Source organism: Novosphingobium sp., assembly GCF_965229225.1.
Taxonomy (GTDB): domain Bacteria; phylum Pseudomonadota; class Alphaproteobacteria; order Sphingomonadales; family Sphingomonadaceae; genus Novosphingobium.
The window spans coordinates 3,960,257-4,016,806 of sequence record NZ_OZ245867.1; the positions used below are offsets into that span (position 1 = coordinate 3,960,257).

Consider the following 56,550-nt stretch of genomic DNA (forward strand, 5'->3'; position numbering starts at 1 on the left):
CTTATTCGGCTCTGCTGGGCGGCGAAGAGTTTGCGCGCTGGCTGGCCGCAAGGCCTGCGCCCGATGCGGGTGTTCAGGCCGCTCATCCCGTGCGCTATGCGCGCGAGGAGGAGCATGTCACCCTCACGCTGGCGTCTCCCGGCAACCGCAACGCCATGACCGCGGCGATGCGCGATGCGCTCTATGAGGCGCTGGTCAATGTGCTGGAAGACCCAAGCTCGCCGGACCTGACACTGCAGGCCGAGGGAAAGTGCTTCTCGACCGGCGGTTCGCTGGCCGAATTCGGCACGGCGCGCGATCTGGCGCGGGCGCATGTCATCCGCACCCAGCACAGCGCTGCGCGGGTGCTGCACCGGCTCGGCTCGCGCGCCACCGCGCGGCTGCATGGGGCCTGCATCGGTTCGGGGATCGAGGTTCCCGCCGCGGCGGCGCACCGGATCGCGGCGGCGGATCTTGTTGTGCAATTGCCCGAACTTGGCATGGGCCTGATTCCGGGGGCGGGGGGCACGGTGACGCTGGTCCGCGCAATCGGGCGGCAGCGGCTGCTCTGGCTGGCGCTGGGTGCCTTCCGGATCGGCGCTGCACAGGCGCTGGACTGGGGCCTGATCCATGCGATCGAACCGTGAGCGCGGCACTGGAGGCGATCGTGGAGGAGCGCCTTGCGGGCCTCGACTGGCGTGCAGAAGATCTCCTTGTCCGCGACGCGCCGGGCGGCCTGGATCAGCCCTGCCTCTCCTCGGCCAACCGCCATTGCCGTCTGCTGCAAGCGCAGGATGGCTGGGCCGCGCTCAATCTCGCACGCGAGGAGGATCGGGACACGGTTCCAGCGCTCTGCGGCCATGAAGGGGAGCCATGGGCTGCACTGGCCGAACTGGCGAAGGAGATTGGCGCGGCAAGCTTTCGCGACCGCGCGGCCGAACTTCAGTTGCCGGTGGCAGTGCTTGGCGAAGCGGCGCCACAAGCCCTGCCGACACCCGATCTGCTTCGCGTTCCGCGCCGGGTGGTCGATCTGTCGGCGCTGTGGGCCGGGCCGCTCTGCGCCGGGCTGCTCGCGCGCGCCGGGGCCGAAGTGGTGCGGATCGAGAGCATCGGTCGGCCCGATCCAACCCCGCAGACTTCGCCGCTGCTCGATGCGCGGATCAATGCGAGCAAGTCCCGCGTCGCGCTGGATTTGCGAGAAGCAGAGGGCAGGGCTGCGCTCCGCAAACTGATCGAAGAGGCCGATGTTCTGGTCACCAGTGCCCGCCCGGCAGCGCTTGCCCGGTTGGGGCTGGTTCCGGCGGATTGGCCGGACCTGACCTGGGTCGCGATCACCGCGCACGGCTTTGCCGGTCCCGGCGCACAGCGGGTTGGCTTCGGCGATGATTGCGCTGTGGCGGGCGGACTGGTCCGCTGGGAGCGAGGCGAACCGCGCTTTCTGGGTGACGCGATCGCCGATCCGCTGACTGGGCTGGAAGCAGCGCGCGCGGTCTTTTCGGGGCAATGCGGGCTGATCGATATGGCGATGGCCCGCGTGGCCGCCGCCTATGCGGGGCGGCTGGCGTGAGCCTGATCCTGAGGCAAGTGCGGCCATGGGGCGGGGCGCTTACCGATATCCGGATTTCTGACGGCCGAATTGCTGATATCGGCCTCGATCAACCACGTGCCGCGATGGAGATCGACTGCGCGGGTGACACGCTGCTCCCGGGGCTGCACGATCATCATCTGCACATTCTGGCGCTCGCGGCCCGGCGGCAGTCGGTTGATCTCGCCGGGCTCACGACCGAGGCTGCGGTGCGTGCCGCTCTCGTCGCTGCCCGTCCCGGCCCGTGGCTGCGCGCAGTCGGCTATGACGAGCGCGCTGCCGGTCTGCCTGATACAGCGCTTCTCGACCGCTGGGTCCCGGATCGCCCGGTCCGTTTGCAGGACCGGACGGGCGCCTTGTGGGTGCTCAATTCCGCTGCGCTCGCCGCGCTTGGCACCAGCGATTGGCCACCGGGCGCCGAGCGCGACGCCGGCGGGCACCTGACCGGACAGTTTTGGCGCGAGGATCGCTGGCTCGCCCGCGCCCTGCCGCGCAGCTTGCCCGACCTCGGAGCGATGGGCGGCGAGCTTGCTGCATTCGGGCTGACCGGACTGACCGATGCCGGCGCGCACAATGGTCCCGATGAAGCGCGGCTCTTGGCTGGTGCCGTGCCGCAGCGCCTGATCCTGATGGGTAGCGAAGCGCTGGGGCCGGGCGAGGGCTATGCGCTCGGCGCGCTCAAGCTGCTGATCGACGAGCGTGATCCGCCCGAGATCACCGCGTTGGCGGCACGGATCGGGGAAGGCCGCCGGCAGCAGCGGGCCGTCGCCGCGCATTGCGTGACCGAAGCCGAACTCGCGCTGTTCCTCGCCGCGCTGGAGGCTGCCGGTGGCGCGCGGCCGGGTGACCGGATCGAGCATGGCGGGCTCATTCCGGAAACGTTCGTGCCGGTCATTGCCGCCGCCGGGCTGACCGTTGTGACCAATCCGGCATTCATCCATGATCGCGGGGATCGCTATCTCGAAGCGGTCGCAGCCGCGCAGCACGGCGATCTCTACCCCGCCGCGCGGCTGGCGCGCGCCGGCATTGCGCTGCTCGGCGGTTCGGATGCGCCTTACGCCGCTGCCGATCCCTGGCTGGCGATGCGCAGCGCGCGGGATCGCCGGACAGCGCGCGGTGTGCCGCTGGGGCCGGACGAGCGGCTCGAGCCGCTCGCTGCGCTGCGCCTCTATTGTGGCGGCGCGATTGCCCCCGGCGCGCCTGCCGACCTGATCCTTTGCGAGGGCGCGATGGCCGATGTGCTGGCTGATCTCACGGCCGACCGGCTCCGCATGTCAATCGTCGGCGGCAAGATCGCCTTCAATCGCGATGAAGCAGCATCGCCCCGGCGATGAACCCGCCGCCCATGGCGCAGACTCCGGTTTTCGCACCTGCCACTTGCCGCGCACCAGCATCGCCCCACAATTGCAGGCAGGTTTCATGCAGCAGGCCGAAGCCGTGGAGCCGCCCGCCCGACATCTGCCCGCCGCCGGTGTTGACCGGAAAACGGCCACCGGGCCCGATCTGGCCCTCGGCAATGAAGTCCTTGGCCTCGCCGTGGCCGCAAAACCCCAGCGCTTCGAGCCACAGCGGCACGAAGATCGAGAAGCCGTCGTAAAGCCCCAGCACATCGACATCGCCGGGCTTGAAGGCGGTGCGCGACCACAAGTCGATCGCCGCATCGTGCGCGCCCATCGTGGTGAGATCTGCGCGCTGGTCCCAGGTCTCCTGCGAGCGCAGGGCCGAACCCAGCGCCTCGATCCGCAGCGGCGGCATGCGGCAGTCCTGCGCGGCATCGGCGGCGGAGACGATCACCACCGCCGCGCCGTCGATCGGAATGTCGCAATCGAACAGGCCCAGCGGGGTCGAGATCATCCGCGCGGCGAGGTAGTCGTCCATGGTCAGAGGCTTCTGCATCACCGCGGCCGGGTTCATCTGCGCGAACTGCCGTTCCCCCAGCGCGACCATGCCGAGGTGCTCGCGCGTCATCCCGAATTCGTGGAAGTAGCGCGTGGCCATCCATCCGGCCCAGTTGGCGGCCGACATCGCGCCGACGGGTACCAGCCAGCTGAGCCAGCCGCCGATCTCGGCCCGGCCTGCGCCGGGAATGCTGGCGCGGCGTCCGGCGCTTTGCGACGAGCTTTCGGTCAGCGCGCGAAAGCACAGCACATGGCGGGCCTGCCCGGTCATCACCGCCATCGCGGCGACCATGATCGGGGCCATCTGTGCCGGTCCATCGGGCACCGCCGCGTGCCAGCATGTCTGCAAGCCTAATGCATTGCGCACTTCGCCTGTGCCGAGCGGCGACATGCCGGGGGAATTGTCTGCCTTGCCCGGATAGGTACAGATCCCGTCGATATCCGCGAGCGTCAGCCCGGCACGGGCCAGCGCGCGGTCGGCTGCATCGGCCAGATGAAGCATGGCCGGCCGACCGGTGTTACGGCCGATGTCGGACATGCCGGTGCCGGTGATCGCGGCCTTCATGCTGCCGCTCCTTCGAGCGGTGTCCACAGCGGCAGCCAGACTTCGCCGCTGGGCTCGAACGCGATGTGCATGCGCTGTCCGATCATGACCGCCTCGGGCGCGCAGCCGGTGACCGGTGCTGTCACGCGGACGCCCGGCGCATCGTCTACATCGACAACCGCGATTGCGAAGGGCACCGCCATGTCCGGGAGCCAGGGCTGGTGATTGACCGTGTAGCTATAGACAGTGCCCGACCCCGCCACCTCACGCGGGCTCACATCGCGCGACTGGCAGGCCGGGCAGATCACTTGCGGCGGGTGGATTGCCTTGTCGCATGCGCCGCAAAACGCGATCATCAGTTTGCTCTGCGCGCCGCCGGTCCAGAAGGCTGTGTTCTCTGGGGTCAATTCGGGCAAGGGGCGCACATGGCTCTCCATTTGGGGTTGTAACCTGTATAACTAGGTTTACCATTATAGGGAAACTGAAAGAGCACACCAATGACCAACCAAGTCGCCGATCCTTATGCCTTCAAGCCCGAAGATGATGGCTATCACGCGCTGTCGGACGACCCATACGAGACCGAGACCAACTGGTGGTCGTGGAACGTGCCCGAACGCAAGATCGGCGGCTGGATCCACACGCCCTACTATCCCAATCGCAAGACGGTGACCTGGCGGATTTTCGTGTGGGATGCGCGCGGCTATGATCCGGCGCGGATGGCCTATTACCGCAAGGTTGAGGAAGCGCCGATGCCGGACAATCCGGACTTGCGCCACATCACCTTCCCGGCCGGCGGCTACAGCCTCAAGATGCTCGAACCGGGTATGAAGTATCACCTGCACTATGCTGATCCAGATCGTGATTTCGGGCTAGACTTCGTGTTTGCCGGTGCGCATCCGCCACGCCGGTTCGAGCCGGGCGAGCCGCCGTTCATCCATACCCCGCACTACGATCAACTCGGCAAGGTCGAAGGGACGCTGCGGCTCGATGGCGAGGATATCCGGCTCGATTGCTGGTCGGTGCGCGACCGCACCTGGGGTCCGCGCGGTGGCCCCTATGCGCAGAGCAAGAAGCAGAGCTATGCGAACGACCTTGAGCGCGTCCGCGAGCCCGGCGGGCCGCGCTGGCGCGAAATCGAGCGCGAGCGGGGGCGCGGGCGCATCCAGTACATCTTTGGCCATGCCGATGGGGACAGCGGGTTCCTTGGTTTCGTGCGCCCGCAGGATGGCACGGCCGAAGGCTGGAGCCCGATGAACGGCGGTTACCTGCTGCGGGACGGGGTCTACGGTAATCTCGACGGAACGAAGTGCCGCATGCGTTCGTTCCGCAATCCGGAGACGGGCTGGTGCAGCCACATGCAGGTCGAACTGACCGATGATCTGGGCCGAACCATGGCGGCTGAAGGCACGGCGGTCAGCCGGATGAGCGAGGCGGGCTATGGCACCAACCAGCTGATGCGCTGGGATTTCGACGGCAAGATTGGCTGGGGTGAGGATCAGGATGTGTGGAATCCCAAACACTTCCAGCGCATGCTTCATGCGCTGCGAGCAGTGCGCTAGTCCTGCTGCCGCGCGCCTTCTGGCACGCCCTCTTCCGCCGCGCGCAGTTCGACCAGATCGACGCTGACATCGCGCGGCAAGGAGAGTATCGAGACCAGCCCGCGCGCCATCGATTGCGGGCTGGCCGGGGCGCCGGACATCGCCGCATGGCCGGTCTGGACGATCTTGGCGAAGAACTTCTTGCGGGTTTCCTCGGACCAGCTTTCCCCGCCGCTCCCGCCTGATACCGAGCCCGAACGCAAGACGCTGATGCGGATGCCCTCGCTGCGCAGTTCCTCGCGCAGCCCCTCCGACAGCACCTCGACCGCGGCCTTGGTGGCGGCGTAGAGCGCCAGCATGGGGAAGGGATGGCGCACGCTTTCGCTGGATATGTTGACGATCTGCCCGCGCGTGCGCCGCAAGTGCGGGATCGCGGCGCGGCTCGCCCAGGCGAGGCCCAGTACGTTGACATCGAGGTGGCTGCGGATCAGCGCGTCGCTGCCCTCCTCGAACGCGAAGGGGTGATAGATCGCGGCATTGTTGACCAGCACGTCGATCTGTCCGAACCGGCAGGCCGCCGCATCGATTGCGCATCGCACCGCGTCCGGATCGGTCACATCGCAGGCGAAAGTGGCCACGTCTTCGCCGAACGCTTCCGCAAGGCTTTCGAGCTCGGGCGAGGGCCGCGCCAGTGCGGCGACTTTCATGCCAGAGCCGACCAGTGCTGCGACAAAGTGCCGGCCCATGCCTTTCGAAGCGCCGGTGATTACGGCGACCTTGTCCTTGAGCGGCTCCAACCTGCTTCTCCCTGCAAACCTTCAAGATTGACGATACGTCAATTCCTTGCGCGAGGGCAAGTTTTCGTCGATGAGGCTTGCGATGACCCAAGCGGCTGAAATCACCCCTGCCAAGCCGGTCCGTGCCCGTGCGGCGCGCTACAACCACTATGGCCAGAAGATCGGCTCAAAAGGCGAGAGGACGCGCCAGACGCTGATCGACGTGACGGTCGACCTCCTTGAAACGCACGGTCTTCGCGATGTTTCTGTGGCTGATGTGGCGCGCGTGGCCAAAACGTCACCGGCGACGTTCTATGTCTATTTTCGCGGGGTGCCAGAAGTGGTGCTCGCCGCTCTGGCCAATGCGCCGCTGACCTCGCCTGAAATCGATGACTTGCTGGCGCGCGATTGGCAGCAGCCGGGCAGCCGCCCCTTTGCCCGCGCGCTGGTCGATGCCTACTGCGAACTGTGGAACCGCAACCGCACGATTTTCCGGGTGCGCAACATGGCGGCAGAGGAAGGCGATGAGCGGTTCTATCGTGCCCGAATGGAGGCAGCGCTGCCGATCATGACCGGGCTCACTCCCCTGATCGTAAAGGCGCAGGCTGCCGGGCTCGTGCCTGCCGAGCTCAAGCCGCGATCGTGCGGCGGTACCATCCTGATGATGCTTGAACGCCTTGCCGCCGTCGGGCCGATGGCCCGCGAGGACGATGACATTTCCTACGATGCGCTGCGGGCTGCGGCGGCCCACACTGTCGCCATGATGCTTGGCGCGCGCGATTAGCCTGCCGCAGCGTCGGCGAGCATCTGCTCCATATTGAGCACGCCGGTATAGAGCCCGCCGGAAAGGCCGGCATCGACCGGCAGGCATGCCCCGCTGATGAAGCTGGCGGCATCGCTGCACAGCAGGATCAGCGGGAGGGCCTGCTCGAGCGGGGAGGAAGGGCGCCCCTTGGCCTTGGAAAACGCGCCGAGGACGGCATCACCCGCAATCTTGCGAAACTCGCCCAGCATCGGCGTGTCGATCGGGCTCGGCATCGTGCAATTGATGCGGATATTGCGCGCCATCAGGCCCGGGCCGAGCTGCTGGGTCCAGGTGTTGATTGCTTCCTTGGACAGGCCATAGGAATCGCCGGCGCGCTCCGCATTGGCGGTGTACCACGCGCGCGCTTCGGCGAAATCGGTCAGGTCCATGAATTCCTTCAGCAGCTCCTGCCGCATGAGATAGCGCATGCCCGCGAGCGAGGAGACCGTGACAATCGCGCCGCCCTGGCGGATGTGCGGCAGCCATGTCTCGGTCCAGAGCCGGATACCAAGGAAATTGACCGTGATGACGTCTTCGCCGGGGAAAGTCTGAGGCAGGCCGGAAACGTTGAAAAGGCAATCAACCTCGCCGCCGATGCTGGTCACGCCGGCCGCGATCGAAGCCGGATCCTTGAGATCGACCGTGGTGAAGGAGGCGAGCCCTTCGACCGGCGAGGGCCGGATATCCGCGCCGTGCACTTGCGCACCCAGCGCGACGAGCTGGCGGGCGCAAGCCTCGCCCGTGCCGGAATAGCACCCCATCACCACAACGCGCTTGCCGGCGTAGCCCAGGATATCGGTGGCCATCTGTCTCTCCCGCAGAATGTTCTCGCCCGAGTGAATACTCCGGTGCACGGCAGCGCTCAATGCTAAAACTGACGTTTCTTCAATTTTAGCTAGGGGCAGTTGATGCTCAGCCGCGCATCACCCAGCCGCCGTCGATATTGAGGACCTGCCCGGTTATCCACCGACCGGCTTCGGATACCAGAAGAAGCAAGGTGCCGCAGAGCGCATCGGGCGTATCGCGCCCCTGGATCGGGGTGCGCGCCTCGACATACTGGACCAGTGGGCTGTCGTCTGGCGTAAGCGCAAGGCCCGCGTCGGTCTTGGTCATGCCCGGTCCGATCGCGTTGACGCGAATGCCCTGGCGGCCAAGTTCGGTCGCGAGCGTGGTGGTCACGCCGTGAAGCGCGATCTTCGTCACGCCGTAGAACGACTGCGCCGGATAGGCCCCGGCGGAGACCTGATTGACGATCGCGCCGCCCCCGCGCTCGGCCATGAAGTGGGCCACCACTTGCGCGCAGTTGATCGCGCCCCAGACATTCACCGCCATGCCCTTGTCGAAGCGCGCGCGGTCGGTTTGAATCAGCGGCTTGTCGACAATCTCGACCATCAGCGCGGCATTGTTCACCAGAATGTCGATCCCGCCGAACACGGCCTTGGCCTTGTCGGCCATTGCGGTGACGGATGCGGTATCGGTGATGTCAACCTGCACAGCCAGCGACTTGCCGCCTGCTGCCGTGATCTCGTCGGCCACGGTCTGCGCGCCCTCGCCGTTGAGGTCTGCGACTACGACCGCCGCTCCGGCATTCGCGAGCGCAACCGCGTAGGCCCGGCCAATCGAGTTACCGCGCCCTCCTGCGCCCGTGACAATGGCCACCTTGCCCTCGAGCCTGAAATTGTCGTTGCTGAAATCCGCCATGTCGCGTTCCTCTTAACCGCCGAAGATCGGCGCGCCGACACCGATGGTGACGGTCTTGTAGTGCAGAAATTCGTCGATCCCGGCCTTGCCGCCTTCCTTGCCGAAGCCGGAAATGCCCACGCCGCCGAACGGCGTGTGCGAATTGATCTGGAACCCGCCGTTCACATAGACGCCGCCGGCATGGAGCCGCTCGGCAATGCGGTGGACCCGCTGCAGGTCGTTCGACTGGATATAGGCGGCAAGGCCGTATTCGCTGTTGTTGGCGATGGCGATGGCCTCTTCCTCGGTATGGAACTTGAGGATCGCGACGGCGGGGCCGAAGATCTCGACTTGCGCGATTTCGTGATCGGGATCGACATCGACCATGATCGTCGGCTCGATGAAGTTGCCGCTGGCAAGCTCGCCCCCGGCGCGCTTGCCGCCCATCAGGAACTTGCAGGCGTTGTCGGCGGTAGCCCGGTCGAACATGCCGGTGATCCGCTCGACGGCTGCCTTGTTGATCACCGGGCCGACCATGACGCCGGGGTCCATCGGATTGCCGACTTTGAACTGCTTCGCGATGGCGACCATCCGCTCCACGAATTCGTCGTAGACATCGGCGTGGACCACCTGGCGCGTGGGCAGCGCGCAGCCCTGCCCGGCGAGGCAGCCGATCGTCCAGAACACCGCGCGCTCGGCAGCGGCCTGCAGATCGCAATCGGGGAAGACGAGGCTGGCCGACTTGCCGCCAAGCTCCATGACCGTCGGCTTGATCTGCTCTGCCGCGGCCGCGAGGATCTTGCGCGCGGTGATCGGCCCGCCGGTGAAGCTGATCTTGCGCACCTTGGGGTGGCGCACGATGGTATCGCCCGCTTCGCCCGTGCCCGGCAGGATCGAGAGCACTCCGTCCGGAATGCCCGCTTCCACGCAGCACTGCGCAAAGAGTTCGGGTGCGAACGGCGTGATCTCCGCCGGCTTGACGATCACGCAGTTGCCCGCCGCCAGCGCCGGGGCCACTTTCATGCCGAGGCCGATCAGCGGTCCGTTCCAGGTGTTGATGATCCCCACGATCCCGATGGGTTCGGGCACCGAATAGGAAAACTCGCCGCGCGTATCGAACGTGCTGAGGAGATCGCCAGTCAGCTTGTCGCACCAGCCGGCGTAGTAGCGCACCCAGGCGGCCGCGGTTTCGACCCCGCGCTCGCCCTGCATCAGCGGCGTGCCGCCATCGAGCGCGGCCATTTCGGCAAACTCGGTCTTCTTTGCGATCATCAGATCGGAAAGTCGGGTCAGCATGGCCCCGCGCGCTTCGGGGGAGGTGCGGCGCCAGCCCTCGCGGGCGGCTTCCGCTCTTGCGACGGCGGCGTCGATCTCGGCGGGCCCGGCAAGCGGGATTTCGGCAAGCGCGTCGCCGCTCACCGGGTGGATATGGGTGCGGCTGCCGCCCGAGCCGCTGGTGCGCTGCTCGTGGCCAAGGTGGAGGTGGACGGTGGGAATGGCTGTGCTCACGGCGGGGTCTCCGGCTGGGATCGGGTTATTGGGGAAGCGCGAGGGTCAGGCCGCCGTCTGCACCGGGACGCATCACCGGGCTCCACACGATTTCCCAGCCATTGCCTTCGGGATCGGTGAAATAGCCCGAATAGAGCCCGCCATCGCGGTCGCGTACCGGGCTGGTCAGGGCGGCGCCTGCGGCAAGGGCACGAGCTATCTGGCTGTCGACATCGGCCTTGGACTCGACAAAGACCGCGTTGATCGCGCGGGCAGTGGCCGACACATCGATCCCGCTTTCCTTGGCGAGATAGTCACGGGGAAGGAACACGATCACCGCCGTCCCGGCGCGCAGCATCACGCTGCCCGGCATGTCTGGCCCCCAGGTCTTCCAGCCAAGCGCGTCGATGTAGAACGCGCGCAGCGCCGCCACATCGGCGGCGGGCACCATGTGCATGTGCAAGGCCTGATCCATCATGCTGTCTCCCATTCCAGCTCGAGCGCCTCGAGCGCCTGAACCGATCCACCGCGAAAACGCAGCGTCTGATCATCTGCCGTTTGGAAGTGGCCGATCTTGCGCGCCCAGGTCTCGTAGAAGATCGTCATCTCGAGGCGGGCGAGGTGGATGCCGAGGCAGGTATGGATACCCGACCCGAACCCGGCATGGCGGCAAGTCGGCCGGTCGAGCCGCACCTCTGCCGGGCATTCGGTGAGCTTTTCATCCCAGCCGACCATGTGCAGCGGCACCAGCACGGAATCGCCGGCGTAGACTTTCACGCCGGCGATTTCGGTGTCCTGCACGATGTAGCGAGGGGTCGAGACGAAGGTGTAGCGGCGCATCAATTCATCGATGATCGCCGGGATCGCCGCGGGATCCTCGATCATCCGGGTGCGCAGTGCGTCGTCCTGCGCGAGGTGGCGCATGCCGAAGGTCAGCGCGTTGACCACAGTATCAAGCCCGGCAAGAAACATCAGGAAACCGATCGAGATCAGTTCGTCCTGCGCCAGCTTGCGGCCTTCGAAATCGGTTTGGATCAGAGTCGAGACGAGGTCGTCCTTCGGCTCGGCGCGGCGCGCCTCGATCAGCTGGCTCAAGGTGCCGAGGATCTGCATCGACAGCGCCATGCGGCGCTCGTCGGAGATTGCGGTGCTGAAATATTCGACCACGATCGCACGGAACGTGTCGAACTGATCGAGCGGAAAACCGAACAGCTCCATGAACACCGAGACGGGAAACCGCGACCCCAGTGCGTCGACGAATTCGCACGATCCCTTGGCAGCAACCTCGTCGATCAAGCGTTCGGCCCAGTCGCGGATGCGCGGTTCGAGCGGTTCGATCGCCTTGCTCTCGAAGAACGGGCGCAGCAGCTGGCGATAGGGGCGGTGTTCGGGAGGATCGAGCGATTCCGGGATCATCCGGGGCTGGTGCGGATTAGGCGGGATCGAGAGGAACTTGCTCGAGAACCGGTCCGGATGGCGCAAAACGTCGATCGCGGCATCGGCGCTGGTCACGACCCAGTGCCCGCCATGCGCAGGGGTCCAGAACACCGGCGGAGCGTTCTGCTTGAGGTCCCAGTAGGCGGCGTGGACATCGGCTGCAATTGCCGGGTCACTGACATAGTCGAACGCAAAAACGGGTTCGCGCAGCCGCTCAGTCGCGGTAGTCGCCATCGAGTCGCACTCCCACTTCGTTATATCCTTGCCTCTAAGTAAACGGCGGTTTACATAGCATGTCAATGCCTGAATCTGCGTTAGAACCAGCTCTGCGTCCCCAGCGCGATGCCCAGCGTACCCGCGCCGCGATCCTTGCCGCCGCGCAGGATGCCTTTTCGATCCGGGGCTATTCGGATACCGGCGTCCGCGAAATCACCGCTGCCGCCGGGGTCAATCCCGCGCTGGTCAGCCGCTACTTCGGCTCCAAGGAAAAGCTCTACGAAGCAGCGCTCTCCGATCTGCTGCGCGCGGGGATCATCACCGAACTTCGGAAGGAAAACTTCGGCGTGGCGGTGGTCGATCTGCTCACCACCAGCCAGGGCCCGCAGCGCAACCCCTTGCCGATGATGATGCTGGCAAGCGCCGATCCCACGGCCCGCGCCATTTCAGACCGGCTGCTGAAGGAGCTGTTCGTCGAACCTCTGGCCCGCTGGTACGGCCCCGAACGCGGCGCCGGGAAGGCGGCCTGCTTTTCGGCACTGGCTTCGGGGCTGACGCTGTACCGCGAGCTCTATCCGCTCGGCGCTTTCGGCGCGGAGATGTCCGCCGAAACCCGCAAATGGCTTGCCGCAGCCTTCCAGGCGCTGATCGATTGAGGTATCGATAAAGAGTTATTGCACTAGGTGAGATATCTCGGCACAATCAGGCCATGGGATGTCTGGATGGAAAGACCGCGCTCGTCACGGGTGGCGCAAGGGGAATCGGGGCGGCGATCGTGTGCCGGCTGGTGGCGGAAGGCGCACAAGTGGCGTTTGTCTGGCACGGCGCGGAGGACGCGGCGGAAGCGCTGGTCGAAGAGGTCGCGGCGGCCGGGGGCAGGGCATTTGCTATCCGGGCGGACGTTTCCGACAGTGCTTCGATCGCAGCGATGTTCGCTGCCTGCGACGCGGCATTCGGGCCGGCACCCAATCTCGATATTCTGGTCAACAACGCTGGCGTGGGCAGCGACGGGGAGGACGCGAGCCTCAAGAGCGGTTCGGAGGAACTGTTTGACCGGATGATGGCGGTCAATGCCAAAGGGCCCTATCTCGTCACGCAGGCCGCGTTACCACGGCTGCGCGATCATGGCCGGGTGATCAACATCGGCTCGATTTCGGGCAAGGTTGCCCAGCATTTCGCAGCGGGTTACGCGATGGGCAAGCGTGCCTTGCAGAGCCTGACCTTCTCCACGGCGGTCGCAGTCGCCAAGCGCGGTATCACCTGCAATCTCGTTGCGCCGGGCGCGGTGGCGACCGACTTCATCGCCAAGCTGCGCGAGCGTCCCGGGTTCGACGAAGCAAACGCCAAGACCACGCCGATGGGCCGCATGGGCCAGCCCGACGATATCGCCGGTGCGGTCCTGATGCTGTGCCGCGAGGAAGCACGCTGGGTGACCGGCAACGTGATCGAGGCAGCGGGAGGGCTCGCGATCTGATGGCACTGATGACCGAAAAGCTGCGCGCGATCATGGCCCTCGATCCGCAGCGCGCCGAGATCGATTTCGAGGGAATCGATTATACCTGGGGCGATCTTTCCCGCGTGGTGGAAGCCATCGAGGCCGCACTCGGCGGGATGGGCCTTCCGGCGGAAGCGCGCGTCGGCATTATGCTGCGCAATCGGCCCGGCCATATCGCCGCGATCCTCGCGGTGCTGGCGACGGATCGTTGCCTCGTCTCGCTCAATCCGATCCTGCCCGATGCGCGGCTCCATGCTGATATCGAGGGGCTGGGCCTGCCTGCGATCATTGCTGATGAAAGCGATCTCGCACGGCCCGGGATGACCGATGCCTTGCACCGTGCAGGCAGCGCGGTCATCGCCATCGGTGCGCGGATGGAAGGCGTGCGTCTGCTGCCCGGGCATGAAACGCCGCGCTGCACAGTCCTGACTTCACCTGGCGTGGCGATCGAAATGCTGACCAGCGGCACCACAGGCGCGCCCAAGCGCGTGCCGCTCACCCGCGCATCGTTTGACGCGAGTTTCGCCGGCTTCACCCGCTACGAGCGCGGCCGTGATTTTGCCGATAGGCCGCAGCTGCGTTCGGGCGTGACGATGGTCAACAATCCGCTCACCCACATCGGCGGGATATACGGCTGCATCGGTGCGCTTGCAGCGGGCCGCAAGATCGGCTTGCTCGAGAAGTTCACCGTCGAGGGCTGGGTCGAGGCGATCCGCCGCAACCGCCCCAAAGTGGCGGGCGCGGTCCCTTCGGCGATCCGGATGCTGCTTGAAGCCGATGTCGATCCTGCTGCGCTTTCCAGCCTTTCTGCGATGATCAGCGGCACGGCCCCGCTCGCGCCTGAACTGGTCGACGCGTTTTATGAAAAATACGGCATTCCGATCCTCGCGAACTATGGCGCGACCGAATTTGCCGGCGCCATCGCGGGCTGGTCTCTCGACGATTTCCGGGCACACTGGAAGGCGAAATACGGTGCGGTCGGCCGGGTCCACGCGAATATCACCGCCCGAGTCGTCGATCCCGCAAGTGGTCTGGAATTGCCCCACGGCGAGGAAGGGCTCCTCGAACTGAAGGGCGATCAGCTGGGGCCTGACTACCCGCAGACTGGTGAGCGCTGGCTGCGCACCACGGACCGCGCTGTGCTTGACAGCGACGGCTTTCTCTACATCCGCGGCCGCGCCGACAATGCGATCATTCGCGGCGGCTTCAAGATCCATCCTGACGATGTGGTTCAGGCGCTGAACCAGCACCCGGCGGTGCGCGAGGCGGCTGTTGTGGGGGTGCCCGATGAACGGCTCGGCGCAGTGCCGGCGGCGGCGATCATCCTGCGCGCCGGGGCCGTGCGCCCCGATCCCGAAGACCTCAAGCAGTTCCTCAGGGACCGGCTCATCGCCTACCAGGTTCCGGTCCACTTCCGCTTCGTCGACGACTTTCCGCGCACCCCCTCGATGAAGCCATCAGCCCCCGGCCTGAAGGCGCTTTTCGAAGAACAGACGGCATGAGCGAATTTGCAGGCCGCTGCGTGATCGTGACCGGCGCGGGACGCGGGATCGGGCGCGGCGTCGCGCAGGCCTTTGCGGCAGAAGGCGCCCATGTTGTGCTCGGTGCGCGGACCCTCTCCTACGCCGCAGAAGCGCGAGAGGCGATTGTGGCGGCGGGAGGCCGCGCCGAGGTCTGTGCGCTTGATGCAAAGGACCACCAGTCGTGCCGCGATCTCGTGGCAACTGCGATACAAGTCTTCGGGCGGATCGATGTCATCGTCCACTGTGCCGCCGAGATCGCGCATGGCGGCCTTGGCGCGGTCAGTGATGAGGCGCTCGAAGCGGGCATCGCCTCGACGGCCAAGGCGGCCTGGTGGCTGCTGGATGCCGCGCGCCCGCATCTCGCCGCCGCGCCGCAAGGCGGGCGGTTCATCGTGATCGGCTCGGTCAACGGCACCTTCGTCACTGTTCCCAACATGACCGCCTATGGCATGGCCAAGGCCGCGCTGGACGCCTTCGTGCGCGGAGCTGCGGGTGATGTGGTCCGCGAGAGCATCACGGTCAATGCGATCAACCCCGGGCTCGTGGCCAGCGACAATGCGCTGCGGGTGCTGGGGGCGGAGGGCCTTGCCGCCTATGGCGCGACGATTCCGGTTGGCCGTGCCGGAACGCCGGACGACATTGCCCATGCCTGCTTCTTTTTCGCCTCGCAGAAGGCGAGCTACTGTACCGGCTCCACGCTCAAGCTCGACGGCGGCGCGTCGGTCGCGCCGCGCGCGGAAGGGGCGGATAAGGTCTTGCAGGAGCGTCTCAGGGCCCAGCACGGCCCTGCTCCGAAATCTGTTTGAACGTCACCAGGAGCATTTCCATGAAGATCGACAATTCCATCGCTGCCGTGGTCACCGGCGCCGCATCCGGGCTCGGCCGCGCCAGTGCCGAGGCGCTGGCTGCCGCCGGCGTCAAGGTCGCGCTTTTCGACATGAACGAGGAAGCCGGAACTGCAGTTGCCGAGGCCATCGGCGGCCTGTTCTGCAAGGTTGACATCACTTCGGAAGAGAGTGTCGAAGCAGGCTATGCCAAGGCGCGCGCGGCGCATGGGCAGGAACGGATCGTGGTCCATTGCGCCATGGTCACCGGCGGCGGCAAGACCGTCTCGTTCGACAAGCAGACCGGCGGCTACAAGCGCACGCCCACCGAGATGATCGCCCGCTCGGCAGAAGGCATCTTCACCGCAAGCTACCGGATCGCCTCGATCGCGGCGCTCGGCATGGCCAATGCCGATCCGCTGAATGAGGATGGCGAGCGCGGCTGCATCATCATGACATCCTCCGCCGCCTCGCAGGATGGGCAGATCGGGCAGGTCGCCTATGGCGGCGGCAAGGGTGCGGTCAATTCGATGGTCCTGCCGATGGCGCGCGATCTCATGGATCTGGGTATCCGCGTAAATGCGATCGTGCCGGGCATCTTCGCCACGCCGCCGATGCTTTCGGTAAAGGACAAGGCGCCGGCGATCTTTGCCGGGCTCGAAGCTTCGGTGCCGTTCCCCAAGCGCCTCGGCAAACCGGAGGAATTCGGCAGCCTCGTGCTCGAACTCGCGCGCAACACCTATTTCAACGGCCAGTGCATCCGCCTCGATGGCGCCATCCGCATGCCGCCCAAGTAAGGACCTGCCATGAACCGGCCGCAGCAGTTTCCCTTTGCCCGCCAGAGTGCAGGACATGCGCCACTACGGTGGCCGGGATCGATCCGCCGCACAACGTCGATCGATTCGGAATGGCCCGATGGCTTCGGCCAGCCCTGGGAGATGGTGGGCCGTGCGCGTGATCTGCTGACGCCGCTGGACGGCGATCCGGTCGAACTGGCCGTGGGGGGTTTTCAAATCCTCGCTTCGCCGCAGCGGGAGATACTGCGGATCGCTTTGAACCCCGACCATCCAAGATCGCAGGAACTTGTCGGTGTCCGAGCGGGCGGGGCCAGTCGCCGCGCCATCGCTGAAATTCTCGGCGATCTACGCGGCACGCCGACATTTCAGGTTCTGGATGATTTTGCCGGAGCAAGTCTGGTGGCAGGCTGGATCTGGTCGCAGTGGCGCGGTGACTGGGCCTCAGGCCCGCAGCGCAGTGCGCAGCAATCAACCGCCGGTCGCAAGGGCGTCATGAACGACATCTGCACCGGTTTCACCACCGGTGGCAGCGCCTTCAAGGCTGACGGCACCCCTGACAACGTCAATCAGTCCTTCACAGAAGTCGGTCCGCTCGAGCACCCGGATGATGCCGCCGGCTGGCACCCGATGCCGTTTCAGCAAGGACCCAGGAAGCGGCGTGCCCGCCGAATCGATCTTTGGCTCCAGAACGATGTGATCATGGTCGATGCAGGGTTCCAGGACAGCGGCTCAAACCCCGCAGGTGGACGCACCGCGATTCATGAATACCGCCTCTATGCCGAGATCGATCCAGTTACCTCGTGCCTTCTTGCCTTGCAGGCGCTTCCGCTGATCCTGCCGTATCGCGAATGCCCCGGGGCATCGGTCAAGGCGACCCGGCTGATCGGCAGCGATGTCAGGGAATTCCGGGATTCGGTGGTCGAGGTACTGCCGTCAACTCTTGGCTGCACGCATCTCAACGATGTGCTGCGTGCGATTTCGGACGTTCCCGAACTGGCGCGGGAGCTGCGCTCAGACTGACGCCTCGATGCGCCCTGCGGTTTCTCTTGTGTATCTTGGTGGACGTAGTTATATAAGTCCGCACACTTTGAGCGGCGTGTATCGCTCTTTGGGAGGAGACCTGAAAATGCCGAAGCTTTCGAAGCGCGCCGCGGTGCATCTGTTGGGCGGAGTTGCCGGTGCCGCCATGCTGCTGTCAGGTGGAATTGCTCGTGCCGAGGACGCACCGGCCGAAGCAGCCGCGACCGACCAAAACGGCGGTCTGCAGGAAATCATCGTCACCGCACGCAAGGTCAGCGAGAAGCTTCAGGACGTGCCGGTCGCCGTAACCGCCTTCTCCGGCGCGGAACTCGCTTCGCAGAATGCCGTCAAGGTGAGCGAAATTGCCGCCTTTACCCCGGGCTTCACTACGATTGAGGCTCCGTCAAACCCGACAGCGCTGCAACTTTCGATCCGTGGTCAGGTCCAGAATGATGCGCTCGCCACGCTTGAGCCTTCGGTCGGCACCTATCTCGACGGCGTCTATATCGCCCGCACCTATGGCCTCAACGGCGATCTCCTCGACATTTCCAGTGTGCAGGTGCTCAAGGGCCCGCAGGGCACGCTGTTTGGCCGCAATACGTCTGCAGGCGCGGTGCTGCTTGAAACCAACAAGCCGAAGCTTGATGCCGTGAGCGGGAGCATTGTGGCCACCTACGGCCGGTTCAATGAGATTGACGGTACCGTGATTCTGAACTTGCCGGTTATTAAGGACAAGTTCGCACTCCGAGGCGCGGTCAAGTACCGCAATCGCGATGGTTATACCACTGACACTGTCACGGGTGCAAAGTACGACAATGTCGACAACCTGACAGGCCGCATCTCGGCGTTCTGGCAGGCGACCGATACCATTTCACTCACCGCATCCGGCGAGTGGTACACTTACAAGTCCGACGGTCCGGCCCGCCAGGTGCGTCGCGTTGCAGGGACTGCGCTTACTTATCAGCAGCTGGCGAGCACCCAGTTCGGCTTTGTTGCAGGCATCGCTCCCGCGAACACGGCTGCGGCACTCAATCAGGCTACGCAGCCGCCAGCCTCCCAGATCGGTCTTGTAAACTCTGATCCGCGCACGGTTTCGCTGAACGACAAGCCGTTCACTGACACCAAGACCCGGAATTATAATCTGACAGCGCAGTTCGATCTGGGCAAAAGCACACTCAAGTTGATCGGTGGTTACCGCAAGATCACCTCGGCGAGCAACATCGACCTCGACGGAACGCCCTATCTGCTCCTGCAAACTACAGGCTATCAGGACCTGCATCAGTGGTCGGGCGAAGTGCAGCTCACCGGCAAGATCATGGACGACAAGCTCGATTATGCGGCTGGTGTGACATACTTCACTGAAGGCGGCTTTGATCGCTCGACCTCGAACAATGCGGTTGGTTTCGTGCCCTTCCTCGCCTTCGTCGGCGCACTCGCGCCCGCTGGTATACCAGCAGGAACCTTCGTGCCGAATACCACTGGCCTCTACCGCGGTGATATCAACAACAAGAGCTTCGGCATCTACGGCCAGGCGAGCTACCATATTACCGACAAGCTCACCTTCACGGGCGGCCTGCGCTGGTCGAGCGACAAGAAGTCGCTTTTGACGCGCAACGGCAACGCCCTGTTCAACACCACCGTCTACATCAGTTGCAACATCCCCTCAATCACTACGGTGGCGAATGACAACTGTGCTGCGGGTCGTTCGGATACGTTCAAGCGGCTTAGCTATACGGCCGGTCTTGACTACAAGGTCACTCCCGACGTGCTGATTTACGCCAAGGCTGGCCGCGGCTATCGTTCGGGAGGTCAGAACCTTCGTGCCAACGGCGACCCTGCCACCTTTACACCGTTCAAGCCCGAAATGAACGACGAGCAGGAAATCGGCATCAAGTCCGAATTTCTCGATCACAAGGTTCGCTTGAACGTCGCTGCCTATCACAACCAGATTTCCGACGCGCAGCGTTCGCTGTTGCTCAACGTGCCGGGCAGCACCAACCTGCTGACCGTGCTCTACAACGCAGAGAAACAGGAAACCTATGGTGTCGAGGCCGATCTCGCGGCTGCAGTCACACCCTACCTGACGCTTTCGGCATCGGGTTCGATTACCGATCCCAAGTACAAGAGGTATACCCAGCCGATTGCATTTGGCAGCAGCACGTTCGTCGATCACTCGGGCGATGCCTTCGTGGCGGTGCCCAAGAGCAGCTTCACCGTCGCAGCCGACTTCCACCAGAGGGTCGGCCCCGGCAAGCTGACCGCGCGCGTCGATTTCTCGTGGGTCGACAAGTACTATGGCGCGCCTGACCTGTTCACTTACGCCGGCACCACGATCACGCCGAACTCGCAGGCAGCGATCGACTCGTTCACAACGCCTGCAACCGGTATTCTCGGAGGCAACATCGGCTACGAAAGCGACAGCGGCATTTCGGTGACGGTCTGGGGTAAGAACCTCACCGACAACCGCGCTTTCACGCAGAACCTCTACATCGGCTCGCTCGGCATCACGAGCTCCAAGCGCCGCGATCCGTTGACCTACGGCGTGACCCTGGGCTTCCACTTCTGAGGGCCCCGCGGTCGCTGCGGCGGCCCGGATGAATGATGAAACGGGAAGGGCGGGCCGGTGGCGGTCCGCCCTTTTCTGTGGCGCGATCGGGCAAAGAAGAAGCCCCGCCGGAGCCGGTCCGGCGGGGCTTGGTTGTGCGCGCGACGGTGATCAGGCTGCGGCCATCAGCTCCGCCCGCCGCGCGTCGACCTGCGGCTGCAGGTTGGCGCGCTTGAACAGCTTTGCCGCATTGCCGCCCAGCACTGCGACCAGTTCATCGGTCGATACATCGGGGTTGGCCGCCACAAGCGTGTCGATCACCTGCTTCGAGAAGGGGAACGTCCCTTCGGCGTGGGGATAGTCGGTGGCGAAGAGCAGCGCATCGATGCCGACGCCCTTGCGGATCGCCATCGAACTGTTGCCATCATTCTGCAGCGCGCAGTGCACCTGATCGCGCACGATCTGGCTGGGGAGGCGCGAGAGCTTGGGACTGATCGAGGGCGCGTGGCCGTTGTAGACCTCGTCCATCCGCTCGGCGAGGCCCCAGAGCCAGCCGGCGCTGTGCTCGGCAAACAGGATCTGCGCCTTGGGATTGCGATCGAGCACGCCGCCAGCGACCAGTTGGGTGATCACATCCACCGCATCGTTCATCTGACGCGTGTAGTTGAACAGCGCACCGCCCGGGCCCTTGAGCGCACGGATGTTGATGTTGCCGACACCGGTGTGGAACACCAGCGGAATACCAAGCTCTCCTGCCAGCGCGAAGATCGGATCCCAGCGCGGATCGTTGTAGTTGTTGAGCCCTTCCCACAAGCAGAAGGCGGCAAAGCCTTTTGCGGCTGCACGCTCGCACTCGGCAAGCGCATCATCGAAATCGATGCATGGGATCATCGCGGCGGGGATGAGCCGGCCGCGCACCGGTGCGCAATAGTCCCAGGCCCAGTCGTTCCAGATCTGGCAGGCGGTGCGCTGCCCTTCGCGGTCGGCAATGCGTGGCAGCATCAGGCCGAGCGAGGGGAAGACCAATTCGGCATCCACCCCGTCCCGGTCCATATCGGCGAGCCTCAAATCAAGATCGCGCGCGCCGCGCCGCTTGGTATCGACCGCGCAGTCCGAGACGAAGTTGTCGGCCGCATCGGTGCAGGAGCGGTCCGGGGCCTTTTCTGCGCCGGTTTGGGCCCCGGATTGAGCATTGAATGCGGCATCGCCCTCACCGGTCTTGTGGGTGTGGAAATTTGTGTTGATCTTGAGGATCACCTGCTCGCCGATCCGGGTTATGCGGATGTCACCCTGTACCTCGCCGTGGATCACGTAGTCCTTCAGATGCGCGGGCATGCGGGATACGAACAAGTCAGGCGGTTCGGCGACATGGGCATCGCAGCTGAAAACGAAGGGGCGAAGTTTCTCGGTCATGGCAGGGCTCCTCTTCCACGGACGGCGCATGTCCGTTGCGCCGCCTTGCCGGAGCAGATTGTCAAAAGAGGTATCTAATATATTTGATGAGCGTCAAAATATCGGATTTTTTGACGATTTTTATCAATAAAAGATACTTTTAACGACTGCGCGGCAAGCCGAGCCGGGTCTCCGCGATCACGCTGCGCTGCACTTCGCTGGTGCCGCCGTAGATTGTCGCCTGAATGCCGCTCCGCGCTTCGGATTCCACCGCCGCCAGCGCCGCGATGCTGCGGTCGAGCGAATAGGGGGCAAAGCGCTGGACCAGTTCGGCATTGCAGGAGGCCCAGCTCTCGGTGCCGAACAACTTGCACATCGGACCGAACCAGCGCTGCCCCTGACCAGTGTGCCCCGCCCAGATCGCGCGGATCGACAGGCATTCGAGCAGGGCGATATGCGCATCGAGGCGGGCAAGGGAAAGCCTGATGGCGGGCGCATTCTCGCCAATGCCCGGAAGGGAAAACAACGCATCGAGCCCGCAATGCAGCTCGCTGCGAGCAAGATCGAGCGCGCCCAGATAATAGTCACCCTGATTGTGTTCGAGCGTCATCGTCGCGGCGAGTACCTTGGTGCCGCGTCCGGCCTCGCCGAGCAAGTACCGGTCCGGCACCGCGAAATCTGCGTAAAAGGTAATGTTGGTGCGCTCGCCGGCAAAGGTCTGCACCGGGGCCAGATCGAAACCGCCTGTGCCGGGGCTGCCGAGCGGCCCCACGAACAACGTTAGCCCGCCTTCGGTACGGCACAGCAGCAGCACGTAGTCGGCAATATGGGCGCTGGTGGTGAAGACCTTCTGCCCATTCACGATCCAGCGCTCACCATCGTGGACCGCCCGGGTCTTTGCGCCGAACACGTCCGATCCGCCTGTTGGTTCGGACAGGCCAAGGCAGGCCAGCGCTTCTCCGCGTGCCAGCTTGGGCAGGATTTCCGCCTTGGCCTCGGGAGTGCCGAACAGCATGAGCAGCTTGCCGATCGAATCCGACACAACGAGCACCGAGATCGGCCAACCCGCGTGGGTGAGCGCACGGTGCACCGCAGAAGTTGCGAGCGCCGACGCGCCCGATCCGCCCCATTCCTCCGGCCAGTCCGGAAACAGCAGCCCCGCATCGGCCAACTTGCGGTGGAGCTCGGGAATGTGGTTGTCGAGGCTCACGGCAAAGGCCCGCTTGTCGGCCTCGGTAAAATGGGCAGCAAGAAACGCTTCGGTCCGCGCGCGCCACGCTTCGGCTTCGGCATCCGGGCTGAAGCTGATCGGCACGGAACCGATCGGCGCGAGCTCGCGAAGCGGGCCGGTGAGCAGGCGATCAGGATCGCCAAACTGCAGCAGCGCCGCACGCGCCGCCAGATAGAGCGCGGGCAGGGGCGAATCTTCCGATACGCCATAACCGCCGAAGGTGCGCATCGCGGTTCTGATCGCGGGGATCACGCTGCGCGCGGCCCACCAGAAGGCCTGCGTATCCAGGAGAGCGCCGTCCGCCGCTTGCTCTGCGCGCGCGGCGATGGCGCGCCAGATCAGCAGGCGCGCGCCCTCCACCTCGGTGATCGCATTGGCGAGCGCGTGGGCCACGCCCTGGTATTCGCCGATGGGCCTTCCGAACACGACCCGCTCGCAAGCATAGGCGGCCGCGTCTTCCAGCGCGCGGGTCGCGATGCCGATGCAGGCGGCCGCGATCAGGATGCGTTCCTCGGGATAGGCGATTACGCCCGCGCGTCCGGCCGCTTCTGCCACAAGCGCGGCATCGAAGAGACTGCCGCCGTCCTCGATCAGGGCATCAATGCCAAGCTCCCGCAGGACCTCATCGGCGCCGCGCGCGCCGCGATCGGCGAGCGCGCGGCGGACCGTTTCGATCATCGCCTCCTGCTCGCCGCTCAGGCCGAGATGGACCATGGCTGCCTCGCCCCCCAGGATCAGCGCGGTGGCGGTGCCGTGATCGGGCCCCGCCCCGCCTTCATGCGGCCTGGTAGACCGGCGAGGTGTGCACCACCGGTTCCATGCGGAACAGCCGCGCGGCGCTGAGCCCGAGGATGTCATTGCGCACCGTTTCGGGCACATCGAGGTTCTCGAAAAGCTGTTCCTGGATCGGGCGGCTGATCGGGAAAGTACCCTCGGCATGCGGGTAGTCCGAACCCCACATCACGTTCTTCGCGCCGGGAAGGCCGGCAGCGGCGGCAGTGATGCACGCGCGGTCATGCTGGAAGCTCGCCCAGACCTGATCGTCGATGATCTGGCTGCAGCGGCGCGAGAGCTTGGGGAAGACGAACTTGGCGTGCGCTTCCTCGACCTCGTCCATGCGCTCCGCCAGCGCGACCAGCCAGCTGGCGCCGCTCTCGATGAAGGCGACCTTGGCGCCCGGATTGCGATCGAGCACGCCGCCGGCGACGAGGTACATGACGCTCTGCTCGGCATCCATCATCTGGTTGGTGTAGTTGATGATCCCCGCGCCCGGGCCGCGCTCGATGACCACGGATTCAAGACCGGTGCCCGTGTGCATGACGAAGACGATGCCAAGTGCCGCACCCTTGGCGAACACCACGTCCCACTTCTCGTCATTGTATTTCGGGAGGTTTGGCGGGGTCACCGCAGGCAGCATCGCAGCGGTGAAGCCCTTGGACGCGAGGTATTCCAGTTCGGCCACCGTGTTCGAGAAATCGAGCACCGGCAGCATCCCGCAGCGCACGAAGCGTTCGGGGTGGCCGCCCAGAAACTCATTGTTCCAATCGTTGTAGAGCCGCGCCGATGCGGCTTCCGCCTCGGCGCTGTCGAGCGCGTAGAGCCAGAGGCCCAGGCTCGGGAAGCAGATCTCGGCGTCGATGCCTTCGAGCTCCATGTCCTCGAGCCGGCCGGGGATCTCGCGGATACCCTTGCGTTCATTGTCGCCGAGCGCCTTTTCGCGGTGCTGACCGACGCGCAGGCGGTAGATCACCTTGTCTTCGGTGCCGGTGATCAGGAAGTCCCCTTCCTTGCGGCTATGAATGGCGTGGCGCTTGAGACTGGCGGGCAGACCATCGAGAAAGATCGAGGGCGGTTCCATGATGTGGCTGTCGGCGCTGAAAACGAAGGGCTTCATGTGATGTCTCCCGAGTCGATTGCGGGAAAAGAAATACCTAGTTAGACAAGTCAGCGCAAGAGTTTTGCTGGACAAAGGATATTGGTGGGATAAAAAGGTATCTTAAATGGAGGTAGCATGCTGCAGTCAGGACAGGCCGAGACGCTGGTCGTGCGCACCGCGCGCGAACTTGCCAAGCTCAGCATGGCGCATGAGGACGGCGCATTCATCGGTGCCGAGGACGAGCTACTCGCCCGGCTCGGCATCAGCCGACCGACCTTGCGGCAGGCCGCCAAGATTGCCGAAAACGACCGCCTGATCACTGTGCGGCGGGGCATCCGGGGCGGGTTCTATGCCAGCCGCCCCGATGCCGATGATGCAATCCGCACGCTGGCGCGCTTTTTGCGGCTGCGGGGCGCGACCTTGCTTGATATTATGGCGGTTAGCCGGCTCGTTGCCGAAGAGGCCGCGGCTTTGGCGTGTCGCTGCACTGACGAGGTGCTTTGCTGGAAGCTGGCGCAATTCGCCGCTACCATTGACGAAGCGGACAGTGCCTCGGCGATGATCGTTGCGGAGTCTCGGATTGCCCGGTTGCTGGCCAGCATGAGCGGCAATCCGGCGATCGAACTGGTCATGGCGATTGGCTATTCGTTCGGCATGGAAGAGCAGGGCACCAGCCTCTACCAGTCGCCAGAGCAGCGCGAAGTGGCACGCAAGCTGCAGCATGGCCTGTGTCAGGCGATACTCGACCGCGATGCCGATATCGCCCGATTGATCATGCGCCGCCGCTCGGCGACCCTGGCGGAATGGCTTGATGCGGCAGGGCAGCAAGCATGATGGAAGTGATCACCTTTAAAGGCTTCGGCGGCATCCGGCTGGAAGCTGAAGTTGCCGGAGATCCCCATGATCCGGCCATCCTGCTCGTGCATGGCGCAGCGCAGACCCGCGAGGTCTGGCGCGATGTTGCGGACGGTCTGGTCCAATCCGGACGGCGGGTGGTGAGGCTCGATTTGCGCGGCCATGGCACGAGCGAGTGGCCGGCTGACGGGCGCTATGAATTTGCGGCCCATGTCGAGGATCTGCGCGCCGTGCTCGCGCAGATGGGGTCGCGCCCCGTGGTCGTGGCGGCGACCATGGGCGGATGGATCGCGGTTGCCGCGCTCGCCAGCGATGCTGCCAATCTAGCGGCCGGGCTGGTACTGGTCGACATGCCGGTAAAGCCCGATCCGGCTGTGGCCGGGACCATTGCCGCGCGGCTTGGTGCGCTGCGCGATGGCGACGACGCGCAATGGGATGTCCGGACGCTGGACGGCTTCCCGCTCGACCATATGGCGAAAGTCCTCATGGAGGCGGCGCCCCATCTGGCGCTTCCCACGCTGGTTGTCCGCGGCGGCCTCTCATGGATCGGGCAGTCACCCGGGAATGCCGAGTTCGAGGCGGCATTGCCCCAGGCCGAGTCCGCCCAAGTCGCCGATGCAGATCTTCTCGTCGTGACTGACCGGACCGAAGCGTTCCTTGGCTTGCTGCTCGATTTTCTGGAACGCAAGCAGCCCCGCTCTGCCAGCGAATTCCGCGCCGGGTCGGATGCCCGGACCTTGCGCGATGCGATGGGCTGTTTCGCGACCGGGATCACTGTCGTGACGGCACTCGCCCCCGATGGCTCTCCGGTCGGCCTGACCGCGAACAGCTTCACCTCGGTCTCGCTCGATCCGCCGCTGCTGCTGGTGTGCATTGCCAACACGGCTGGCACCGCGCCGGTGTTGCGGCAGGCGAGCCATTTCGGGGTCAACGTGCTGCAGACCAGCCAGCAACCGGTTTCCAACCGCTTTGCCGGCAAGGGGGAGGACCGCTTTGCCGCAACTGCGTGGGCGCCAGGCGAAGCGGGCGTGCCTTTGATCGACGGTTCGCTGGTGGCCTTCGAATGCCGCCGTCACGCCGTCCACGAAGGCGGCGATCACTTCCTTCTCGTGGGCGAGGTCACACGCGCGCGCTACGAGCCGCGCCGTGATCCGCTGCTCTACTTCCGCGGAAAATACAGGCGGCTGCATTTCGCCTGAGCCGGACGCCACGGCGCTGGACAACGCGTCCGTCCTGTCATATCCCACTTAGTTATATAACTTGGAATCGAGTGAGAGGACGAAGCATGCCTTGGGCAAACCAGGACAAGACGGCGATCGTCGGGGTGGGCGCGACGGACTATTATGTCCGTGGAAAGAGCTGGCCGCGCACGATCAATGACATGGCGGGCGAGGCGATCCTCAAGGCCTGTGCCGACGCCGGCATTTCGATCAAGGACATCGACGGCTTCGCCTACTATTCGACCGCGGGTGCGGGCTATCTCGACAAGTTCGATACGGCGAGCCTGATGGAAACGCTGGGCATGCCCAACATCTCGTTCTCGGCCACGCTGACGAGCGGCGGCGGCGGTTGCCCCGGCGCGATCGGGCTCGCGACCGCGGGCCTGATGAACGAGGATTGCAAGTACGTCGTCACCTTGATGGCGCTGCAGCAATTGCCGCAGCACCGGCTCGGCGTGGTGTTCGGCGCGGCGGCTCCGAGCCCGGAAAACAGTTTCCTCCAGCCTTCGGGGCTGGTCGGCCCGGGCCACTTGATGAGCGTGCTCGCGCGGCGGCACATGCATCTTTACGGCACGACGCAGGACGCTTTTGGCGAGATCGTGATGGCCACCCGCGCCAACACCCACAACCGCCCCAAGGCGGTGCGCAAGGCGCCGCTCACCAAGGAGGAATACGACGCCTCGGTGATGCTCGCCGATCCGCTGCGCCGGCTCGATTTCTGCCTTGAAACCGATGGCGCGGTGGCGGTGATCACCACCACGATGGACCGCGCAAAGGATTGCCGCCACAAGCCGGCGGTGGTCCATGCCTGCGCGCATGGCGGGCAGCGCGAATGGGGCCGGGCCTTTGCGTGGATGGGCATGCCCGATCCGCACTTCGCCAGCTCCGGCCACAAGTTCACCGCTGACCGCATCTGGGCGCAGTCCGGCCTCTCGGCCAAGGACATGGATGTCGCTCTGATCTACGATCACTTCAGCCCGATGGTGCTGATGCAGCTGGAGGACTACGGCTTCTGCGAGAAGGGCGAGGGCAACGACTACGTTCTTGCCGGCAAGATCCGCTATGATGCGGCAACGCAGGGCGGCGTAAACGGCGGCGTGCCAGTCAACACCCACGGCGGCAATCTCAACGAAGCCTATATCATCGGCATGACCCATATCGTCGAAGGGGTCGAGCAAGTGCGCGGCACCGCGATCAACCAGGTCAAGGATGCCGAGTTTGCGCTTGTTTCGGGCGGCCCGGCTTCGCTTCCCGTCTCCAGCCTGATCCTGAGGAGCGCCTGAGCATGAGCGAGCCCATTCTCTATGGTCCGGCAAAGCTGTTGCCGGGCGACCAGATCCGCATCTCAACCAACCCCAACACCGAACCCTTCTGGGAAGCGGCCAAGGCACACAAGCTCACCGCATGTCAGTGCGCCAAATGCGGCCATTTCCGCATGCCGCCATCGCCCTACTGCCCCGAATGCTCGAGCCAGGAAGTCAACTGGCCGGCGCTGCCGGGCACAGGCACCGTGTTCAGCTATGTCGTGTGCAATAAGAACCCTGCCAATGGCGAAGACTATATCTACGTCCCAGTGGTCGTCGATCTCGATGGGGCACCGGGCGCGCGGCTCAACGCCAATGTCACCGGCTGCAATGCCGAGGACGTGCACATCGGCATGAAAGTCTCCGTTGAATGGACTTCAATCCAGGACGGTTGGGTTCTGCCCAACTTCCGCAAGGCCTGACCCCGTGCTGGGCGCGCTGCGGATCGTCGAGATCGGGGAAGGGCAGGCGGTCCAGGTCGCCGGACTGATGCTGTCGGCGCTTGGCGCAGAGGTGCTCAAGATCGAACGGCCGGGCGGCGATCCGGCGCGAGGGCAAGCGCGGTTCGCAAACTGGAACCGGGGCAAGCGCAGCCTTGTCCTCGATCTGGCAAGGCCGGAGGGGCTGGCGGGACTCCATGAGCGACTGGCAGGCGCCGACGTGCTGCTCCATCAGTTCACGCCAGCGCGCGCCAAGGCGCTCGGGCTCGACGATGCGGCGCTCGCGGCGCGCTATCCGCGGCTCGTTACCTGCGGGATCACTGGCAGTCCGTTCAACCATCCCGACGTTGAACGCTCGGATGATGAACTTCTCGTCCAGGCGCGCTTCGGCATGCTCTACGAAAACGACGGCTACCGGGCCGGGCCGATCGTGTGGCGCTACAACGCCGGCTCGTGGTCTGCGGCGCATCTGGCGGCGGCGGGCATTCTGGCGAGGCTGATTGTTCGGCTCCAATCTGGCCAAGGCGGCGCGGCGCATACTTCGCTGTTCCAGGGTCTGATGGCCGTTATCCCGCTGATCTGGGCGCGCAATTCCAAGGGTCCGATGCCCAACAACAAGCCCTATCCATTGGGGCCAAGGCCGATCGGGCAGCAGCTCTACGAATGCGAGGGCGGCGACTGGTTGCAGATCATGGATCCCACGCGCCAGTTCGATTACGCGTCGATGCCGACGATGTGGGAGGTGCTGGCCGAAGGGGCCGATCTCGAAACCGAAGCCGGCAAGATCGACGCGTTCAAGCGCCGCCCGCTGGAAAGCTGGCTCGCGGATCTGCGTGCGGCCGACATCGCGGCGGAACCGGCCTATCCGCTTGGCGGCATGCTCAGCCATCCCGAAGTCGAGGCCAACGGCTATGTCGTTGCCATCGACGATCCCGATCTCGGCCCGACGATCCAGCCCAACGTGCCGTTCCATACTGATGCCGACCTGCCGCCGGTCCGTCCGGCGCCGCGACTTGGTGAGGGCGGCGAGGTGGACTGGGCGCCGCCGCCTGCTGCGGTCGGTACCAATGGCCAGCCCGCCGAAGTGCTGGCGGGTGTCCGTGTCGTCGATTTCGGCATGTTCCTCGCAGGGCCGATGGGCCCTTCGATGATGGGCGATATGGGCGCCGACGTGATCAAAGTGGAAGCGCTGACCGGCGACCGCATCCGCTTCATGCACCGCTACTATCAGGCCGCTTCGCGCTCGAAGCGCTCGATTGCGCTCGATCTTACGCATCCCGAAGCCAAGCCCATTCTCGCGCGCCTGCTGCAATGGGCCGAAGCGGCCCACCACAACATGCGCTTCAAGGGGGCAGCCAAACTCGGCCTCTCCGACGAGGGGATCCGCGAGCACAACCCGGACATCGCCTTCAACTACGTCAGCGCCTATGGTCAGAAGGGCACTCGCGGCAATTGGCCCGGGTACGATTCGATCTTCAACGCGATTGCCGGCTGGGAATTCGAGAACGCAGGCGCAGGCAACAAGCCGATGTTCAACCGTCCGGGCACGATGGACGTGAGTTCGGCACAGAGCGCGCTCGTCGAGCTCATGGCCTCGATTTATGCCAAGCGCGAAGGCCAGCGCGGCTACTCAACCCAGACCTCGCTGCTTGGCATTTCGGCGATGACGCAGGGGGAGACCCTGCTGTTTCCCGATGGCTCGCTTGCCGAAACCTATCATCTCGACAGCGAACAGACCGGCTATTCGCCCTATCACCGCATCTTCCAGTGTGCCGATGGCAACTGGATCGCGGTGGCCGCGCTGACCGAGGCGCGCCGCGCCGCGCTGCGTTCGGTACTGGGTGATGCGGAGTCCGGCTTCGCGGCTGCTGCTGGCGCGCAGTCTTCAGCCGAACTTGTCACAGCGCTGGAAACAGCGGGCGTGCCCTGCGATCACGTGACCTTCGAGGATGCCGAAAACCGCTTCTTCGACAATCCGCTGCACCGCGAACTCAACCTGATCTCGGTGCTCGAACAGCCAGTCTACGGCACAGTCGAGCAGCCCGGCGCGTTCTGGTGCTTTGGCGATATTCCGGTGGTGTTCCGCCACGCGGCGCCCGCCATCGGCCAGCATACCGATGAAATCATGGGCGAGTTGGGCTTCTCCCCTGACGAGATCGCCGCCTACCGCGAGAAGAAGGTGATCGGCTGAGAGCACATCTCAGCCGTTCCGTTCCCGCTTGGGCGGCAGCCATGTCCGCACCGGTTCGAACTCCGGCATCCTGAGGCTGCGGCGCAGCCAGTTCGCACCGTCGAGCACAAAGGCATGGCCCGAGCAGAACGCGGCATAGTCTGAACAGAGATAGGCCGCAGCCCAGCCCAGCTCGTGCGTCTGGCCGACCCGGAGTGCGGGCTGGCGGCGATCGAGATCGCTCCGGTCCTTATCCGCAAAGCGCAAATGCTCCGCCCGGTCCTCGTGCGGGAACAGCCCCGGGACGAGGCAATTGACACGGATATCGTAGGGCGCCCATTCGACCGCGAGCGTCTGGGTGAGGTTGGTCACCGCCGCCTTGGCCGCAGCCGAGGGCGAAGTGCCTGGCCCCCCGGTCCAGCTGTAGGTCGCGCCGATGTTGAGGATCGCGCCGCCGATGCCGTCAGCAATCCGGCGGCGGGCGAATTCGGTTGAACAGATCCATGTGCCGTCGAGCACGATGCCCGTCACCGCGCGCCAGGCGTTGAGGCTGAAGTCCTCCGAAGCGCCGGCGAGGTTCCCGGCGGCGTTGTTGACGAGTTGGGTGACCGGGCCGAACGCTGCCTCGACTTCGTCGAAGCAGCCCTTGACCGCTTCGGGATCGCGCACGTCGAGCATGACGCCGAGCGCCCGGCCGCCAGCTTCCTCAACCGCAGCAACGCCGCGCGCCCGCTTGTCGGGATCGCGGCTGGCAATCGCGACGGCGCCGCCGAGCCGGCCAAACTCGCTGGCGATCGCCTTGCCAAGGCCCGAACCGCCGCCGGTGACGATGGCGACTTCACCAGCAAAGCTACCCTCGGGCAGCATGCGGGTGCCGCGCGGCGGTGCGGCGCGAAGGCCCCTGAAATTGTCGGCGGCATAATCGGTCATCTCACTTCCCCTTGTAGGCGGGCGTGCGCTTCTCGCGGAGCGCGGTGCGGGCTTCCTCATAGTCTTCCGTCTTGAACAGTGCGGTCTGCGCCAGCAGTTCCTGCGCAATGCCGCTGCGGACCGCGCCGGCGTGGATCTGGTCGATCATCGTTTTTGCCATGGCGAGCGCGATGGGCGGCTTGGCTGCGATCTTGCGGGCAAGATCGAGCGCGCGGGCTTCAAGCTCTTCGGGCGCGACGACGAAATCCACCGCGCCCCATGCCAGCGCGGTCTCGGCGTTGATCCTGTCACCGGTCATCACCATGTACTTTGTGCGGCTGGGGCCGATCAGCGTGGTCATGAGCTGGGTGCCGCCGGTATCGGGCAGGATGCCGTAGTGAATTTCAGGCAGCGCCATCTTGAGCGTGGTGTCGGCTATGCGGATATCGCAGGATAGCGCAGTTTCGCAGCCTCCGCCGAGTGCCGCGCCCTTGAGCGCCGCGATGAAGGGTTTGGGGCTGTCCATCACCGCCAGCCGCTTTTGCTGGTGGCGCAGCACGAAGTGGTAGTCGCTTTCATCGCGTGCACGGTGCCCCAGCATGCTGGTGTCGCGGCCGGAACAAAACGACTTGCCCGCCCCCTGCAGCAGCACCGCGCGCACGCCGTCATCGTCCAGCGCGCGGTCGAGCAGGTCTTTGTAGAGATGCGCTGCCTCATCATCGAGCGCGTTGTGGACTTCGGGCCGGTTGAGCGTGATCACGCCGACGCCGTCGATAACTTCGTAGAGAACCTTGTCGCTCATGCGGCGTCTCCCAGCAGGATGTCGCGCCTGGCAGGCGCAATGAAGGTGAGGAGGTGTGCCCGCTTGAGGCACAAGTGCGGATAGGCTTCGTCGGTCATGCCGATGCCGCCATGGACCTGGATGTTGGCCCGTCCGTTTTCGAGCGCGGCCTGATCCGCCAGCAGTTTGGCGCTGGCGATATGGAACGCAGCGTCATCGGCGCCCGCATCAAGCGCGCAGGCCGCGTAGTACAGCTGCGAGCGGGCTACCGCGCAGCGCACCGCCATATCCGCGCAGATATGCTTGATCGCCTGAAACCAGCCGATGGGCCGCTCGAATTGTTCGCGCACTTTGGCATAGGCAGCGGCCATGTCGCGGGCGGCATCTGCGCAGCCCAAGGCAAAGGCGGCGGCGAGCAGCTGGAGATGCAGCGCGGCGCGCGGATCGGCGATGGCTTCGAAAGGCGGGGCAGGATCGAGACGAGCGAGCGATGCTGTCGGGTCGAGCGACGGCCCCCCGTCAAGATCGCGCGGCAGCGCGGTAGTCGCGGCGAGGTGGCCTGCCAGCCCCAGTGCCTGAACCGCACCATGCGGATCGAACACACGCAGCATGCCCCCTTCGAGCGAGCCATCCAGCAGCGCCAGCGCCGCTTTGCCCGCATGAGGCGACCAACGCGCCGCGACTGCGCTGGGTACGAGGCCGACGGGGGCCAGATGGCGCCCCAGTTCGGCAAAGACCACAGCCTCTGTGGCATGATCAAGCCCCATGTCCGGGGCTGTCATCGCGGTCCAGCCCATGGCTTCGAGTTCCTGCCAAAGGGCGATTGGACGCTGGCGCGCCTGCTCCAGCGGCATATTATCGGCGCACCAGTCTGCGGTGGCGGTGATGAAGGCTTCCTGCTCGGCGCTCGGGGTCAGGTCCATGGGGTTTACCTCGATTTCGGCAGGCCAAGCAGCCGCTCGCCGATGATGTCGCGCTGGATTTGCGAAGACCCGCCGGCGATCGTGGCGGCAAACCCGCGCAAGTATTCGGCCACCAGCGAGTCCTCGCCGTAGCGGAAATCGAGGATGCCTTCGCCCGCAAGCAGCAGCGCCATGCGCTCCAGCCGCTGGCCAAGTTCGGCGGTGAACAGACGGATCACCGAGGCTTCCGGGCCGGGCTGGCCGGTGCGGACGACTTCGGAAATGTTGCGATAGGTCATCGCTCTCAGCGCTGCCACTTCGGCGCGCATCTGTGCCAGATCGCCCGCAATCCGGTCATCCTTGATGGCCCCGGTCTGGCGGGCGCGCGCCAGCAGGTCCTCCAGTTCCTGCGCCTGCTTGACCTGATCGGCGATGAAGCCCGTGCCGCGCTCGAAGCTCAGAGTGGACATCGCGACTTTCCACCCCTGGCCCAGCCCGCCGACGACATTCTCGAGCGGAATGCGGACATCGTCGTAGAAGACCTGTGCGAACTCGATCTGGCCCGACATCTTGCGGATCGGCCTCACCTCTGCGCCCGGCGTGTGCATGTCGCAGATCACCCATGAAAGCCCGGCATGGCGGTGCGAGCCTTCCTCCGTGCGCACCACAAGTTCCTGCCAGTCCGCGACGTGGGCAAAGCTGGTCCAGATCTTGGTGCCGTTCACCACCAGTTCGTCGCCCTCGATCCGGGCGCGGGTGCGGATTCCGGCGAGGTCCGATCCTGCGCCAGGTTCCGAGAAGCCCTGGCACCAGATCGCCTCGCCGCTCAGGATGCGCGGCAGGTGGAGAGCCTTCTGCGCCTCGCTGCCATTGAGGATCAGTGTGGGGCCGCCGTGGTTTATGCCGACGAAATTGGCGCCGATCCATGGAGCGCGAGCGCGGGCGTATTCCTCCAGCCAGATCACTTGCTGCACGATGGAAAGCCCGCGACCCCCGTATTCGCGCGGCCAGTTGATCCCGGCCCAGCCTGCGTCGAACAAGCGGCGCTGCCAGGCCTTGTCGAAATCAATCGCGTCCGCGGCGTGGAAAGGGCGCGGCTCGCTCGGGACATTTTCGTGCAGCCAGTCGCGGCATTCGGCGCGGAAGTGCTGCTCTTCGGGTGAGAAAGCGATGTCCATCGGATCAGGTCTCCGGGATTGACGCGCACGCCGCGCGTGGCTCACCCTTGCGCGCAGGTACACGCGTAGGGAGCGGGACATGGGAATGGCGGCGAGCCGGATGCCGGACGGGCGCGAGGCGGAGTGGCGCAGGCTGGGCTTGTGGAAGGATTTGTCGCTTGCCGACGCGATGGCGCGCACTGCAGCAGTGCGTCCGCACGCGCCGCTGCACTTTTTCGGTGCGGCGGGCGAGCAAGTCACGACGCTCGGCGCGGTCCATGCCGAGGGACGGCGGCTGGCCGGATCGTTCCACGCACTGGGGCTGCGGCCGGGCGATACGATCGCCATGCAGTTGCCCAATTGCATGGAAAATGCCGTGCTGTTTCAGGCCGCCGCGCTGCTCGGCTGCACGTTGCTGCCGATCGTCCATATCTACGGCCCGCACGAACTGGCGCACATTCTGGCCGATAGCGGTGCCAAGGCGCTGATCGTGCCCGATCGCTGGAAGGCCATCGACTATCTCGACCGACTTGCGCGGCTCCCTGATCTGCCGGCCTTGCTGCACCGGATCGTGATGGGCGAGACGGTACCGCACGGGATGATCGCGCTGGACGCCTTGCCGGCGGGTGATCTGCCGCCTTGTGCGGTCGATCCCGATGCACTGGCGCTGCTGCTTTACACCTCGGGCACCACGGCGGCGCCCAAAGGCGTACGCCACACCTCGCGCAGTCTGCTGGCCGAGCTTGCCGCGCAGCGCGGCGATACGCCCGCAGATGATTGCGGCCTTTCGCCATGGCCGTCCGGGCATATCGCCGGCACGCTCGGCGTCATGGCCCACGCCCTGCTCGGCCGACCCATGCTGATCCTCGAGGCTTGGGATCCAGGCCTTGCCGCCGAACTCGTCGAACGGTTCAAGGTTCGCCAGATGTCGGGCACGCCGTTTCACCTTTCGGGCATGATGGAAGCTGCGGCGCGGGACGGGCGTGATCTTACCAGCTTCATCCAGTTCCTGATCGGGGCAACCACGGTGCCGCCAGCGCTTGTCGCAGCGAGCGAGGCAATCGGAATCCGCTGCTGCCGCTGCTACGGATCGACCGAAATGCCGACGGTTTCGCAGTGTGCGCCGGATGATCCGCTGGACAAGCGGCTCAGCACCGATGGCCGTCCCAATCCCGGGGTCGAAGTCCGCATTGTCGATGATGGCGGTGCCGACCTGCCGATCGGTGCGGAAGGCGAGGTGGCGGTACGCGGCGCCGAACGCTTTGCGGGCTACACCGACCCAGCACTTGATGCGTTCAGTTTTTTGCCTGGCGGCTGGTTCCTCACCGGCGATATCGGCCGGCTCGATGCCGAAGGCTATCTTGCGATCACCGACCGCAAGAAGGACATCATCATCCGCGGCGGGGAGAACATTTCCAGCCGCGAGGTGGAAGAACTGCTGCTGCAGGTGCCCGGCGTTCGCGAGGCGGCGGCGATCGGAGCCCCCGATCCGCGGCTGGGCGAGCGGGTCTGCGCAGTGCTTCTGCTGGAGGACGGCGGCGCGGTGCCGACGCTCGAAACAATCGGCGAGGTGTTCAGCGAGCTTGGCGTCGCTCGGCAGAAAGCGCCCGAGGTTCTGGTGGTCCTCGACGCTCTCCCGCGGACGCCGACGGGCAAGGTGCAGAAGGCCGAGCTGCGGCGTGCCCTGGCCGCAGGCGGCCAGATCGCGGCGCGTTGAGCGCGGCTTGCGGCATGCTCGCCCAGCCAGGTTTTGCACCCTCACCACCCGTTTCGCGCGTTTCCCGAAAGGACGGAGCGCCCCCTCAATGAATCACGCTTGATATGTATTACCTAGTTATATAACTGAAAGAACCTTCTGGGATAGGGATGCCGCGAATGTCAATCCTCTATGACGAGGGCCAGCAGGCCATCGCCACCGAATCACGACGGGTCCTCGATGCCCGCACCAGCAAGCAGCGATTGCTCGCGCTGCTCGAACAGACCGGCACATTTGACCAGCCGTTCTGGGACACGGCAGTGGAGCAGGGCTGGACGGCGCTGGCCATTCCCGAGGCGCATGGCGGATTGGGTCTGGGCCTGGTCGAACTGGGCCTTGTTGCGCAGGCCACTGGCGCGGCTACGGCCGGTGCACCGTTCCTGACACCCGGCTACGGGCTTGCGCTGGCGATCATGGGAAGCGGCAACGCGGACATTCAGGCGCAGTGGTTGCCGCGGCTTGCGGCTGGCGAAATCCTCGGCGTGGTGGCGCTGGCGGAAGGCACCGCGCCTTTGCCCACTCGCCCGGCGGTGCGCTATGCCGGCGGCGCGCTGAACGGCACCAAGCACGCGGTGCCGGGCGGCCTCAAGGCCGATATCGCGCTGGTATGGGCCGAAGCCGATGGTGCGCCCGCACTGGTTCTGGCCGAACTGGCGGGCGCGGCCCGCACTCCGGTTGAAAGCTTCGACAACACCCGGCTCTACGCTGATCTCACATTTGCGGGCACCCCGGCGACCGTGCTTGCGGCAGGGGCTGCCGCCAAGGCGCTGGCACTTGAAATCCTTGCGCGCATGGCCATCGTCACCGCGCATGAGCAGGTCGGCGGCGCCGAGGCGCTGATGCTGACCGCGCGCGACTATGCGCTTACCCGCCGCGCCTTCGGCCAGCCGATCGGCGCGTTCCAGTCGGTCAAGCACCGGATTGCCGAACTCTACGGGCTTGTCGAGATCGCCCGGGCGAACTGCATCCATGCCGCCGGCCTTGCCGATGGCGGGCAGGCCGATCTCACCGCACTGATGATTGCGGCCGCCGATGCGCGGCTCGCGGCGACCGAAACCTATGACACCTGTGCGCGCGATTGCGTTCAGGTGCACGGCGGGATCGGCGTGACCTGGGAGGCGGGCATCCACCTCCATATGCGGCGGACGCGCAGTCTGGCGATCGAGCTGGGCAACATGCTCTTCTGGGAAGATCTGCTGGTTGAAAACCTGACGGGAGTGGCAGCATGAGCGAGTTCGAAGCATTCCGCCTGCGGGCGCACGACTGGCTTGCCTCGGTCGCCGGAACGTTCGGCAAGGCCGCGCGCAAGGGGCTTTCGGAAGCCGAGGATCTGGCGCTCGGGCGGCGCTATCTCGCAGCCCGGTTCGATGCGGGGTTTGCCGGGATCAACTGGCCCAAGGAGATCGGCGGGCAAGGCCTGAGCCATATCGAGAAGGTCGTGTTCGATACCGAGGAAATGGCCTTCGGTATGCCCACCGTCTATTTCGGAATCTCGCTCGGCATGCCGGTGCCGATCCTGATCCGCTTCGGCGAGGACAAGGCCTGGGTGAAGGAACGCGTGATCGCCGCGCTGCGCGGTGAGGAAATCTGGTGCCAGCTGTTTTCCGAGCCCGCTGGCGGCTCGGACCTTGCCGGTCTGCGCACCCGTGCCGAACCCGATGGCAACGGCTGGAAGCTCAACGGGCAGAAGCTCTGGACGAGCTGGGCGCAGTACAGTGACTACGGCGTGATCGTCGCGCGTACCGACCCGACGCAGCCCAAGCACAAGGGCCTCACCTATTTCTGGGTCGACATGCGCGCCAAGGGAGTCGAGGTGCGCCCGATCAAGCTCGCGGGGGGCGACAGCCACGTCAACGAGGTGTTCTTCGATGATGTTCGGCTCGACGATTCGCAGCGCATGAGCCCGATCGGCGGCGGTTTCGGCGTGGCGATGACCACCTTGATGATCGAGCGCTATGTCGCGACGGACAGCGGCGGATTTGGCCCGCCCCTCGATCTGTTTGTCGATCTGGTCAAAGGCCTCGAGATCAACGAGCGGCCCGCGCTCAACGATGGTCGGGTCCGTTCGGCGATCGCCCGCAACCATGCGATGCGCGCCGGGCTCGAATCGATCACCGCGCGGGCCATGCAGATGCTGCAGGCGGGGATGGAGCCCGGACCCGAAGGCTCGCTCAACAAGCTGGTTTCGGTGCGCAGCCGGCAGAAGCTTTCGGAGCTGGCGATCGATCTCCAAGGCAACCTTGGCTTTGCCTTTGACGAGCACGCGCCGGTCAAGGACAACTGGACCACAAGCTGGATCAATGCGCCGACGGGCCGCATTGCCGGCGGTGCGGACGAGATGCTGCTCAACACCATTGCCGAGAAGATTCTCGGCCTGCCGCAGGATCACCGGCCCGACAAGGGCGTGCCTTTCAACCAGATTCCGGCGTGATGCCGGCCATGGATGACGCGCTGATCATCGATGCCGTCCGCACCCCGCGCGGCGGGGGAAAATGGGGCAAGGGTTCGCTTTCGCACCTCCACCCCCAGCACCTTGGCGCGGCGGTGCTGAAGGCCATCCAGGAACGCAACGCGCTCGATACCCGCCAGGTCAATGACGTGATCTTCTCGACTTCGGCCCAGCGCGGCAGGCAGGCCGGCGATATCGGCCGCATGAGCGCGCTCTATGCCGGCTACGATCCGGTCGTCTCCGGCATGACGCTCGACCGCTTCTGCGGCGGCGGGATCACGTCGGTCGCGCTGGCGACCGCGCAGATCCGCAGCGGGATGGAAGAAGTGGTGATCGCCGGCGGGGTCGAGATGATGTCCTACCGCGATCACCTCACCGCGCTTGAGGCAGCAGGCGGTGTACCCCGGCTGGGGCGCGACATGGGCAACCCGGGGCTGCAGGCGATGCATCCCCAGTCCAACCAGGGCGTCTGCGCCGATGCCATTGCTGCGATGGAAGGGATCACGCGCGAGGCGGTCGACGCGCTCGGGCTGGAAAGCCAGCGCCGCGCCGATGCGGCGATCCGCGCCGGACGCTTCGATCGCAGTCTGGTCCCGGTGCTGAACGAGGATGGGTCGGTTGCGCTCGATCATGACGAATATCCGCGCCCGCAGACGACCGCCGAAGCGCTCGCCAGCTTGCGTCCTGCTTTTCTTGCCGTGGCCGATGCGCCGATTGACGAGGGCGGCGAGACCTATCGGCAGGCGATCCAGCGCAAGTATCCCGGCCTCGAATGGGAAGCGATCCACCACGCAGGCAACAGTTCGGGCGTGGTCGACGGTGCAGCGGCGCTCCTGCTCGCCTCGCCCGATGCGGCACGGCGCAATGGCTGGACGCCGCGAGCCCGGGTTGTCGCGACGGTCAACAAGGGCGATTGCCCGACGCTGATGCTCAATGCGCCGGTGCCGGCCGCCCGCGCGGTACTCGCCAAGGCTGGCCTCACGATCGACGACATCGACGTCTGGGAAATCAACGAGGCCTTTGCCGTCGTCGCCGAGAAGTTCATGCGGGACCTCGCGCTTGACCGTAGCAAGGTCAACATCAACGGTGGCTCGATTGCGCTCGGTCATCCGATCGGCGCGACCGGGTCGATGCTTGTCGGCACTGCGCTCGACGAGCTTGAGCGCAGCGGCGGCCGCTATGCGCTGATCACCATGTGTGCGGCCGGCGGCATGGCCCCGGCGATCATCATCGAACGTATCTGACAGGAGCTTTCAGCCATGGCATTCAAGACCCGGATCACCGAACTGCTCGAAATCGAACACCCGATCGTTCAGGGCGGGATGATGAATGTGGGCTTTGCCGAAATGGCGAGCGCGGTTTCCAACGCGGGCGGCCTCGGCATTATCACCGCGCTCTCGCAGCCGAGCCCGGAAGCACTGCGCAACGAGATCGAGCGCACCCGCAGCATGACCTCCAAGCCCTTCGGCGTGAACATGACCGTGTTTCCGACGATCAACTCGCCCGATTACAAGGCCTATGCGCAGGCGATCATCGATGGCGGGATCAAGATCGTCGAGACAGCAGGTACCCCGGCGGTGCGCGAGATCTGGGAGCAGTTGAAGCCCCACGGGATCAAGATCCTCCACAAGTGCACCGCTGTGCGCCACGCGGTCTCCGCCGAGAAGGCCGGGGTGGACGTCATCTCTATCGATGGCTTCGAATGTGCGGGCCATCCGGGCGAGGATGACATTCCGGGACTTATCCTGATCCCGGCTGCGGCTGACAAGGTGAAGATCCCCATGCTGGCCTCGGGCGGGTTCGGTGATGGCCGTGGTCTCGCAGCAGCGCTGTCGCTTGGGGCGGACGGCATCAACATGGGCACCCGGTTCTGCGCGACCAAGGAAGCGCCGATCCACGACAACGTGAAGCAGGCCTATGTCGACAATGACGAGCGCGGCAGCTTCCTGATTTTCCGCAACTTCAAGAACACCGCCCGGGTCGGCAAGAGCCCGGTGTCGGAAGAAGTCGTGCGGCGCCTCGCCAAGCCCGAAGCTAAGTTCGAGGATGTCCGCGAACTCGTTGCCGGCACTGCGGGCAAGGAACTGCTGGAGACGGGCGATCTCTCGAAGGGCGTGTTCTGGGCCGGGATGGTGCAGGGCCTGATCCACGATATCCCGACTTGCGAGGAACTCATCAGCCGCATCGTTGCCGATGCCGAAGCTATCGTCCGCGGCCGCATGGCCGGCATGCTTGTCTGAAGAGAGGATGATAGAATGACCGACAGCGCCGCCGCCAGCCATTCCGTGGGTACGACCGAAGTCGTGGGCAACATCGGTGTGCTCACCATCGATTACCCACCGGTCAACGCGCTCAGCGTTCATACGCGCATCGCGCTCGATAGCGGGTTTCGCGAGTTCGCAGCGGACCCGCAGGTCAAGGCGATTGTGCTTATCTGTGCGGGCCGGACATTTATTGCGGGCGCGGATATCTCAGAATTCGGCAAGGCGCTGGAAGGTCCGAACCTGCAGGACGTGTTCGACAGCATCGAGTGTGGGACCAAGCCGGTGATTGCCGCGATCCACGGTACGGCGCTTGGCGGCGGCTATGAACTCGCGCTCATTTGCCACCACCGGATTGCGGTGCCTTCGGCCAAGGTCGGCCTCCCCGAAGTGGCGCTTGGGCTGCTGCCGGGGGCGGGGGGCACGCAGCGCCTGCCGCGCATCGTGGGCGTTCCTGCGGCACTTGATCTCATCACCGGCGGCGCACCGGTCCCTGCGCGCAAGGCGCTTGAACTCGGCATGATCGATGCGCTCGCCGATGAAGGGACGTTGCGCGAAGACGCGATTGCCTTTGCCGAGCGGATTGTCAGCGAAGGCGGACCGCTGCTGCGCGTGCGCGACCGGCAGGACAAGGTCGAGCCCTATCGCGGCAAGGGCGAGATCTACGCCGAGTACCTCAAGAAGAATGCGCGCGCCTTCCGCGGGTTCAAGGCGCCGTTCAATATCGTCAAGGCCATCGAGGCCGCAGCCGAATTGCCATTCGAGCAGGGCATGGAGCGCGAGCGCGAACTGTTCGGCGAACTTATGGCCAGCACCGAAAGCGCGGCGCAGCGGTACTATTTCTTCGCCGAGCGCGAAGCGGCGAAAGTGCCCGATCTGCCGCGCGACGCGCAGGCGCTGCCGATCAGATCGGTCGGCGTGATCGGCGCCGGCACAATGGGTGGCGGCATCACGATGAACTTCCTTAACGCCGGCCTGCCGGTCACGCTGGTCGAGATGAACCAGGCCGCGCTTGATCGCGGGCTGGGCGTCATTCGCCGGAACTATGAGGCGAGCGCCGCCAAGGGTAGGATGACTACCGAACAGGTCGACCAGCGCATGGCACTGATCAGCCCGGCGCTCGGGCTCGATGCACTGGCGGCGGCAGACCTTGTGATCGAGGCGGTCTTCGAGGAAATGGGGGTCAAGCAGGACATCTTCGCGCAGCTAGACCGCATCGCGAAGCCGGGCGCGATCCTTGCTTCGAACACCTCGTTTCTCGACCTTGATGCGATTGCCGCTGCGACGAACCGTCCGGAAAGCGTCATCGGGCTGCACTTCTTCTCGCCGGCCAATGTCATGCGGCTGCTGGAGATCGTACGCGGTGCCAAGACGGCGGATGCAGTGCTGGCAACGGCGCTGAAATTGGCCAAGACCATCGCCAAGGTTCCGGTTGTCAGCCGCGTGGGGCATGGCTTCATTGCCAATCGGGTGATGAGCCCGCGCAGCCAGCAGGCCATGGAACTCGTGCTGCAGGGCCCGACCCCGCAGGACATCGACCGCGCGATCTACGATTACGGCTTCGCCATGGGGCCCTTTGCGATGGGCGATCTGGTCGGGCTCGATGTGATCGGGCGCGGTTCCAATGAACGCACCTTGAGCGGCGATCTGGTCAAGCTGGGCCGCCTCGGACAAAAGCAGGGCGGCGGCTTCTACGACTATGACGAAAAGCGCCAGCCGAGCCCGAGCCCGGTCGCTGCACAAGTCATTGCCGATTTTGCCGCCGCGCGCGGGGTTGCAAACAGGGGTACGCTCAGCGCCGAGGCCATCGTCGCGCGGCTGCTCTATCCGGTCGTCAATGAAGGCGCCAAAGTCCTGCAGGAAGGCATTGCGATCCGCGCAAGCGACATCGATGTGGCCTGCATCCTGGGCTACAACTGGCCAGTCTACACCGGCGGGCCGATGTTCTGGGCCGATACCGTTGGGCTTACCAAGGTCGTCGATGGTCTTCGCGCGATGGGCATCGAGCCGGCCGCGCTGCTGGTCGAAAATGCGGCTTCCGGCGGCAGTTTTACCCGCAACTGAACTCAAAAATTGATCCGTGAACGACAGGACGATCTCGTGATCGTCCTGTCGTTCGATGCTGCGCGTCTGCCTGCGCGTGCTGCTGAACGCGGGCGTCTGGCTAAAGGAAACGGGCCCAGTGCCTCGGTTGACCTATATTACTACGTTAGATATGTAGAATCCGATTCAGCCCATCTGGCAGTGCCAGAGCAAGAGAGGACACACCTATCATGAGCGCGGCCTACATCATCGACGCGGTGCGCACGCCGCGCGGAATCGGCAAAGTGGGCAAGGGCGCGCTGGCCCATCTCCACCCGCAAGTGCTGGGCGCGGCGGTCCTTGAGGCGCTGGCCAACCGGAACGGGCTCGATACCACTGCCGTCGATGATGTGATCTGGTCCACGGCGGTGCAGAAGGGCCGGCAGGCGGGTAATCTCGGTCGCTTGTCCGCCCTGCTTGCCGGCTATGACGTCAAGGCCAGCGGCATGACGCTCGATCGTGCCTGCGGCGGTGCGATCACCTCGGTGGCGCTTGCGGCAGGCCAGATCGGCTCCGGCTATGAAGATTGCGTCATCGCAGGCGGAACCGACATGATGAGCCTGCACACCACGGTGTTTCAGGAAGAGGCGGCGGCTGGCCTTGCGCTGGGGCCGGGCGCCGGCAATCCCGATCTGGTCGCGCTCCACCCGCTCAGCCACCAGGGTGTCTGCGCGGATGCGATTGCCGCGATGGAGGGGATCACGCGCGCCGATGTCGATGCGCTTGGCCTAGAAAGCCAGCGCCGCGCGAAGGTGGCGATGGACGAAGGGCGATTCGATCGCAGCGTCGTACCGGTCCGCAATCCCGACGGCAGTGTCGTGCTGGCCGTCGACGAGTTCCCGCGGCCTGAAACAACCGCCGAAGGATTGGCCCAGCTCAGGCCAAGCTTCGATGGCGTGGCCGACATGCCCGCCGACCGCGATGGCACCACCTTTCGCGCGATGATCCAGCGCAAGTACCCTGAACTTGCTTGGAAAGGCATCCATCACGCAGGCAACAGCTCGGGCGTGGTTGACGGCTCGGCGGCGGTCCTGCTCGCTTCTGAAGCGTATGTAGAGCGGCAGGGCTGGAAGCCGCGTGGCCGCATCGTGACGGCGGTCAATTTCGGCGATTGCCCTACGTTGATGCTTAATGCGCCGGTTCCGGCAGCACGCAAGGCCCTGGCACGTGCTGGCCTGACGGTCGACGATATCGACGTTTGGGAAATCAACGAAGCCTTTGCTGTCGTTGCGGAAAAGTTCATGCGCGACATCGGGATGGACCGCGCGAAGGTCAATGCCAACGGCGGCGCCATTGCACTTGGCCATCCCATCGGTGCGACCGGTGCCCTGCTGATCGGAACCGCGCTTGACGAACTGGAGCGCACCGGCGGCAAGTACGGCCTGATCACGATGTGCGCTGCGGGCGGTATGGCCCCTGCGATCATCATCGAGCGCCTCTGAACTCCGCCGACAGGGATCGTAGATGGCATTGGCGAATTTGCAGGGCACTGACTTCCTCGAAATCCGTGAGGAAGTGACCAAGCTGTGCCAGTCCTTCCCCGATCCCTACTGGCGCCAGCTTGATCGCGACATGGCCTATCCGGCCGAGTTCGTCCGCGCGCTGGGTGAGGCGGGGTACCTCGCCGCGCTGATTCCGGAGGAATACGGCGGCTCGGGCCTGCCACTCTCGGCAGCGGCGGCGATCCTCGAGGAAGTCCAGCGCGCCGGGTGCAACGGCTCGGCCTGCCACGCGCAGATGTACATCATGGGCGCGCTGCTGCGCCACGGTAGCGACGCGCAGAAGCGCAAGTACCTGCCCCGGATCGCCAGCGGCGAACTGCGTTTGCAGGCCTTCGGCGTGACCGAGCCGACCAGCGGCACCGATACCGGCTCGCTCAAGACAGTCGCCGTGCGGAAGGGCGACACATACGTCGTCAATGGCCAGAAGATCTGGACCAGCCGCGCTGAACATTCCGATCTCATGCTGCTGCTAGCCCGCACCACACCCCGCGAGGAATCCACGCGCGGAATCGACGGCCTCTCGATCTTCATTCTCGACATGAACGCAGCGCGCGCAGCGGGCGGGCTTACCATTCACCCGATCCGCACGATGATGAACCATTCGACCACCGAGGTGTTCTTCGACAACGTCGAAGTGCCCGCCGAAAACCTGATCGGCGAGGAGGGCAAGGGTTTTCGCTACATCCTCTCCGGCATGAACGCCGAGCGCATCCTGATCGCGGCCGAGTGCATCGGGGATGCCAAATGGTTTATCGAACGCTCGCGTGATTACGCCAGTGAACGGCATGTGTTCGGCCGCCCGATAGGCCAGAACCAGGGCGTGCAGTTCCCGATCGCCAAGGCCTATGCGCAAACGCGCGCCGCTGAACTGATGGTGCACGAGGCGGCCCGCCTGTTCGAGGCTGGCGAACCCTGCGGCGAGCAGGCCAACATGGCGAAGATGCTGGCCGCCGATGCGTCTTGGGCGGCGGCAGAGGCGGCGGTGCAGACCCACGGCGGTTTCGGATTTGCCGAAGAATACGATATCGAGCGCAAGTTCCGCGAGACCCGGCTCTATCAAGTCGCTCCGATCTCGACGAACATGATCCTGAGCTACATCGCCGAGCATGTTCTCGGACTGCCTAGGCCTTACTGAAAGCGTGCGCCCTGCCACATCGTATGCTTGTTGAACGAGCGTCGAGGGGACTACCCGCCATCGTGCGCGGTGCGGAATGGCAGTGCCAGATGCCATACCACCAATTTCTTTGCTGAACGTTTTCCGGACGCGGTGACGTAAGGCCCAGCTTCAGTTCGTCCTGGAACCTGAACCTGTCGTCGAAAAGGGACCAAGTGAAGGGGTATTGTTGGGGGTATCATGGGTTGAAGGATTAAAATAATATTTTAAAACAATTATTTATATCCCTCCTAAAGATCCCTCCTCCGCTACCATTCCCACATGTCATTTAATATAAATGATAAAAAATTGTCGAGTGGGACTCGAGCGTGGTGGAATTCTCTTTCGGGATCAGGTGTTTAGTGACTAAAACTCCACGAGTTTGGAGTTTTTTGGTTGTGCTGATTTGATCCAGAATCACCCCCTGGCGACAATTAACTGGGGGTGTTTTGGGGGTATCGCTGCAGGAACCAAGTCGTGTTGGGTGCCCCCGTCAACCGAGGCGCTATCAGTCTCGGAATTTTGACCCAGATCGAGTTGCATTGCCCTTGTCTGCGCCTCCTGCGATGGCAGGGTGTCCTCACTGATCGGTGGCCAGTCAAACTCCCAGGAGTTGTATTGCAAAATGCGATACAAACATCCTTCAGCGTCGCCACGGAGAACAACCATGGCACGCTCGACCCTGCGCAAGGATCATCCGCTCTCAATGCGGCTTCCCGATGTTGACATCGCAATCATCGCCCGCGCAGCGAGCCTGCGCGGGCGTTCGCGCACGGAATTCATGCGCGATGCGGCGGTGCGGACTGCCGAGGAGGTGATCATGGAAAATACGGTCATTCGGATGTCCCCGGAAGGTTTCGCCGCCTTCATCGATCTGCTGGACCGTCCGGCCAAACCGGTGGCTGAAATGGTCGAGTTGCTCAAGCGGCCCGCACCCTGGGAAACCCAGGCTGCCGCCAAATAGCCAGACCAGGTGCCGATTTCCGCATCCGAACCGCTAAGTGACGAGTACGAACTCTCACAGTTCTTTTGGGGCAAACCGTCGCTTGACAACTGGCTGTGGACCCGAGCGCTGTCGAACCAGAAAAAGGGCTTCACGCAGTGATGGTGGTTCATGACGCGGGCAGGGCATTGGCACCGGGCTGCTCAAACATGCCCTGCAGCATTGCGCCCAAGGTGCGACGCTAATCGGGGGCAGGGCGCTGATCGTCAACGCGGTCGATGATGAAGCTGCGGAGTTCTGGCGCAGGCGCGGGTTTCTGAGGTCGAAGGACGATCCGATGGTGCTGGCGCGTTCGATTCTTGACATTGCTGTTTCGCTCGAAGCGAGCGCAGGCGTTGGGCGTGACGTGCTCCTCTGATTGGCGCCACCAGAAGCGAGGCCCGGCAGCATAAGGCAGAAAGGCGCGGCCTGCGATCCAATCCGGAGTTGCCAGCACTCTGCCAACCATGCCTCCACGCCGCTTGGGGGGGCGGTACATCACAAGTTGGCGCTGAGCGCGTTCCCGAGGCTGTCGCTGAAGCGATAGAGTCCGCAATTGTGAGGACCGCGCCCCCACGCTTGATCTGCCTGCCTTATGTCCTGGCCAGGGTCGGGCTCAAACGCTCATCGATTTACCAGGGTATGGTGGAGGGCTGTTTCCCGAAAGGCCGCTAGCTAGGGTCGCGCTGTGTGGTCTGGGTGGAGGCAGAGATCGATGCGTGGTTCGGCTTGATTGCCTCGGGATGCATTCAAATCTGATAAGCCACTATCGCCTTCCTGAACTACCAGTCGGCGTTGGGCCATTTGTGCACCGCGCTAGTATCTTCAAGAGCATTGCGGATCGGGGGAATCTTTCCGATCCTCTTTGTCTGTGCGCTGGCCAGCGGTTGCAAAGACCTCTTTTGGCGCGAAAGAACTCAGCTGCCTGCAAGATGCTGCTGGGTCCATGCGACAATCGCACGTTGATCCAAGGCCCCGGCACTACGTGCGATCTCTCGGCCCCCGGCAAACAGGATCAGGGTGGGGATCGACCGGATGGCGAATTGCGCCGCAACTGCCTGCTCTGCTTCCGTGTCGATCTTGAGCAACCGTACCTTCGGCTCAAGTATCCTGGCCGAAGCAGCAAAGGCTGGGGCCATTGCTTTGCAGGGGCCGCACCAGCTTGCCCAGAAATCGGCCAGTACGGGCAGCGTGCCGGTCTTGATGTTGCGATTGAACGTCACGCCACTTACGGCAAGAGGCGCACCTTGGAAGAGCATCTTGCCGCAGCGACCACATTCGGGGTGCTCTGTGATTCGGGCTGACGGCACTCGGTTTGCCGTTGCGCACGATGGGCAGAGAATGATGGCAGGATCGATTGCGGCTGCATTCATGACTGTGTCCTTGAATTTACGCCTCTTTTCGTGCGCCGGTATTGATCGGAGCAGGTCTCGGCGTGATCGCCCGGGCATCTCGTGGGAACACCTGCCAGCATCGGCATCAGCCTTCCCAACAATTTCTGGCTTACATTTGTAATGTAATCGTGTATGGGATTTTGCCAAGATGTACGGCACGGAATTTCGCGAAATGGCTGACCCACTGGCCCAGATGGCTAACGCTCCAAGGTCGCTCCATATCGGCGATCCGGCCCCCAATTTTCAGGCACGGACGACCATGGGGGGGATGTCACTCGCGGACTTTCGCGGGCGCTGGCTGGTTCTGTTTTCGCATCCGGCAGATTTCACACCGGTGTGTACCAGCGAGTTCATTGCTCTGGCAAAGGCCAGCAGCCGGTTTGAGGCGCTCCAATGTGCGCTCCTCGCCGTCTCGGTTGACAGCCTTTACTCGCACTTGGCCTGGGTTCGCGCGATCCGTGACGGGTTCGGGGTCACGATCAATTTTCCGATCGTTGAGGATACATCGCTGATCATTGGGCGCGCCTTTGGCATGGTTGCCGAACACGCACCGGATGCAGCGGCCATGCGTTCAACCTATTTCATCGACCCTGCCGGATTTGTCCGTGCCATGACTTGCTATCCCGCCACGGTCGGCCGTTCGGTCGACGAGATGCTGCGGGTGCTTGCTGCCTTGCAGGCTGTCGATGGTGGGGATGTGGTGACACCCGCGGGCTGGCAGCCCGGTGACGCGGTCCTCATCCCGCCCGATCAGGATCAGGCTGCGTTGCTCGCAGAGGCAGACGATCCAACGTGGTTCTGCCGCCTCAGGCCGCAGCCGGCGAAAGGGTAGACGATGCAAGATCCACAAATGGATCCGGATATCGAGGCGATCGCCGAGGTCATGCGCACGCTTGGCCATGACACGCGGCTGCGGCTGATCGCCACGCTGCTTGAACACGGCGAGAAATCTGTCAGCGAGATCGAGGGTTTGACCGGCATAGGTCAGCCGGGCCTTTCGCAGCAGTTGGCGATCTTGCGCAAGGCCGAGTTGGTGCAGACCCGCCGCGCAGCAAAGCAGGTCTACTACAGTGTTTTGCCGCAAGCGTTCGCGCCAGCGGCGGGGTTCCTTGCCGCGCTCGCACCATTCGATGCGGCAGGCAGACCTGCAAGGGTCGAATCCATGGAGCCTCCAGCGCGCGGGTCCGCCGCGATGTTTGCGAAGATGCTCTAGCCGCGTAAGTCGGAACGTCAGGGCACGATGAAGCTGGTGCGATCGATACCGACCGCGTCTGTCGCCCGGTCAACCGCTGTTACGGTCACGGCATAAGTCCCGGGTTTGGCAGCCTCTACGCTGGCGGCAAAAACACCGGTCTTCCCGCCATACGCTAGAGGCTGCGTTGTCTCCTTGTCGCCCTCGCGCTTGATGTGGGCGGTAACATCGAAGCGCATTGCGTCCCACAGCCCGCCTTGCTCGATCGGGCAGCCACACAGCAGCGCGACGTTGGCGCGGATGGTGATCTGGTGGTTGCCTGCTGCTGTTCGCAGATGTGCTGGCGGATCGATGACATCGACCACGACGCCAGCCAGTTCGAGCACCCAGCCATCGCCAGTGGCAACGCCGTGTCCCGGTAAAACCCAGCGCTGCGACCGGGCGGCAACTGCCGATTGCAGCTGCGTTTGCGGACCATAAGCCTCAACTTCGATGAGGGTCGGTTCGGCAAGATCGAGCACGAAGTTGAAGGCCGCGGCGCTTGCGTCGGCAACCTGCGCATTGCGCGGACCACCTGCCATGATCCGCTTGGTGTCGCCCGTGCCGCCTGTCGTAACGCCCTGCGCCAGGATCTGTTGCGTTCTGGCATCGCGAACCACGATCCGGGCACCGCCCATGCCAGTCCCTATGAACTTGCCGCCGAGGCTCAATACGCGGATCGTAAGGGGCGTTGGTTCAGCCGATAGCGGCAGCGGCGCGGAAGCAAGCAACACAGCGGCCAGGGCACAGGCAGCGCGGCGGATCATGCCATGGCCCGATTGGCTGATGCAGCAGCGGATGAGTCGCCGAATTGATCGCAAAGGAACGCGATGAGCGCGAGCGTGTGGCGGTCGGCAATCCGGTAGTAGATCGTGGTAATCTCGCGGCGAGTTTCCACCAGACCGCCATCCCGCATCCGCGCCAGATGCTGCGACACGCTGGACTGCGACAGACTGCAAAGTCCGATCAGCTCGCTCACCGATGCCTCTCCCTCGCGCAGGCGGCAGAGCAGCAGCAGGCGCTGCGGGTTCGCGACAATCTTGAGGAACGCCGCGACTTCGCTTGCGCGCTCGCAAAGCATCTCGGCCGTGCCGCTCGTCATCATCATTGGCTTGCCGGCCTCCCGTCGTCACGCAGCACGATATAAATGGCCGGAATAACCAGAACCGTGAGCAAGGTCGAGGAGGCCAGCCCGAAAAGAAGGGAGATAGCGAGGCCTTGGAAGATGGGGTCGGTGAGGATCACCGCTGCGCCGATCATGGCCGCCGCCGCTGTCAGCACGATCGGTTTGAATCGGATCGTGCCCGCCTCGATCAGCACATCACGCAAGGGCCGCTCGGGCGTGGCGGTGTGCCGGATAAAGTCCACCAGCAGGATTGAATTGCGCACGATGATCCCGGCGAGCGCGATGAAGCCGATCATCGAGGTCGCGGTGAACGGCGCGCCAAACAGCATGTGGCCGATCACGATGCCGACGAGCGTCAGCGGCACCGGGGTCAGGATCACCAGCGGCAACGTGAAGCTCCGGAACTGCGCGACCACGAGGATATAGATCCCCAGCAGCGCAACCATGAAGGCGCCGCCCATGTCGCGGAACGTCACCCAGGTGATTTCCCACTCGCCGTCCCACAGCAGCGAAGTCGCATGCTCGTCGGTCGGCTGGCCGCTGAGGCGGATCACGGGCTTGGTCAGACCCTTGGCCGCCCAGTCGTATTTGTCGATGGCAGCATCGACCGCGAGCATCCCATAGATCGGCGCTTCATAGTCGCCCGCCAGCTCCGCGGTCACCAAATCGGCGAAATGGCCGTCGCGGCGGAAGATCGCCGGGCTGCTCTGCTCCTGCCGCGCTTCGACCACGGCACCGAGCTCGACCAGCTGCCCACCCTGACCCATAGCCACGGGCGTGCTGTTCAAGGTCTGCGTCCAGCTGCGCGCAGATTGCGGGAGCGCGATGGTGATCGGCAGCGGTGTGCGTTCGTCACCGCGCGGGGCATAGCCGACCGTGCGACTGCCCAGCAGCGCGCCGATCGAATCGTTGATGTCGCGCGCCGAGAGGCCGTAATAGTCGATCCGGTCGCGCTGCGGGATCAGGCGGAGTTTGGGCCGCGCCTGACCGAAGCTGTTGTCGACATCGACGATATAGGGAACCGACTTGAAGATCTTTTCGAGCTCGGTTGCGGTGGCGCGGCGGGTCTGCGCGTCGGGGCCGTAGATCTCCGCCAGCAGCGTGGCCAGCACTGGCGGCCCCGGCGGCGTCTCGACAACCTTGAGCGAGGCACCCTCGGGAAGTTTCAGCGCTTTGAGCTTGGTGCGCAGATCGAGCGCGATTTGGTGGCTCGAGCGCGAACGGTCTTCCTTGGGCAGCAGGGTGACCATGACATCGCCCATTTCAGGGCGGCTGCGCAGGAAATAGTGGCGCACCAACCCGTTGAAATTGAATGGTGCGGATGTGCCCAGATAGGCTTCCATCGCGGTGGCTTCAGGGAGCTGGCGGGTGAGGCGGGCCACGTCTTCCAGAACGCGGCCCGTCGCCTCAAGGCTGGTGCCTTCGGGCATATCCACCACGACCTGCACTTCGGACTTGTTGTCGAAGGGCAGCAGTTTGACCGTGACCGCCTTGAAATAGAACATCGAGCAGGCGAGCAGCGTCGCAAGACCCACAGCAATAAGGAAATTGCGCGCCGAAGTGCGGTTGTCGATGATCCTGTGCGCGACCTTGGCGTAGAGCCCGCCCAGCTTTCCGCCACTTTCATCATTGCCGTGATGGCCGCCGCCCGCTGCAACCTTGCGCGCGAAGCGGATCATCAGCCACGGCGCGATCACCACCGCGACGAAGAACGAGAAGACCATGGCAGCGGAAGCATTGACCGGAATCGGCGCCATATAGGGCCCCATCAGTCCCGAGACGAACAGCATCGGCAGCAGCGCCGCGACCACGGTCATCGTCGCCACGACCGTGGGATTGCCCACTTCTGCAACCGCTTCGATGGCCGCCTGTGTGCGGGTACGATCATCGGGCATGGCCCAATGCCGCGCGATATTCTCGATCATCACGATCGCATCATCGACCAGGATGCCGATCGAGAAGATCAGTGCAAACAGGCTGACGCGGTTGATCGTATAGCCCATCAGGTTCGAGGCAAACATCGTCAACAGGATCGTGGTAGGGATCACGACAGCGGTGACCGCCGCTTCCCGCCAGCCGATGGCAAAGCCGATCAGCACGATGATCGAAACCGTCGCCAGCGCAAGGTGGTAGAGGAGCTCGTTCGCCTTCTCGTTCGCCGTCGCGCCGTAGTTGCGCGTGACCGCGACATCGACACCGTCGGGGATGAGGCTGCCATTAAGGCTTTCCAGCCGCTGCAACACCGCATCGGAAACCACCACTGCGTTCGCGCCCGCCCGCTTGGCAATCGCGATGCTGACGGCAGGCGCGCTCGACCAGCGGCCATCGCTTCGGGCCCAGCGCCACGCGCGGGCCTGATCCTCGCGCGGGCCCTGCGATACGGCAGCGACATCGCGCAAATAGACGGGAGCACCGCTTGCCGACCTCACCGTTAACATGCCGACATCCTGCGCCGAAGCGAGCGTCTGGCCAGCGGCGACGGCAACAGCCTGCCCGCCTTCGCGGATGCTGCCCGCCGGGAAGCTGCGGTTGGCCTGCGTGGCCGCATCGATCACGCTGCCAAGCGGCACGCCATATTGGCTGAGCTTGCCCGGATCGGGCGCGATGCGGATTTCCTCGGGGCGTCCTCCGGTGAGGAACGTGAGGCCGACATTGTCGACTTTGGCGATCTCAGTACGTAGCTTGGTGGCGAGCGCATAGAGCGCCTGATCGTTATAGTGGCCTGCCGCACCTACCTTGGGCGAGAGGGTGAGGACCACGGCGGGAACATCGTTGATCCCCCGCACCGTGACCTTGGGCTCGGGGATACCGACCGGGATGCGATCCCAGTTGGCGCGCAGCTTCTCGTCGATCCGGGTGGCGGCGGCTTCGGGGTTCGAGCCCACGATGAAGCGCGCGGTCACCATCACGCCGTCGTCTTCGGCCTGCGTGTAGACATGTTCGACGCCGTCGACGCTCTTGACGATCGTCTCCAGCGGAATGCCGACGAGTTGGACCGCGTCCGGCGCGGCAAGGCCCGGGGCCATGACCTGAATGTCGACCATCGGCACGCTGATCTGCGGCTCTTCCTCGCGCGGGATCGTGAACAGCGCGAGCAGGCCGACCGCGATGGCGGCGAGCAGGAAAAGCGGGGTCAGTGGGGATGAGATGGTCGCGCGGGTGAGGCGCCCTGAAAGGCCGAGGTTCATTTCGGGCGCCTTGCTGCGAACAGGGTATCTCCCGGCGCGATTCCGCCGAGAATCTCGACCTTGCCTGGATCACTCGCCGGCGCCGTCTGGACGGCAACGGCGCTGACGTGCCGATCAGCACTCAGAACATCGACGTAGTCGATGCCGTAGCGGGTGGACACGAACCGGCGCGGGATAACGAGGGCCTTCCGCCGCCCGACTTCGATCGAGACACCAACCCGGCGTCCAACCAGTTCGGTGGTAAGGCCGGGCACGGTCGCATCGACCTGGACCCGGCCCCCGGCGATCGCAGGATAGACCTGCGTAACCTGCCCCTGGTGCGACCCGACGGGCAAATCCTGCTTCGCGATGGTGACTGCCGCGCCGACATGGACGGCACTGGCCAGCGATTCGGGCAGATCGAGGCGCAGCACCGGCGGACCGGCGGTGATCGTTGCCAGCGACATGCCGGGGGCGACGACTGAACCGGCGGGAAAATCGGCGCGAAGCACTCGGCCAGAGGCCGGTGCCAGCACTGCGCCTTGCCCGGCCACGCTAGCACTAGCACTCAGCTGTGCGCGCGCGGCCGCAACCTGCGCATCGGCGGCGCGCGCCATGGCGACCGACTGGTCTAGCTTCGCCTTGGCGTAGACATTGTGATTAAACAGGTCCTGCACCCGCGCCAGATCGCCGCGCGCCCGCGCGGCTTCGGCCTGAGCGGCGGTAACCTGGGCTCCCGCTGCGCTGGTTTCGTAACCAAGCCGCGAATCCACAATCGAGCCGATCCGCTGGCCCTTGGATACCATATCGCCCGCGCGAATGGAGAAGCTGACCAGAGTGCCCGGGATGCGGGCGAACGCCTGCGCCTGGTCGCGCGTGGTGATTTCGCCCCCGACAGCTTTCACGTCGGCGGTCTCAACCAGTGCAACGGCCAGTCGCTCGCCTGCGGGCAGGGCCGGCGCGCTCGTTTCGCTGGGCGCGGTGCTGCTGCAGCCTACCAACGCCCCACTTGCCAATGCCACCGCGGCATTGGTGACTATCCATGTCCACTTGGTCACTGCCGCTTCCTCCCCTGCCAGATGACTTCAGCCGTGCTCGACCTGGAGGCCGGCGGCCTTCCAGGCCCCGATTCCCCCGGCGAGATGCGTGTCCACAGCGACCTGAGCCTTGCCGCACTGATCGAGCGCGAGCGCCGAACGCTTGCCGCCCGCGCATTGGAGCACGATCGTCCGGCCTGCCGCTTCGGGCAGATCGTGCGGAGCAAAGCACGAGAGCGGGGCGTTGAAAGCACCGCTGATGTGTTCGGCGGCGAACTCGTCGGGTTCGCGCACATCGACCAGCATGGCTGAGCCATCTGCCAGCATCGCCTTAAGGGTCTGCGCGTCGATTTCGTTGTGTGCCTTGGTCTTGCCAGATCCAAACATGGTGGGTCTCCCGGAGGGTCGTGAGTGGGGATTTCAATTTGTATATTGCATATATCGTGTAATCATCATATTCAGTCAAGCACGATATCGAGATGAGAGGAACAGGCGTCATGCAAAAGCCAAAGATCGTGGTGCTCGGTGCTGGTCTGGGCGGAACCATCGCTGCCTATGAAATCCAGGACGCTGTGAAGGGGCGTGCCGATGTCATGATGGTTTCCGATACGGAAACGTACTCCTTTATCCCCTCGAATCCTTGGGTGGCTGTGCGCTGGCGCAAGCCTGAGGCGATCCAGGTCCATCTTCCGCCGATTTTCGCCAAGAAGAAGATCGGGTTCACCGCGATCGGTGCCAAACGGCTCCATGCGACCGAAAAGCGACTCGAGTTGAATGATGGCACTTCCGTAAATTACGATTATCTCGTAATTTGTACTGGGCCGGAATTGGCTTTTGACGAAATTGAGGGCTTCGGTCCGCATGGTGGCCACACGGTTTCGGTCTGCAAGACGGACCATGCCTCGATGGCCGCAGATGCTTTTGACCGCTTCGTGGAAAATCCGGGACCGATCGTGGTCGGCGCAGTGCAGGGTGCATCGTGCTACGGCCCGGCCTACGAGTTCGCGCTGATCCTCGATACCGAACTGCGTCGCCGCAAGATCCGCGACAAGGTGCCAATGACCTTCGTGACGGCCGAGCCCTACGTCGGCCATCTCGGCCTCGACGGCGTGGGCGATACGAAGGGACTGCTCGAGAGCAAGCTGCGCGATCGGCACATCAAGTGGATCACCAATGCCCGGGTCGCCAAAGTCGAGGCGGGCATGATGCATGTCGAGGAGATTGCCGAAGGCGGCGCAGTCGCCAAGACGCATGATCTGCCTTTCTGCTATTCGATGATGCTGCCCGCGTTTCGCGGTGTAGCCGCCGTGCGCGATATCCCCGGCCTTACCAATCCGCGCGGATTCATCCTGATCGACAAACACCAGCGCAATCCGGTGTTCCCGGAAATCTTCTCGCTGGGCGTGTGCGTAGCCATCCCGCCGACTGGGCCGACCAACGTGCCGGTGGGCGTGCCGAAGACCGGCTTCATGATCGAGAGCATGGTGACCGCTACCGCTGCCAATCTCAGTTCGATCCTCGACGGCAAGGAACCGACCGCCGAGGCGACATGGAATGCGGTCTGCCTTGCCGACTTCGGCGATGGCGGTATCGCCTTTGTCGCCCAGCCGCAGATCCCCCCGCGCAATGTCAACTGGGCAGCCAGCGGCAAGTGGGTCCACTTCGCCAAGATCGGCTTCGAAAAATACTTTCTGCGCAAAGTTCGCAAGGGCGAGAGCGAGCCCTTTTACGAGAAGCTCGCGATGCAGGTGATGGGCATCGAGAAACTGCGGCACTGATCCGCACCCTGTGACCCTGATTTGTGATCCTGAAAGGACCGAGACATGACTCTTGATCGTGCCGTGATGATCTTCGCCGGCTTTGTCGTGCTGCTGGGCATTGCCCTGTCGCTTGCGGTCCATCCCTGGTGGATCGGCCTGTCGGCGTTCGCCGGGCTCAACATGATCCAGGCCGGCTTCACCGGCTTCTGCCCCGCCGCGATCGCGTTCAAGGCCATGGGCGTGCGTGCGGGCACGGCGTTCAA

Annotated in this window: 52 protein-coding genes and 1 pseudogene (2 of these 53 only partly in view); 32 read left to right on the plus strand and 21 right to left on the minus strand. The window is 64.5% G+C overall.

The annotated features are described in order from the left end of the window. The 3 genes in view from ACO06X_RS18615 to ACO06X_RS18625 are tightly spaced (each overlapping or abutting the next) and all read left to right on the plus strand, a layout consistent with a single transcriptional unit that may run on beyond the window. Positions 1-626: the 3' portion of an enoyl-CoA hydratase/isomerase family protein gene (locus ACO06X_RS18615; protein ID WP_421837632.1), read on the plus strand. It extends 355 nt beyond the left edge of the window; 626 of the gene's 981 nt are visible here — the last part of the coding sequence; its start codon lies off the left edge, out of view; the stop codon is at positions 624-626. After that, positions 623-1,546, plus strand: a complete 924-nt coding sequence (locus ACO06X_RS18620; protein ID WP_072383537.1) for a CoA transferase — start codon at positions 623-625, stop codon at positions 1,544-1,546. Before ACO06X_RS18615 ends, ACO06X_RS18620 begins: the two co-directional genes overlap by 4 nt. Beyond that, positions 1,543-2,898, plus strand: coding sequence for an amidohydrolase family protein (locus ACO06X_RS18625; protein WP_171955411.1), 1,356 nt, complete (start codon positions 1,543-1,545; stop codon positions 2,896-2,898). The genes ACO06X_RS18620 and ACO06X_RS18625 overlap by 4 nt, the downstream gene beginning before the upstream one ends. Here ACO06X_RS18625 and ACO06X_RS18630 read toward each other — a convergent pair. Together ACO06X_RS18630 and ACO06X_RS18635 are read right to left on the minus strand one after the other, a co-directional pair. Next, positions 2,864-4,027, minus strand: a complete 1,164-nt coding sequence (locus tag ACO06X_RS18630; RefSeq protein WP_072383535.1) for a thiolase C-terminal domain-containing protein — start codon at positions 4,025-4,027, stop codon at positions 2,864-2,866. The genes ACO06X_RS18625 and ACO06X_RS18630 overlap by 35 nt on opposite strands. Next, positions 4,024-4,431 (minus strand): Zn-ribbon domain-containing OB-fold protein, encoded by a 408-nt coding sequence (locus tag ACO06X_RS18635; protein ID WP_072383727.1) that lies wholly within the window; start codon positions 4,429-4,431, stop codon positions 4,024-4,026. Before ACO06X_RS18635 ends, ACO06X_RS18630 begins: the two co-directional genes overlap by 4 nt. 72 nt (positions 4,432-4,503) lie before the next feature. On the opposite strand from ACO06X_RS18635, the gene ACO06X_RS18640 reads away from it, so the two are divergent. Then, a complete protein-coding gene (locus ACO06X_RS18640) occupies positions 4,504-5,565 on the plus strand; it encodes a DUF7065 domain-containing protein (protein ID WP_072383533.1) in 1,062 nt (353 codons plus the stop codon). On the opposite strand, the gene ACO06X_RS18645 is transcribed toward ACO06X_RS18640, so the two are convergent. After that, positions 5,562-6,341: an SDR family oxidoreductase gene (locus tag ACO06X_RS18645; RefSeq protein WP_421837633.1), complete on the minus strand. Its 780-nt coding sequence runs from the start codon at positions 6,339-6,341 to the stop codon at positions 5,562-5,564. The two genes, ACO06X_RS18640 and ACO06X_RS18645, sit on opposite strands and share 4 nt — an antisense overlap. Positions 6,342-6,423: 82 nt before the next feature. On the opposite strand from ACO06X_RS18645, the gene ACO06X_RS18650 reads away from it, so the two are divergent. Beyond that, entirely contained in the window at positions 6,424-7,104 is a 681-nt protein-coding gene (locus tag ACO06X_RS18650) for a TetR family transcriptional regulator (protein WP_171955410.1), read from the plus strand. On the opposite strand, the gene ACO06X_RS18655 is transcribed toward ACO06X_RS18650, so the two are convergent. The 5 genes from ACO06X_RS18655 to ACO06X_RS18675 form a co-directional block, all read right to left on the minus strand. Beyond that, the gene (locus tag ACO06X_RS18655; RefSeq protein ID WP_421837634.1) at positions 7,101-7,931 is read right to left on the minus strand and encodes a coniferyl-alcohol dehydrogenase; all 831 of its coding nucleotides are present in this window, start codon (positions 7,929-7,931) and stop codon (positions 7,101-7,103) included. The genes ACO06X_RS18650 and ACO06X_RS18655 overlap by 4 nt on opposite strands. A gap of 106 nt (positions 7,932-8,037) precedes the next feature. Further along, positions 8,038-8,826: an SDR family oxidoreductase gene (locus ACO06X_RS18660; protein WP_421837635.1), complete on the minus strand. Its 789-nt coding sequence runs from the start codon at positions 8,824-8,826 to the stop codon at positions 8,038-8,040. Between the two features lie 12 nt (positions 8,827-8,838). Further along, positions 8,839-10,314: an aldehyde dehydrogenase family protein gene (locus tag ACO06X_RS18665; RefSeq protein WP_072383523.1), complete on the minus strand. Its 1,476-nt coding sequence runs from the start codon at positions 10,312-10,314 to the stop codon at positions 8,839-8,841. Positions 10,315-10,339: 25 nt separating this feature from the next. Next, a complete protein-coding gene (locus tag ACO06X_RS18670) occupies positions 10,340-10,771 on the minus strand; it encodes a VOC family protein (RefSeq protein WP_421837636.1) in 432 nt (143 codons plus the stop codon). Next, complete coding sequence (locus ACO06X_RS18675; protein WP_421837637.1) at positions 10,768-11,964, minus strand: cytochrome P450; 1,197 nt, start codon at positions 11,962-11,964, stop codon at positions 10,768-10,770. The genes ACO06X_RS18670 and ACO06X_RS18675 overlap by 4 nt, the downstream gene beginning before the upstream one ends. Before the next feature lie 65 nt (positions 11,965-12,029). Here ACO06X_RS18675 and ACO06X_RS18680 point away from each other — a divergent pair, with 65 nt between their 5' ends. The 7 genes from ACO06X_RS18680 to ACO06X_RS18710 all read left to right on the plus strand — a co-directional run bounded on the left by ACO06X_RS18680 (position 12,030) and on the right by ACO06X_RS18710 (position 20,171). Then, positions 12,030-12,602 carry a TetR family transcriptional regulator gene (locus ACO06X_RS18680; protein ID WP_421837638.1) on the plus strand — a complete coding sequence of 191 codons (573 nt, stop codon included), beginning with the start codon at positions 12,030-12,032 and terminating at the stop codon, positions 12,600-12,602. Positions 12,603-12,655: 53 nt separating this feature from the next. Continuing rightward, on the plus strand, positions 12,656-13,420 hold the full coding sequence (locus tag ACO06X_RS18685) for an SDR family NAD(P)-dependent oxidoreductase (protein WP_072383517.1): 765 nt from the start codon (positions 12,656-12,658) through the stop codon (positions 13,418-13,420). Continuing rightward, positions 13,420-14,943, plus strand: a complete 1,524-nt coding sequence (locus tag ACO06X_RS18690; protein ID WP_421837639.1) for a class I adenylate-forming enzyme family protein — start codon at positions 13,420-13,422, stop codon at positions 14,941-14,943. The genes ACO06X_RS18685 and ACO06X_RS18690 overlap by 1 nt, the downstream gene beginning before the upstream one ends. Next, positions 14,940-15,770 (plus strand): SDR family NAD(P)-dependent oxidoreductase, encoded by an 831-nt coding sequence (locus ACO06X_RS18695; protein WP_421837640.1) that lies wholly within the window; start codon positions 14,940-14,942, stop codon positions 15,768-15,770. The genes ACO06X_RS18690 and ACO06X_RS18695 overlap by 4 nt, the downstream gene beginning before the upstream one ends. Positions 15,771-15,790: 20 nt before the next feature. Then, the gene (locus ACO06X_RS18700; RefSeq protein WP_072383510.1) at positions 15,791-16,585 is read left to right on the plus strand and encodes an SDR family oxidoreductase; all 795 of its coding nucleotides are present in this window, start codon (positions 15,791-15,793) and stop codon (positions 16,583-16,585) included. A 9-nt stretch (positions 16,586-16,594) separates the two neighbouring features. Further along, positions 16,595-17,605, plus strand: a complete 1,011-nt coding sequence (locus ACO06X_RS18705) for a DUF2889 domain-containing protein (protein WP_421837641.1) — start codon at positions 16,595-16,597, stop codon at positions 17,603-17,605. A 106-nt stretch (positions 17,606-17,711) separates the two neighbouring features. Next, a complete protein-coding gene (locus ACO06X_RS18710; protein WP_072383506.1) occupies positions 17,712-20,171 on the plus strand; it encodes a TonB-dependent receptor domain-containing protein in 2,460 nt (819 codons plus the stop codon). 150 nt (positions 20,172-20,321) lie between these two features. Here ACO06X_RS18710 and ACO06X_RS18715 read toward each other — a convergent pair whose 3' ends face one another. The 3 genes from ACO06X_RS18715 to ACO06X_RS18725 form a co-directional block, all read right to left on the minus strand. Continuing rightward, positions 20,322-21,563 (minus strand): amidohydrolase family protein, encoded by a 1,242-nt coding sequence (locus ACO06X_RS18715; protein WP_421837642.1) that lies wholly within the window; start codon positions 21,561-21,563, stop codon positions 20,322-20,324. A 139-nt stretch (positions 21,564-21,702) separates the two neighbouring features. After that, positions 21,703-23,487 carry an acyl-CoA dehydrogenase family protein gene (locus ACO06X_RS18720; RefSeq protein WP_421837643.1) on the minus strand — a complete coding sequence of 595 codons (1,785 nt, stop codon included), beginning with the start codon at positions 23,485-23,487 and terminating at the stop codon, positions 21,703-21,705. A gap of 61 nt (positions 23,488-23,548) precedes the next feature. Continuing rightward, positions 23,549-24,667, minus strand: coding sequence for an amidohydrolase family protein (locus ACO06X_RS18725; protein WP_421837644.1), 1,119 nt, complete (start codon positions 24,665-24,667; stop codon positions 23,549-23,551). A gap of 117 nt (positions 24,668-24,784) precedes the next feature. Here ACO06X_RS18725 and ACO06X_RS18730 point away from each other — a divergent pair, with 117 nt between their 5' ends. The 5 genes from ACO06X_RS18730 to ACO06X_RS18750 all read left to right on the plus strand — a co-directional run bounded on the left by ACO06X_RS18730 (position 24,785) and on the right by ACO06X_RS18750 (position 30,659). Beyond that, positions 24,785-25,483, plus strand: coding sequence for a FadR/GntR family transcriptional regulator (locus ACO06X_RS18730; RefSeq protein WP_421837645.1), 699 nt, complete (start codon positions 24,785-24,787; stop codon positions 25,481-25,483). Next, the gene (locus ACO06X_RS18735) at positions 25,480-26,703 is read left to right on the plus strand and encodes an alpha/beta fold hydrolase (RefSeq protein WP_421837646.1); all 1,224 of its coding nucleotides are present in this window, start codon (positions 25,480-25,482) and stop codon (positions 26,701-26,703) included. Before ACO06X_RS18730 ends, ACO06X_RS18735 begins: the two co-directional genes overlap by 4 nt. An 86-nt stretch (positions 26,704-26,789) precedes the next feature. Then, positions 26,790-28,007, plus strand: a complete 1,218-nt coding sequence (locus tag ACO06X_RS18740; protein ID WP_072383496.1) for a thiolase C-terminal domain-containing protein — start codon at positions 26,790-26,792, stop codon at positions 28,005-28,007. A 2-nt stretch (positions 28,008-28,009) separates the two neighbouring features. Beyond that, on the plus strand, positions 28,010-28,450 hold the full coding sequence (locus tag ACO06X_RS18745) for a Zn-ribbon domain-containing OB-fold protein (protein ID WP_143146778.1): 441 nt from the start codon (positions 28,010-28,012) through the stop codon (positions 28,448-28,450). 4 nt (positions 28,451-28,454) lie between these two features. Further along, positions 28,455-30,659 (plus strand): CoA transferase, encoded by a 2,205-nt coding sequence (locus ACO06X_RS18750; RefSeq protein WP_421837647.1) that lies wholly within the window; start codon positions 28,455-28,457, stop codon positions 30,657-30,659. Positions 30,660-30,668: 9 nt separating this feature from the next. On the opposite strand, the gene ACO06X_RS18755 is transcribed toward ACO06X_RS18750, so the two are convergent. The 4 genes from ACO06X_RS18755 to ACO06X_RS18770 are packed head-to-tail and all read right to left on the minus strand — an operon-like array spanning position 30,669 to position 34,408. Then, positions 30,669-31,568 carry an SDR family oxidoreductase gene (locus tag ACO06X_RS18755; protein ID WP_072383490.1) on the minus strand — a complete coding sequence of 300 codons (900 nt, stop codon included), beginning with the start codon at positions 31,566-31,568 and terminating at the stop codon, positions 30,669-30,671. Position 31,569: 1 nt separating this feature from the next. Next, positions 31,570-32,349 (minus strand): enoyl-CoA hydratase/isomerase family protein, encoded by a 780-nt coding sequence (locus ACO06X_RS18760; protein WP_421837648.1) that lies wholly within the window; start codon positions 32,347-32,349, stop codon positions 31,570-31,572. Beyond that, positions 32,346-33,251 (minus strand): acyl-CoA dehydrogenase family protein, encoded by a 906-nt coding sequence (locus ACO06X_RS18765; RefSeq protein WP_421837649.1) that lies wholly within the window; start codon positions 33,249-33,251, stop codon positions 32,346-32,348. The genes ACO06X_RS18760 and ACO06X_RS18765 overlap by 4 nt, the downstream gene beginning before the upstream one ends. 5 nt (positions 33,252-33,256) lie before the next feature. Next, positions 33,257-34,408, minus strand: coding sequence for an acyl-CoA dehydrogenase family protein (locus ACO06X_RS18770; protein WP_421837650.1), 1,152 nt, complete (start codon positions 34,406-34,408; stop codon positions 33,257-33,259). 79 nt (positions 34,409-34,487) lie between these two features. Between ACO06X_RS18770 and ACO06X_RS18775 the strand changes: the two genes are divergently transcribed. The 11 genes and pseudogenes from ACO06X_RS18775 to ACO06X_RS18825 all read left to right on the plus strand — a co-directional run bounded on the left by ACO06X_RS18775 (position 34,488) and on the right by ACO06X_RS18825 (position 47,331). Next, a complete protein-coding gene (locus ACO06X_RS18775; RefSeq protein WP_421837651.1) occupies positions 34,488-36,104 on the plus strand; it encodes an AMP-binding protein in 1,617 nt (538 codons plus the stop codon). Positions 36,105-36,262: 158 nt separating this feature from the next. Beyond that, entirely contained in the window at positions 36,263-37,372 is a 1,110-nt protein-coding gene (locus ACO06X_RS18780; protein ID WP_421837652.1) for an acyl-CoA dehydrogenase family protein, read from the plus strand. Further along, positions 37,369-38,574 carry an acyl-CoA dehydrogenase family protein gene (locus ACO06X_RS18785; RefSeq protein WP_421837653.1) on the plus strand — a complete coding sequence of 402 codons (1,206 nt, stop codon included), beginning with the start codon at positions 37,369-37,371 and terminating at the stop codon, positions 38,572-38,574. Before ACO06X_RS18780 ends, ACO06X_RS18785 begins: the two co-directional genes overlap by 4 nt. Positions 38,575-38,582: 8 nt before the next feature. Continuing rightward, positions 38,583-39,836, plus strand: coding sequence for an acetyl-CoA C-acetyltransferase (locus ACO06X_RS18790; protein ID WP_421837654.1), 1,254 nt, complete (start codon positions 38,583-38,585; stop codon positions 39,834-39,836). A gap of 15 nt (positions 39,837-39,851) precedes the next feature. Continuing rightward, positions 39,852-40,832 carry an NAD(P)H-dependent flavin oxidoreductase gene (locus tag ACO06X_RS18795; protein ID WP_421837655.1) on the plus strand — a complete coding sequence of 327 codons (981 nt, stop codon included), beginning with the start codon at positions 39,852-39,854 and terminating at the stop codon, positions 40,830-40,832. A gap of 15 nt (positions 40,833-40,847) precedes the next feature. After that, positions 40,848-42,917, plus strand: a complete 2,070-nt coding sequence (locus tag ACO06X_RS18800) for a 3-hydroxyacyl-CoA dehydrogenase NAD-binding domain-containing protein (protein WP_421837656.1) — start codon at positions 40,848-40,850, stop codon at positions 42,915-42,917. Between the two features lie 209 nt (positions 42,918-43,126). Further along, positions 43,127-44,377, plus strand: a complete 1,251-nt coding sequence (locus ACO06X_RS18805) for an acetyl-CoA C-acetyltransferase (RefSeq protein WP_421837657.1) — start codon at positions 43,127-43,129, stop codon at positions 44,375-44,377. A 22-nt stretch (positions 44,378-44,399) separates the two neighbouring features. After that, complete coding sequence (locus ACO06X_RS18810; RefSeq protein WP_421837658.1) at positions 44,400-45,572, plus strand: acyl-CoA dehydrogenase family protein; 1,173 nt, start codon at positions 44,400-44,402, stop codon at positions 45,570-45,572. Positions 45,573-46,257: 685 nt separating this feature from the next. Then, the gene (locus tag ACO06X_RS18815; RefSeq protein ID WP_421837659.1) at positions 46,258-46,554 is read left to right on the plus strand and encodes a DUF1778 domain-containing protein; all 297 of its coding nucleotides are present in this window, start codon (positions 46,258-46,260) and stop codon (positions 46,552-46,554) included. 193 nt (positions 46,555-46,747) lie between these two features. Then, positions 46,748-46,951, plus strand: coding sequence for a hypothetical protein (locus tag ACO06X_RS18820; protein WP_421839952.1), 204 nt, complete (start codon positions 46,748-46,750; stop codon positions 46,949-46,951). A 179-nt stretch (positions 46,952-47,130) separates the two neighbouring features. Then, a pseudogene (locus ACO06X_RS18825) lies at positions 47,131-47,331 on the plus strand (helix-turn-helix transcriptional regulator). 158 nt (positions 47,332-47,489) lie between these two features. Here ACO06X_RS18825 and trxC read toward each other — a convergent pair. Further along, the gene (gene trxC, locus ACO06X_RS18830; RefSeq protein WP_421837660.1) at positions 47,490-47,945 is read right to left on the minus strand and encodes a thioredoxin TrxC; all 456 of its coding nucleotides are present in this window, start codon (positions 47,943-47,945) and stop codon (positions 47,490-47,492) included. A 193-nt stretch (positions 47,946-48,138) separates the two neighbouring features. Between trxC and ACO06X_RS18835 the strand changes: the two genes are divergently transcribed. Both ACO06X_RS18835 and ACO06X_RS18840 read left to right on the plus strand, forming a co-directional pair. Further along, a complete protein-coding gene (locus ACO06X_RS18835) occupies positions 48,139-48,798 on the plus strand; it encodes a peroxiredoxin (RefSeq protein ID WP_421837661.1) in 660 nt (219 codons plus the stop codon). Between the two features lie 3 nt (positions 48,799-48,801). Further along, the gene (locus ACO06X_RS18840) at positions 48,802-49,179 is read left to right on the plus strand and encodes an ArsR/SmtB family transcription factor (RefSeq protein ID WP_421837662.1); all 378 of its coding nucleotides are present in this window, start codon (positions 48,802-48,804) and stop codon (positions 49,177-49,179) included. A 17-nt stretch (positions 49,180-49,196) separates the two neighbouring features. Here the strand turns inward: ACO06X_RS18840 and ACO06X_RS18845 are convergent, their stop codons facing one another. From ACO06X_RS18845 to ACO06X_RS18865, 5 genes are read right to left on the minus strand one after another with little or no spacing between them, the layout of a single operon-like run. Then, the gene (locus ACO06X_RS18845; protein ID WP_421837663.1) at positions 49,197-49,931 is read right to left on the minus strand and encodes a hypothetical protein; all 735 of its coding nucleotides are present in this window, start codon (positions 49,929-49,931) and stop codon (positions 49,197-49,199) included. Between the two features lie 29 nt (positions 49,932-49,960). Further along, entirely contained in the window at positions 49,961-50,302 is a 342-nt protein-coding gene (locus tag ACO06X_RS18850) for an ArsR/SmtB family transcription factor (RefSeq protein WP_421837664.1), read from the minus strand. Beyond that, the gene (locus ACO06X_RS18855) at positions 50,302-53,511 is read right to left on the minus strand and encodes an efflux RND transporter permease subunit (RefSeq protein ID WP_421837665.1); all 3,210 of its coding nucleotides are present in this window, start codon (positions 53,509-53,511) and stop codon (positions 50,302-50,304) included. Before ACO06X_RS18855 ends, ACO06X_RS18850 begins: the two co-directional genes overlap by 1 nt. Further along, on the minus strand, positions 53,508-54,548 hold the full coding sequence (locus ACO06X_RS18860) for an efflux RND transporter periplasmic adaptor subunit (protein WP_421837666.1): 1,041 nt from the start codon (positions 54,546-54,548) through the stop codon (positions 53,508-53,510). The genes ACO06X_RS18855 and ACO06X_RS18860 overlap by 4 nt, the downstream gene beginning before the upstream one ends. A 27-nt stretch (positions 54,549-54,575) precedes the next feature. Further along, positions 54,576-54,914 (minus strand): rhodanese-like domain-containing protein, encoded by a 339-nt coding sequence (locus ACO06X_RS18865; protein ID WP_421837667.1) that lies wholly within the window; start codon positions 54,912-54,914, stop codon positions 54,576-54,578. A gap of 110 nt (positions 54,915-55,024) precedes the next feature. Between ACO06X_RS18865 and ACO06X_RS18870 the strand changes: the two genes are divergently transcribed. Then, entirely contained in the window at positions 55,025-56,305 is a 1,281-nt protein-coding gene (locus ACO06X_RS18870) for an NAD(P)/FAD-dependent oxidoreductase (protein ID WP_421837668.1), read from the plus strand. A gap of 45 nt (positions 56,306-56,350) precedes the next feature. Then, a protein-coding gene (locus tag ACO06X_RS18875) for a YgaP family membrane protein (RefSeq protein WP_421837669.1) crosses the window boundary here: on the plus strand, positions 56,351-56,550 show its 5' portion. The gene runs 4 nt beyond the window's last position; 200 of the gene's 204 nt are visible here — the first part of the coding sequence; the start codon lies at positions 56,351-56,353; the stop codon falls past the right edge of the window.

What these genes read in the sequence shown, in the direction of transcription:
- ACO06X_RS18630 (WP_072383535.1), bottom strand. Translation starts at nt 4,027, where the DNA reads ATGAAGGCCGCGATCACCGGCACCGGCATGTCCGACATCGGCCGTAAC.
- ACO06X_RS18640 (WP_072383533.1), top strand. Translation starts at nt 4,504, where the DNA reads ATGACCAACCAAGTCGCCGATCCTTATGCCTTCAAGCCCGAAGATGAT.
- ACO06X_RS18650 (WP_171955410.1), top strand. Translation starts at nt 6,424, where the DNA reads ATGACCCAAGCGGCTGAAATCACCCCTGCCAAGCCGGTCCGTGCCCGT.
- ACO06X_RS18655 (WP_421837634.1), bottom strand. Translation starts at nt 7,931, where the DNA reads ATGGCCACCGATATCCTGGGCTACGCCGGCAAGCGCGTTGTGGTGATG.
- ACO06X_RS18660 (WP_421837635.1), bottom strand. Translation starts at nt 8,826, where the DNA reads ATGGCGGATTTCAGCAACGACAATTTCAGGCTCGAGGGCAAGGTGGCC.
- ACO06X_RS18670 (WP_421837636.1), bottom strand. Translation starts at nt 10,771, where the DNA reads ATGATGGATCAGGCCTTGCACATGCACATGGTGCCCGCCGCCGATGTG.
- ACO06X_RS18675 (WP_421837637.1), bottom strand. Translation starts at nt 11,964, where the DNA reads ATGGCGACTACCGCGACTGAGCGGCTGCGCGAACCCGTTTTTGCGTTC.
- ACO06X_RS18680 (WP_421837638.1), top strand. Translation starts at nt 12,030, where the DNA reads ATGCCTGAATCTGCGTTAGAACCAGCTCTGCGTCCCCAGCGCGATGCC.
- ACO06X_RS18685 (WP_072383517.1), top strand. Translation starts at nt 12,656, where the DNA reads ATGGGATGTCTGGATGGAAAGACCGCGCTCGTCACGGGTGGCGCAAGG.
- ACO06X_RS18690 (WP_421837639.1), top strand. Translation starts at nt 13,420, where the DNA reads ATGGCACTGATGACCGAAAAGCTGCGCGCGATCATGGCCCTCGATCCG.
- ACO06X_RS18695 (WP_421837640.1), top strand. Translation starts at nt 14,940, where the DNA reads ATGAGCGAATTTGCAGGCCGCTGCGTGATCGTGACCGGCGCGGGACGC.
- ACO06X_RS18700 (WP_072383510.1), top strand. Translation starts at nt 15,791, where the DNA reads ATGAAGATCGACAATTCCATCGCTGCCGTGGTCACCGGCGCCGCATCC.
- ACO06X_RS18705 (WP_421837641.1), top strand. Translation starts at nt 16,595, where the DNA reads ATGAACCGGCCGCAGCAGTTTCCCTTTGCCCGCCAGAGTGCAGGACAT.
- ACO06X_RS18710 (WP_072383506.1), top strand. Translation starts at nt 17,712, where the DNA reads ATGCCGAAGCTTTCGAAGCGCGCCGCGGTGCATCTGTTGGGCGGAGTT.
- ACO06X_RS18715 (WP_421837642.1), bottom strand. Translation starts at nt 21,563, where the DNA reads ATGACCGAGAAACTTCGCCCCTTCGTTTTCAGCTGCGATGCCCATGTC.
- ACO06X_RS18720 (WP_421837643.1), bottom strand. Translation starts at nt 23,487, where the DNA reads ATGGTCCATCTCGGCCTGAGCGGCGAGCAGGAGGCGATGATCGAAACG.
- ACO06X_RS18725 (WP_421837644.1), bottom strand. Translation starts at nt 24,667, where the DNA reads ATGAAGCCCTTCGTTTTCAGCGCCGACAGCCACATCATGGAACCGCCC.
- ACO06X_RS18730 (WP_421837645.1), top strand. Translation starts at nt 24,785, where the DNA reads ATGCTGCAGTCAGGACAGGCCGAGACGCTGGTCGTGCGCACCGCGCGC.
- ACO06X_RS18735 (WP_421837646.1), top strand. Translation starts at nt 25,480, where the DNA reads ATGATGGAAGTGATCACCTTTAAAGGCTTCGGCGGCATCCGGCTGGAA.
- ACO06X_RS18740 (WP_072383496.1), top strand. Translation starts at nt 26,790, where the DNA reads ATGCCTTGGGCAAACCAGGACAAGACGGCGATCGTCGGGGTGGGCGCG.
- ACO06X_RS18745 (WP_143146778.1), top strand. Translation starts at nt 28,010, where the DNA reads ATGAGCGAGCCCATTCTCTATGGTCCGGCAAAGCTGTTGCCGGGCGAC.
- ACO06X_RS18755 (WP_072383490.1), bottom strand. Translation starts at nt 31,568, where the DNA reads ATGACCGATTATGCCGCCGACAATTTCAGGGGCCTTCGCGCCGCACCG.
- ACO06X_RS18760 (WP_421837648.1), bottom strand. Translation starts at nt 32,349, where the DNA reads ATGAGCGACAAGGTTCTCTACGAAGTTATCGACGGCGTCGGCGTGATC.
- ACO06X_RS18765 (WP_421837649.1), bottom strand. Translation starts at nt 33,251, where the DNA reads ATGGACCTGACCCCGAGCGCCGAGCAGGAAGCCTTCATCACCGCCACC.
- ACO06X_RS18770 (WP_421837650.1), bottom strand. Translation starts at nt 34,408, where the DNA reads ATGGACATCGCTTTCTCACCCGAAGAGCAGCACTTCCGCGCCGAATGC.
- ACO06X_RS18775 (WP_421837651.1), top strand. Translation starts at nt 34,488, where the DNA reads ATGGGAATGGCGGCGAGCCGGATGCCGGACGGGCGCGAGGCGGAGTGG.
- ACO06X_RS18780 (WP_421837652.1), top strand. Translation starts at nt 36,263, where the DNA reads ATGTCAATCCTCTATGACGAGGGCCAGCAGGCCATCGCCACCGAATCA.
- ACO06X_RS18785 (WP_421837653.1), top strand. Translation starts at nt 37,369, where the DNA reads ATGAGCGAGTTCGAAGCATTCCGCCTGCGGGCGCACGACTGGCTTGCC.
- ACO06X_RS18790 (WP_421837654.1), top strand. Translation starts at nt 38,583, where the DNA reads ATGGATGACGCGCTGATCATCGATGCCGTCCGCACCCCGCGCGGCGGG.
- ACO06X_RS18795 (WP_421837655.1), top strand. Translation starts at nt 39,852, where the DNA reads ATGGCATTCAAGACCCGGATCACCGAACTGCTCGAAATCGAACACCCG.
- ACO06X_RS18800 (WP_421837656.1), top strand. Translation starts at nt 40,848, where the DNA reads ATGACCGACAGCGCCGCCGCCAGCCATTCCGTGGGTACGACCGAAGTC.
- ACO06X_RS18805 (WP_421837657.1), top strand. Translation starts at nt 43,127, where the DNA reads ATGAGCGCGGCCTACATCATCGACGCGGTGCGCACGCCGCGCGGAATC.
- ACO06X_RS18810 (WP_421837658.1), top strand. Translation starts at nt 44,400, where the DNA reads ATGGCATTGGCGAATTTGCAGGGCACTGACTTCCTCGAAATCCGTGAG.
- ACO06X_RS18815 (WP_421837659.1), top strand. Translation starts at nt 46,258, where the DNA reads ATGGCACGCTCGACCCTGCGCAAGGATCATCCGCTCTCAATGCGGCTT.
- trxC (WP_421837660.1), bottom strand. Translation starts at nt 47,945, where the DNA reads ATGAATGCAGCCGCAATCGATCCTGCCATCATTCTCTGCCCATCGTGC.
- ACO06X_RS18835 (WP_421837661.1), top strand. Translation starts at nt 48,139, where the DNA reads ATGGCTGACCCACTGGCCCAGATGGCTAACGCTCCAAGGTCGCTCCAT.
- ACO06X_RS18840 (WP_421837662.1), top strand. Translation starts at nt 48,802, where the DNA reads ATGCAAGATCCACAAATGGATCCGGATATCGAGGCGATCGCCGAGGTC.
- ACO06X_RS18850 (WP_421837664.1), bottom strand. Translation starts at nt 50,302, where the DNA reads ATGATGACGAGCGGCACGGCCGAGATGCTTTGCGAGCGCGCAAGCGAA.
- ACO06X_RS18855 (WP_421837665.1), bottom strand. Translation starts at nt 53,511, where the DNA reads ATGAACCTCGGCCTTTCAGGGCGCCTCACCCGCGCGACCATCTCATCC.
- ACO06X_RS18865 (WP_421837667.1), bottom strand. Translation starts at nt 54,914, where the DNA reads ATGTTTGGATCTGGCAAGACCAAGGCACACAACGAAATCGACGCGCAG.
- ACO06X_RS18870 (WP_421837668.1), top strand. Translation starts at nt 55,025, where the DNA reads ATGCAAAAGCCAAAGATCGTGGTGCTCGGTGCTGGTCTGGGCGGAACC.